Raw genomic sequence first — 41,095 nt, forward strand, 5'->3', positions numbered from 1 at the left:
ATTTAACATATTGGATGTTTTTTTATATTTTAAAATCTATCTAAAATGTTTTTCCAACCAATTATGAGCTAAATCAAACCAAACCTTGCATTCTGGGCTGATATGACTAGGGTCCCCTGCTGTCGTCTCATCGCATAAAGATAATCCATGTACACCGCTTTCAAAAACATGCAGCTCATAAGGAATTTTATGTTTTGCCAACATAGTAGCAAATCTTAAAGAGTTCTCTGCATAAACAAGATCGTCATCGGCAGTGTGCCAGAGGAATGTCGGCGGGGTTTGTGATGATACGTAGTTAACCGGACTTGCCTCTGTAAGTTGTTCTGAACTTGGACTAGAAGTCCCAAATACAGCTTTACCTGAAATCTCCCAAAAACCTTTCATAAACTCGTTAGCCTCTGCATCAATTTTTTCCTTCATTAAATGATAATCCACTAACGGATATCCAAGAATAACTGCATTAGGTTTAAACACTTCATGATCAACATTAAACTTTTCATTTAATAAACTGCTATTCCAGTGAACACCAAGGCTGGCTGACAAATGAGCTCCTGCTGAAAAACCACATACAGCAATTTTATCTGTATCCACTAACCACTTCGATGCATTTTCGCGGATGATTAGCATAGCTTTTGCTAGATCAAACAATGGCTGTGGGTAGGCAGATTTCTCATTGGGAGCAGGGAGATTATTGAAATCTTGAACCTTCTCCTTAAAATAGGTTGTATAGCGAAGAACAAATGTATGATATCCGAGAGAAGCAAAACGCATAGCCACCGGTTCAGCCTCACGGTCCGAGGTACCTAGATATCCACCGCCTGGGCAAATCACGACAGCAGGGCGCAGCTGGTCCTTTTGAAATTCCATCGAGTTATTAAGAATATAAGTATGTAAGGTAACTGTTTCACTATCATCCCAAACTTGGATTTCTTCAATTAGCATTTAATCTTCTCTCCCCTTGATAAATTTCCTATATTTTCTATTATACTTTAACTTATACAACAATAGAGGTGAATTTATGTATAGTTCACCCCTATTGTTCAATATTTGATTAAACTACTTTTTCATTGAGATCATTATTGACTTTCAACTTTGATCCCATTTCTGGAATTGGAAGAACAAACACTGCTGAAAGAATAGAGAAAGCTGCTAGCACTAAGAAGAAGAACGTATATCCATCTCCGCCAAACAGGCTTACGCCTAAAGCAATTAAAGCAGGTGCTGCAAAATTTACTAGTGTTGATGCTAGATTTGTTGTTGTATTCATAATCGAGATGTCTTTTGCTGCATTCTCTTTGTTTGGGAGAATTCGGTTTACAAGAGCATTGTCTACCGCACCGTATAATCCAAACCCAAAGTTAAAGATAAAGTTCCCTACAATAACCCAAGTAATATTCGATGAGAAGGCAAATGTGATTAGACAAACTCCTGTTAAAAGGGCTGCACCGATAACAAAAGGCTTTTGTTTTTTCACTTTATCGGATAAAAAGCCACCAAGTATTCCAGCTGCAACCATTACCCCTATGGCTGGAGCAGTAAGTCCCATTAATTGAAAAATCTTTGTTTCACTCAAATGGAATCTTGCGATGTAGAAAAGTGTTAACATATTCATTCCGGCATTTGTAAAATAAATAAATAGCTTTGTTAATAAAGCCCAAGTATAGGAAGGGTGCTTTTTAAAACTCGGATAGAAGCCACGAATTCCAAACGACTTCTTTTCAGCTTTTGTTGCTGTTCCAGCAAAATAATTATCTTTAATTAGAAGAGCAGCTATAAACCCACCAATTAATTGAACAATAATCATAGTAATCATTTTTTCACTTTGGGTAGACTTAGCAAAGACGCCCATTAACATTTGTCCAGTCATTACGAAAGCAGGTGCTGCTGCACCGATAATCCCTGAAATTCGACCAAACTTTTCTTGTTCTACTTGTTCTGGAACAATTGCATAACATGAGAGTGATACCATACCATAAAAGAATTGTGCCAAACACCAGGAAATGACAAGCATCGGGATCGAGGTAGAATACGCTAGAGCTAACATACAAATGGCTCCGCCGATACTTCCTCCAATAATCCAAAATCGCCTTCTACCCATCCTTACACGAGTTTTATCTGCAATGATTCCACTAAACAGTCCAAAGATTACAACCGCAATTCCGGTGATCCCCGATGCTGTTCCATACACAGCTGTTGAATGTTCCGGCCCAACAATTTTTATAATAATAAATTGAATAAGTCCAAACGCTAATAATACTAGCGGAGCTATTGCCGTTCCAACTCCAAGAATTGATGCACCAATCAATCTTCCAAAAGGCGTCTTATTCATTACCGTATTCTCCATTTTATAGCCTCCTTATTTTTAAACGCTTTAATTTACTATAAATTTATAATTACCTATGACTCCGTTTTGCTGGAAACGCTTCCTTATGTACTTCATTATAGAGATGTGAAAACCTTTACACTATCCGTTATTTGCTCAAAGCAGGTACGTAAATTGTCATTTCTCTTTATTATGGTTCCTTTGTACTAATTTCCTGCAACAAAAAAAGGCAGGTCTTTCCTACCTTCACTTAAATTCCGTCGACAACTAGTGATCATTCTACCTACAGCGTTTTTTGAGGAATAATTTCATATAGTTGGACTTCATGGGGGTCAAGATTAGCGTTTAAGATATAGTCCTCTTCAACTCTGACGTCACTTAATTGAAGTTTCGGTACACTAGAATTTTGCAAATAGCTAATCTCTTCCTTACTCAAAATTTGAGGAGCTCCCATCTCGACCCACTTATCAAAAGAACTTCCATTTTGCCTATTTAATTGGTACTGTTTCACCTTATATGTTCCTTTTTTAAGACCCCTTAAGATCATTTTCATTTCAATTGGATCATGATTAAGGAACACATTGTATCTATTTTCTAAATCAATATTGGCATGCTGGTTCATACAATACAGCCGGTCATAATGGCAATAATGATATAAAAGAAGTTGATAACCCTTGGAATTTTTCGTTAGGAAATAGCCATCCCCCTGACAAACGAGTTGATTACCCAATTTCCCCATAAGTTCATAGGCAAAAAAAGCAGGTTTGGGAATGTTACGATTGGTGATTAACCCAAGGCCGCCATGAAAATCAATCGTCGCCGCTCTTCTTTCCTCAATTAAGTCGGTTATCGTCCAATAGCCAAAGCTTTGAATCGAATCCATATTTTCCAAGAGATTTTTTATGATATAGGCTGCTTTAAAAGTAGTATCATTCGTTAAATCACGATGGTAAGCCGTTGAATTCCATTCAGATAGGTGAATTTCTAGATTCTCCAGATTATTTTCTAACAATATCTGCTTGAGATCAGCTATACGGTTTTTCAGAAAGCTTTCATCCCTTGAAATATACCCAAAATCCATAGCATTTTCATTTGTTAGATTTTTTTTCTTATTTACATCCATCTCATCATGTGAGTAGTTGTGGAACGAGATAAAATCAGGAATACACCCCTCTCTCCTGCAAAAATCTAAAAATTGCTGCAGCCAGTCACTGTTTTTTATTGAAACAATACTTGGCCCGCCAACTTTATAAAGAGGATTGATTCCCTTAATCGTTTCGTACGTATTTTTATATAACGTGCAATAATCTTCGAAGGTCCCGCGCCAAAATACATAAAAATCCGGTTCATTCCATACTTCAAAATACCACTGCAAAACTTCCTCTTCCCCATAAAGGTTCTCATAGTGGCCAATAAACGCCTTTAAGAGGTCATTCCATTTTTCTATATCCTTTGGCTTGCTCACGTTGCTTTCTTTATAAAATACGGTTTCATTACGATCGGCTAAATCCCTTGGCATAAAGCCTAACTCGACAAACGGCTTAACTTGGATACTTCGTAAAAAATCAATCATCTTATCTGTATACAGAAAATTAAATTCAGGTACTCCTTGTTCATCTTCGCCATAAACCATCATTTCATCATCAAAAATGCCATGAAAACGAAGATACTGAAAATTTGTCACGTTTTTTACCATTTTAAGCTGATTTTGAACGTCAGTGATAAGACATTCTTTGGCCTTCCCAACCGTCATAAGATTCTTCCAAGTATGTGTAAGCCTTCGTACCTTTTCATCCACATTAATTTTAATTGTCCTTTTTTGAACGGTTTTATGTTCGACCACTAATGCTTGTTCATTACTAGGCAAAAAAGCAAACAATTGGTGGAATGCCTGTGTTTTGTCAATCTCCACATAGTTCGCAAGTGTTACCTTATTACTCTCCGTTTTCTTTGGTTCCATCTCAACCGCACGACGATATTCACTAGGTGTCTGATGATAAAATTCTTTAAAAGCCCGGTTAAAAGCCTTTACACTTGCAAATCCATTATCCAGCGCAATCTGCGTCAGTGGAATATCGGTAAAGACAATATCTTTCACCGCATGATCAAGCCGAATGCTATCGACGTATTTCGAAAAAGGCATCCCCAAATGTTTTTGGATAAACTTTGATAAATAATGAACAGACAAAAATTCAATTTGTGATAGTTCATTTAAGGTAATCTGCTGCTTAAAATTGTCTTTCACATAGGATGTAATTCTTAGTAATCGTTCAATATGTTTTTGACTTGAGAGCTTGTTCTCCCTCTCAGTTTCTTCTTTAAAATTTTTGATTAATAAATAGCTTAGCTGAAAATAAAAAGACTTTATTTGTAATTCATAACCTTCGCCCTCTTTGTTAATAACCCACATCATCTGCGCTAACAAAGAACGGAGTTCATTAAACTCTGCTTGGTGTTGTTCATCATATAGGAACGATTTACAAGAGAAGACAAAGGAGTCAACATCTTTTATATTCTCTTTTAATTCAGGGATCGGCAGTTGAATTGTTAATAATAAGTTTTCTTCTTGGTGTCCAATGGCATGAATGTCGTTTGCATTAATTAGGAATACGTCTTTTTCAGTTAACTCAAAGCGCTTATCATTCACTGAAACGCTCACTTTCCCTTTTAGGACAAAGATAATTTCGATACTGTCATGCCAATGATTTGTAACATAATCTACGCTATTTAGAAAAATATGCAAGGGCAGTTCTTTATTCATTTCGATGATTTCATAGGTAAAATTCATAACGGTCACCCATCTTGATTAAATCAATTATTTTTTCTAGTATACATCTATGTGTCTAAAAGTTTAAAAAAACAGACCAGTAATGGCCTGTTAGTCTACAATTAATAACTTTATCTTTTTTTCTTCCAGTTCGTTTTTAGTTTCTTCATCTATTTGTGAATCTGTAATGATGCAGTCGATGTTTGTAACTGGAACGATTTGTGAAAAAGCACGTGTTCCAAATTTACTAGAGTCCACCATTAAAATGGTTTCATCCGCGATTTCCCTCATCTGCTTTTTTAATAACGCTTGTGACTCATTAAAATCACTTAGCCCTCTTTCCAGATGAACTCCTTTACAGGAAAGGAACGCTTTATTCACATGGTACATACTTAGAGATCGTTCCGCGAGAGGTCCTACATAGGATAAAGATTGCGAGAGTAACGTTCCGCCAGTGGAGATAAGTTTGATTTGTTCTTTTTTACTAAGCTCGATGGCAACTTTAATCGAATTTGTCAATACAGTTAAAGGCATATCAGGCAGTTCCTTTGCTACATACCATGCAGTGGTACTAGCATCTAACACAATTTGATCACCTTGCTCAATTAAACGAACGGCCGCCGCCGCAATCGCTTTCTTTTGTTCCGCGTTTGTAATTTCTCTTTCTAAATAGGAAATTTCCCCTTGATCCTTCACGATACTAACCGCACCGCCATGGGAGCGCATTAATAAATTCTCTTTTTCCAGCTTTTCCAGATCTCGTCGAATGGTTTCCTCTGTTACTGAGAAAATTTTGCTGAGTTCCGTAACCCGTATGCTTAATCGTTCATTAACCAATTCAACGATCTTTTTTTGTCTTTCTGCTACAAGCACCTGGTCTGCCCCTTTCTGTTCAATACTTTTTATTTATGTTGTTTTGTGTTTGTTTTTTATTTATTCTCACTATTACTATAACATATTTTTTTGGAAAACAAACACATTTAATACAAAAAGAAAGATCCAACAAATGTTTTTTAAGCAAAAAAGGACAGGCGCTCCACACACGCCTATCCCCAATCAAAACCAACCTATTTAAAACCGGCTCTTTAAATTGAGCTAAATTCTTTAAAGAAGACTTTACTTTACTGCTTTAACGCTTTATTAACAAATTTCGGGACGATATGAACAAAAATATGGGGATATTAACAAAATTCCAGGAGATATTAACAAATCCCTCAACAACCACCAAAAAAAGCCAATCATTCAAAAATGATTAACTCAAACTAGTTCGGTTTGATCTATTGTGTAAATTCGATTAATTTACCAAAACTGCTCCCCACTCTAGCCTATTTAACTCGTCAATAATGTCTTTAACCTTATCAGCTGTTAGATTCACTTCTTGTAATTCCGCCAGTTCTTTCAAGCTTCTAGCTTTTGTAGAAAAAATAGCAGGTGGTTTTGTAACACCAGGTGCAAATTTCTCTAGAATAGCTACTGCTTCTGTATAATCAAGGAAATCAATAATTCGTGTATCTTCAGTAAAGCTTGGTCTCAATCCAATCTCGTTTTGATACCTAAAGTGATAAGATCCAGATCCCACCGTGAGTCGCACACCCTCGATTGTTTCCAGGTAGGAATGAATATCCCCTGAAACTAATGGTTTATTTCCTTCCAGGACATCAGCAAGACGTGCTTTAGGTAATAGGATCTCTGCAGTTGTATTCACAGGAATTTCAACCTCTATTTTTACCTCTTCATTTGTAAGATGCCATGAGGATAAAATCCTTCCATACATGGATTCATAAGCAGCTTTTGCTTGGGTAAACGAAATGCCTGCAAATTTTGGTTCGATTTTGATCTTCTTATAAGCTGGTAAAGCTGTATCCATATCAATCCCTGCTACGACTTTATACATCCAATTTCCAATTGAACCGTATGCATAGTGATTGAAGGAATTCATTTGGTCACTCCAGAACGAACCATCTTGCTTAATGCTATCCCAATGCTCCCAAACGGTTGTCGCACCTTTTTTTACTTGATAGAGCCATGACGGGAAATCATCTTTCATTAATAATTTGACAGCTGTTTCATGATAACCGCCTTTTGAAAGAGCTAAACTGATATACGGTGTTCCGACAAAGCCTGTGTTTAAATGATAATCGTTTTGAATGAGTAGTTGATTTAGCTCATAGGCTGTCCGTTCTTTGGCTTTTCCGTCCACCATATCAAACATGAGAGCAATGACATGAGCCGTTTGGGTTGGAGACACCAATCTGCCTGATGGCGAAACAAATTCATGATTAAATTGTTCAATAATTTTATCCAATACGAAACTATATTCCTGAACTTCCTCTTTTTTCCCAAGGACCTCTGCTGCATCTCTTAGAATCCTAGTTGAATGGGCATAAAAAACGGTGGCAATAAAATCTCTTGCCGTGGCGCCAACAAAGCTATTTTCTTTCGCATCCAGGGCTAACCAATCACCGAAGTGGAAGCCAGTGTTCCATAAATATTCGTTCTTGCCCTGCCTGCGGATATATTCTACCCATGCCTTCATACTATCAAATTGCTCAGCAAGTACGCGTTTATCACCGTAAGTCTGATAAACCGTCCATGGGATAATCGTTGCTGCATCCCCCCAAGCCGCAGAACCCATGCCACCTTCTACATTCGGAATGACAAAAGGTACATTACCGTCTGGAAACTGATCAGCCTTTAAATCTCTGAGCCACTTTGTAAAAAATGGTCCACCATGATAGTTAAATAGCGCAGTTGGAATGAAGACTTGTGCATCGGCTGTCCATCCCAACCGTTCACTCCGCTGCGGGCAATCGGTCGGCACATCTACGAAATTGCCTCTTTGGCCCCAGACAATATTCTGCTGCAGGCGATTAACCAATGGATCAGAGCACTCAAATTCGCCTGACTTCGCCATATCAGAATGGATGACTTCACCTACAAAGTTTTCAAGCGGCAGCCCCTGTTCCAGTCCCGGATATCCATCGATTTTTACATATCGGAAACCCTGGAATGTGAAATGTGGGGCAAAGATTTCTATTCCATCGCCTTTTGTAATATATTCTACCTTTTGCTTTGCAAATTTTAGATTACCAAAGTAAATATTCCCATCCTTATCCAGTACCTCGGCATGCCGTAAGACAATTCGAGTTCCTTTCGGAGCATTCACTTTAAATCGAATTCTACCAACCATGTTTTGCCCCATGTCTAAAACAGTATCCCCAGCAGGTGTTACAAAAGAGTCTATTGGATGTAGTACTTCTGTTACACGAGTTGGGTAGTTTTCTTGTGCCACTAACTGAGTAATGGGCATTTCTTGAATGATTGTACCCGTCCAATCCTGATCATTAAAATTGGATTGGCTCCAGCCTCCTTTTTCAAGCCTTGCATCGTATGTTTCTCCATGGTAAATTTCTGAAAATAAAATCGGTCCTGTTGAAGCACTCCAAGTGTTGTCCGTAACTATGACTTCTTCTGTCCCGTCCTTATAAGTTACATGGATCTGAAAGAATGCTGCCCGTCTGTCTCCATAGATATTGCGGTTATTTTCCCTGACAAGGTTTCCTTTATACCAGCCATCTGCCAATATAATGCCCATTGCATTTGAACCTGCTTGAAGCTGTTTGGTCACATCATATGTTTGATATTGTAGACGGTTATGATAGCTCGTCCAACCCGGCGCGAGAAGTTCGTCACCGACGCGTTCTCCGTTTAAAAATAATTCATACAATCCAACGCCGGTACCATAGATTCGAGCCGAAATAATACTAGGCTTTACGGTGAATTCTTTTCTTAATAGAAAAGCAGGGTCACTTAGTTGATCCATTCCTTCTGGATTTGGTGTAATCCATTCTGCCTTCCATTCTTCAGGAGACAACAAACCCGTTTCCCACCAAGCAACATCACTCCAATTGGATTCTCGTTCAAAGTTATCCCATACTTTTACGCGGTAAAAATACCTTGTTCGAGAATGTAATTCAGGACCATCATATTCGATGTGGATTGATTCATCTGATTGAACTAACGCTGTATCCCATAAAATTGTAGTAAAATCTTCTCGATCTGCTACTTGAATCTGATAGGAACGCTGCATCGTTCCTCGTCGGTTTGATTGAATTTTCCAGCTAATACGTGGTCTTTTTATATCAATTCCTAGCGGATTATTTCGATATTCGCAAGTTAATGCATTTACTTTTAACTGTGTCATTTTCTTTTACCTCTCAATCCATACTGTGTTTCTAAACAACGTGGCAAATACTTAAAGACAATAGGGATGAATGTATCCCAGTCCATTCATCCCCCTTCTCATTTTTCAAAAATTGATTATATAACTATTTCATTTGTAGCATCATGGCTGCTTTCCTTTTTAGATTCCATTTCAGGAATAGGAAGGACTACAACAGCAGAAAAGATAGAGAAAGCAGCTAATACCAAGAAGAAGAGAGTATAACCATCTCCGCCAAATAACTTTACTCCTAAACCGATTAAGGCAGGTGCTGCAAAATTCACTAATGTTGCTGACAAATTTGTGGTTGTGTTCATAATCGAAATATCTTTTGCTGCATTCTCTTTGGAAGGGAGAATTCGGTTTACAAGAGCATTATCTACAGCACCATACATTCCAAAACCAAAGTTAAAGATAAAGTTTCCAACAATAACCCATGTAATGTTAGAGGAGAAGGCAAAGGCAATTAAACAGATGCCTGTTACAAGGGCTGCCCCCATAACAAACGGTTTTTGTTTTTTCACTTTATCTGAGAGGAAACCTCCCAGGATACCAGCCGCAACCATTAACATGATAGCTGGTGCGGTAAGTGCCATTAATTGAAAAATCTTTGTTTGATCCAAATGAAATCTTGCAATATAGAAAAGAGTTAACATACCCATTCCAGCATTTGAAAAGTTAATAAATAACTTTGTTAATAATGCCCAAGTATAAGCGGGATACTTTTTAATACTTGGATAAAATCCTTGAATCCCAATGGACTTTTTCTCACTATTTGATGCCCCTGCAAAATAATTATCTTTAATCAATAGGGCTGCTAAAATTCCACCAATCAGTTGGACAATAATCATCGTAATCATTTTCTCTTCAAGAGTTGACTTAGCAAAGGCTCCCATAATCATCTGTCCAGTCATAACGAAAGCAGGTGCGGCTGCCCCGATTAGTCCAGAAACGCGGCCAAACTTTTCTGGCTCTACTTGTTCAGGAACAATGGCGTAACATGAGAGTGAAACCATACCATAAAAGAAATTTGTAAGGCACAAACTAATGACAAACACAGGGATGGATGAAGCATACGTAAGGGCTAACATGGAAAGGGCTCCGCCAATACTGCCCGCAATCATCCAAAACCTTCTTCTCCCCATCCTCACTCGGGTTTTATCTGCAATAACTCCGCTAAAAAGTCCAAAAATAACGACAGCTATACCGGAGATCCCAGATGCTGTTGCAAAGGCAGCAGTTGCATGCTCTTGTCCAACTATTTTAATAACAATAAATGTAGAAAGTCCAAATCCAAGCAGTACTAATGGCGCGATCGAGGTGCCCACACCAAGCATAGCTGCTACTAATAATCTTCCAAAAGGCGTCTTCTTCATCATACTATTTTCCATAGATTTTACCCCCTCTAATTTTAAACGGTTAATTAAGGTAAACGTTTGGGAATTGAACATTTAGTCTTTAATCCTTGTTTAAATCCCCTCCCTATTTGATATTTCCATTTTAGCAAGCGTTTTCAAGTATTTTAATATTAAAAGTAAAGCAGTGTATTACGCGATTCAAAGATATTGCCAGCCCCCGGGATGGACCCGGGAGCCCAAGTCATTTATTTTGATACGAATGTGTCCATTTGTGCAATACGGCCTAGCAAACGTGCGCTTTCTTTTACTTTTCGTTCCTGTGTGGTTCGGTCCACTTCAATTAAGCCAAATTTCATCGAATAGCCGGATTGCCATTCAAAGTTATCAAAAGTTGTCCAGTGAAGATAGCCTCTAACGTCAAACCCTTCATCCAGACAAGCCTGCACACCTTCTAAACTTCTTTGGATAAATTCTACCCGTCTATCATCATCATCCGTTGCTATACCGTGCTCTGTGATCATAATTGGTATGGACAAGTCTTTAGAGACTTTTCGAATCACGTTAGCAAGAGCTTCCGGATAAAATTCATATCCCATTTGTGTAAGTTCAGCTCCTTCGGCAGGCTTCACTTGTCCTTCCGGTCCGTATACTTCTCTGGTGTAATTTTGAAGCCCGAAAAAGTCATCCCCTTCTAACATCGGTAAATATTGTCTAAAATAACTGTGCCATTTTTTAGTGGCCAATTCCTCGCCTCCAGGGATAGACTGGATATCTGATAGAGCCATCGATAAGCCTACTTTGGCAGCTGGCTGAATCCGTTTGATTGCCTCACGTGCCTTTCGATGTGTTTCTTTTAAAATATTAATAGAGGACTCATCCGAAATCATGTGGAACGTGAAGTAATTTTCTATCGATGTTCCACACAATTTAGCTGCTGACTCTCTCCATTTAGGAGCCACCCAGGCATCCCTCGCAATCCCAACTGGAGGAATAAAGCCAATTTTCGAGAAAATCTCACGCAGCATAACCGGTAGATTTATTTCATTCATCGTTAATGCGTACGGGATTAAATGCCCGATTTCACGAAATACCACTTCACAATAGTTAGCAAAACGTTCAGGAACCTCTGGGCTTGCCCATCCTCCCAGTCTCATTAGCCATTTCGGTGAAGAAAAGTGGTGCATAGCCACTATTGGTGTTATACCGTATTGGTAACATGTTTCAAGGACATCCCGATAATGTTCTATCGCCGAACGAGAATATTGGCCCGGTTCTGGTTCAATTCTCGACCATTCAATCGAGAATCTGTAGGTGTTCAATCCCAGGCTAGCCATCAGGGCAATATCGTCTCGATAAAGCCGATAATGATCAATGGTATCCCCTGATTTATCTTTATAGGGTGAGCCCTCTGCATGCTCTTCCGCCCAGAAATCGCTGTTATAATTATTCCCCTCTACTTGGTATGCGGCTGTCGTCGAGCCCCAAAGAAAATTAGATGGAAAATTACATTCCATTTTAAACACTCCTTGTTTTCTTATATCCTGCTGATTACCCATATTGTAGCAAGCGTTTTCAAAGTTTTTAATATTAAAAACAAAGAGGTTTATTGCTCGAATCAAAGATTTTGATGATACCTCACTTTTTCTCAAAAAAATAAAACCGCTGTTTAGGCGGTTTCATTACTGTTATCTCGATATTCTTTTGGTGTCTGGAGGTACACTTCATTAAATTTTTTATAGAAAAAAGATAAGCTTGAATAGCCAACCTCTTCTGCAATATCAGGAATGGGAAGGTCTGAGTTACTTAGATATAACGCAGCCTTATTTAATCTTTGAATCTGAAGAAGATCCTTAAAGGATTTACCTGTTGCTTTTTTGAGGACAGCGGAAATATAGTTTGGGTGATATTTGTAGTGATCCGCCATTTCCGTTAAGCTGCAGTCCTTAAAATGATCATCAATGTACTTTAGAAACTCTAGAACAATCGTATCTTTTTGCTTAAGTTCGTCCTTCTGTTTTGTATTGGAACTGTTACTGTGACGGATTAATTCAGTAAACAATATGAAAAGGTACGCATCAATCATTTCCGCCGTAAAAACGTCCTTTTCAAAGTACTCGCACATAATCTGCTCCATAATCCCAACCACTTTTGAATGGACTTCAAAAGGGAAGAATAGATAGTTATTTGCTCTTCGACTATCGATCAGGGAGTCAATTAGGAATTGTGAGATAATACTCTTATTGGTAAATCTGCTAAGGAACCCGGTTGATAAATAGTCATGCTTAAGCTTCATTTCAATAACGATATCAGATTTTGATGTCTCGTTTATCGTATGAGGGGTGTTTTTATCAATCATAATGGTTCCGCCCTCAGTCATGTTTATTTCGTGGTCCTCCATGGTAACCGTGCATTTCCCTTTGTAGACGTAGATTAATTCAATATACTGATGAATATGCATTGGGACGAGCGCGGCGACGGGACACTGGGATATGAAAATGTTATCCTCAATCGGATTAATTGTGGGGTCAAAGATCATATTGAAATTGTATACTGGCGCACCATTTACGACATTTACCGGTTCAGGATTATAGGTGTTTTTTATAACATTCCAATCAGGTGCCTCCCTGGTGTTGTTGGTTTCGAGTAAAGACCGCAAATCAGTACTATTCATATGAACCCTCCCATCAAATTGAATCAAACTGGAATCAATTTACAATTAATGTAGAATTCCTTCATTAATTTGTAGATTTCTATCTTTAATTTGTAGAATAACTTAAAACTTCGCAGAATTCTTCATTTTTTCGTTGAATTCTTCAATTTTTTGTAGAATTCCTTCTTTTTCCTAAAAAAGAAGACCCAAATGGAGTCTATAATCTCCTAATTTGAGTCTTCCCCAAAAATCCACTTATCTCTTTAATAAAACCTCTTGCTCATATGCTTTAACTTCTAATAACCAAGATTCTTTTACTGGTACACCCATTTTTTCGCAGTAGTAATCCCAAACCGCACCAAATGGATAGGTTTTGAATTCTTCCATTAACGCTAATCTTTCAGTAAAGTTGCCTTCTTCTTGAAGCTGTTTTAGATACTCGTTTGGTACTAACATAGCAGATAATAATGCCTTGATCATATTGCGAGTTCCAATTGTCCATGCAGCCACACGGTTAATGCTGGCATCAAAGAAATCAAGTCCAATAATCACACGTTCTAACGCGTCATTACGCACGATTTCCAAGGCGATTTCTTTTAATTCATCATCAAGGATTACAACATGGTCGCTGTCCCAACGTACAGGTCTTGAAACGTGAAGGGCAAGCTTTTCACTAAATAGCAGCATCGATGAAATCTTGTTGGATACTGTTTCTGTTGGATGATAGTGACCTGTATCCAATAAGCATAATTTATCATTTTTCATGGCATAGTTTAGATAAAATTCATGAGAACCCACTACGTAAGATTCTGAGCCAATTCCAAATACCTTACTTTCTACTGCATCCAGATTATATTTCTCATCAACATCAACAGCGAAAATCTTATCTAATGATTCTTTAAGTCTTTTTCTTGGTGTGAGGCGATCACTTGGAATATCCTTGTAGCCATCTGGAATCCAAATATTTGTTAAGGCTGGTGTGCCAAGTTCTTTACCGAAATATTCACCAATTTTTCGGCTGCCAATGCAGTGATTAATCCAGAACTCACGAATTTCTTCGTTTGGATGAGAAAGCGTCAAACCATCGTTTGCTTTCGGATGTGAAAACAGCGTTGGGTTATAGTCTAGTCCTAAACCATTTTCCTTTGCCCATTTCACCCAGTTTTCGAAGTGCTTTGGCTCTAATTGATCTCTTTCCACCACTTCTCCATTTGTTTCTGCATAAATGGCATGCAAATTGACACGGTGTTTACCTGGGATTAAAGAAAGTGCTTTTTCTAAGTCTGCTCTTAATTCTTCAGGTGTTGATGCCTTACCTGGGTAATTTCCCGTAACGGAAATTCCACCAGATAATTCGTTAGGATTTACTTCGAATCCGCCGATATCATCACCTTGCCAGCAATGAATGGAAATTGGAACATTTTTTAGGGTTTCGATTACTTCATCAACATTAATTCCCCATTTTTCATAAGCCTTTTTAGCAAGTTCATAGTTTTCTTGAATAGACATGTAATTCTTCCTCTCTATCAGTTAGTTTGTAATAGGTGCAGTAGGCAAATATTTTTTAACTTCAAATGAATTTTTAACAATCGTACGAGCTTCTTTAATATCTTGAATTTCATAAAGGGCCATTAACTGAGCGACGATATTACCGATCGCAGTTGCTTCAACTGGTCCTGCGTATACCTCTTTTTTCGTTACATCCGCCACAAGTTGATTTAACATTTCATTTTGACAGCCGCCGCCGATGACATTGATTTTTTCAAATCTCTTTTCAAAAATTTCTTCAATTTCGTGAACGGCATCCTGATAGCTGACTGCTAAACTATCATAAACGCATTTTGCGACTTCTCCAGGTGTGCCGGGAATTGGCTGACCTGTTTCCACACAGTAGTTCATGATTTCTTGAATCATGTTCTCTGGTTTTAGGAAACGGTCATCGTTTACATTAACTACAGCCTTAAAGTCCTTAGCCTCTCTAGCTAAATCAACCAGCTCGGCAAAAGAATATTCATTATTGTAGTTGCGTCTGACCTCTTGAATCATCCAAAGACCCATAATATTTTTTAAGAAACGGTATTGATAATCGATACCGCCTTCATTGGTAAAATTGTAATCAAGCGCTTTCGTTACACAGATTGGGAAGTAGTTTTCTACCCCAATCAACGACCAGGTTCCCGAACTGATATAAATCGTTTCATTTTCTTCTGGTACGGCAATCACCGCTGATCCTGTATCATGTGTTGCCGGCAGAATCACCTGAAGGTCAAAGCCTAACTCTGAAACTAGTTCTTCTGTTAGCGTTCCAAGAACGGTCTTCGGTGTCTTAATTTCTTGGAACATTTCTTTATTGATACCCAATAGATCCAATAAGTCATGATCCCATTTTTTCGTAAAGGCATTGACTAATTGTGTGGATGTCGCATTGGTATATTCATTTGCTTTTTTTCCTGTTAGTAAATAATTGAAGTAATCCGGAATCATTAAGAATGATTTTGCTTGATCTAAGATTTCCGGTGATTGCTGTTTAATGGAATATAATTGATAGATTGTATTAAACTTTTGGAACTGGATGCCTGTTTCTAGATACAGACGCTCCTTCATGATTTTTTCAAAAACCTGTTCCATCATTCCGTCTGTTCTTGGGTCACGATAAGTGACTGCCTCTGTTAATGGTTGATCCTTTTCATCCAATAACACAAAGTCAACTGCCCAAGTATCAATTCCGATACTATCAGGTTTGATGCCAAGTTCATTACACTTTTTTAAACCATTTTTGATTTCTTGAAAAAGTTGATCGGCCTCCCAGCAATAGGTGTCACCTTTTTTGACAATTTTGTTTTCAAAACGATGTATTTCATCTAGTTTTAATAACCCATTTTCTAAATAGCCTAAAATAAGCCGGCCGCTTGATGCACCAATATCAACAGCAATACTGTATTTTGTCATTAACATCACCTCTCGGTTGGAAACGCTTACTGATATATTTATATAATACTAGAAAATGACGTTTTTCCTATATCTTGATTCGGCCAATTTATTGTCCTTATTTGCCAACCTTAATTCTTAAATACCAAAAACACCACAGAATCTTTCTGTGGTGTTTCATCTCATCATTCCGTTCCATTTCTCAGGATGTATTGATAGTTTTTGTTAAAGATCGACCTTTAAGACCAATCAGTGGGAGGACTCTTTACATTACGGCTTTCTTTGACCCAGTAGAAACCATAGTTTTAGCCGATGGCATATTTGCAATAAATACGCCAAGTAATACCAAAATACCGCCAATGATTTGATTCAGCAAGATATGATTCCCTAAAATAAAATGGGAGGCTAGGATGGCGACAAACGGCTGGATATTCATGAACATTGAAGCTGTTCCAGCTCCAACTTTAGCTACGCCTTTATTCCACCAAAACCCGGCAATACCTTGAGCCATGATTCCAGCAAAAATTAACAAAATCCACATAAAAAGAGAATGGCTAATGACAGAGCCGCTCACCAAATTTTCGACTCCAGCAGCAGGAACCATCAGTACACTTCCTAGTACGGTTGAGTATATCGTAATAATAAATGTGTTCATAGTTTTTGATAAACCTCGGATAAATAATATACTAATCGAGAGGCAAAGCATGGCAATTAGTATATTAAAATCTCCCCATGAGATTCCCAAACCACCATTTGCAACACCAATAATTGAAAAAACACCAATTAAACTAATAATGGCTCCTGCTGATTTTTTAATGGTAAACTTGACTTTAAAGATGATTCGTTCCAATAAAATGGTCGCTATTGGTGCCAAGGAAATTATTAATGATGCGTTAGCTGGTGTTGTATGATGAAGACCCGTAAAGTAGAAGGTTTGATTTAACAGTGTTCCAAAGATTCCAACACCAATGAGGTATTTCCACTCTGAAATGGTGGGACGCTTCATTCCTTTATGAATAATGGCAACGATTATCAAAAAAAGTGAGGTAAAGCAAATTCGAACGGTTGATAAAAAAACAGGTGAAAATCCTTGCAGTAAATAGGCACTGATCGGATAATTACACCCCCATAAAACTGAAACGAAAAAAAGACTAATAAAAGCTTTTATCATACTACTCGACATTTACCTTAAACAACCCTTCTTAATATGTTTTTGTTGGTGACCTTTTTTAGTATAGCACGGTATTTCGATTATCGAAAGAAAAATCGAAGGGAATCTTCCTTCATCTTTCCTAATGATTTATGAATTTGATTTTCATTATTTTCCAGCAGCCTGTCCCTTTTTCTACTATATAAAGGTATAAGAAATTGATAAACTATAATTATAATAATTTCATGCATGCAAAGGAGGGTGAATAACATAGATACAATTAATATTGAAAAACAATTAATGGAAATGAGTGACTATGAAAAAAAGTATTCAGGCACAGATGAACACCCAAAACATTACTCCCACTTAGAAGACTCAGAACTTACTTTTTCTCAGGGGATTCAATCACCCAACATTGTACCGGTAGATTATTTTTTTAAACCTGACCAAAATGTTGTATTCCTGAAACACCCTCGTTTTATCAAATTCACCGAACATCGACATTCCTTTATTGAAATGAACTATGTTTTTTCAGGTACTTGTAAACAGTACATTAATGGAAAAGAAATTATCTTAAATGAAGGGGATCTCTGTTTACTGGATACAAATGTTACGCATGGAATTGAAAGCGCCTCCGAAAATGACATTATTATCAACATCATGATTCGTACAGGTTATTTTGATTCAGCCCTGCTTCAAAGGCTGTCAGGAAATGATTTATTAACCGATTTTTTCGTAAATGCGATTTACCAACAAAAGAAAGATAGCCGGTATATTATTTTTCCCAAGGGTCCAAACAATCGTCTGAAAGAAATCATTCTCCAAGCATTGGGAGAATATTTTCAACCGCAGCTTTGCTCAAATGAGGCCATCAATTCATATATGATCTTAATTTTTACGGAACTACTAAGAAATTATAATAGCCTTTCCAAAAACAAAGAAGAACCAACCTTTAAGAAAGCGATTATCTCGGAGATTCTTAGTTATATGGAACAAAATTATCAATCGATGACACTAGAACTAACGGCTGAGAAGTTTCACTTTCATCCGAATCATCTAACAAGATTACTAAAAACCAATTTAGGCAAGACATTTATTGAATTATCACATCAGTTAAAAATAAAAAACGCCTGTACGCTGCTCGAGAACACCGATTTAACCATTGACCAAATAGCTAATAAAGTCGGATATACTAATATTACGTTTTTCTATAAATCATTTAAAAAAGTTCATGGTGTTACTCCTGCTGAATATCGCAAAAAGAACCACGAAGGCCCTACTCCTGAGTAGACTTTCGTGGTTTTTTGTTACGAATTTATTTGTGAACAAATTGTGACCAAAATCACCAAAAAGAACGATATAACCAAAACATTGTCAGACTATTCACTAAAATCTATACTTTCAATTAGAGTTTACATCTTGCTTGATCCACTTTTGTAAGTGTTTACAATTTTATAAGTATAGGAGGATTAGGAAATGAAAATTAATTTTAAAAGTCTCACAACACAGGTTTTAATCGCAATTGTTCTTGGTATTATCTTTGGTGCCCTATTTCCTAAAGCAGGTGCGGATTTAAAAGTTTTATCGGATATCTTTGTCAAAATGATTAAAATGGTGATTGCACCGATTATCTTCTTAACAATCGTCGTCGGGATTGCTGGCATGGGAGATATGAAAAAAGTCGGCCGGATTGGCGGTAAAGCATTATTATACTTTGAAATCGTTTCCACTATCTCTTTGGCAATCGGGATTTTATTTGCCACTATTTTCAAACCAGGGGCAGGTGTAAATGCCCATAGTGCAAAAGGGGACATTACCCAATTTACCCAACAAGCAGCCGAGGGAAGCCATAGTTTCATGGATTTTATCATGGGAATCATTCCTGATAACTTTTTAGGTGCGATGGTAAACGGTCAGCTTCTTCCAATTCTTTTCTTAGCCGTATTATTTGGAATTGCCTTATCTGGCCTTGGCGAAAAAGGAAAATCAGTTATTGATTTGTTTGAAAAACTGTCTGAAACATTCTTTCGAATTGTAAATCTCATAATGTACTACTCACCTATTGCAGCGTTTGGTGCTATTTCCTATACGATTGGTGAATTCGGTATCGGTTCCCTTGTCTCTCTTGGAAAATTATTCGGGTTAACTGTCTTAGCTATGGTCGTGTTTATTGTTGTCATTCTGGGCGGCATTGCGAAGTTCTATCGATTTAATATCTTTCAATTTATCAGTTATATCAAAGATGAAATCTTCTTAGTCCTCGGGACATCATCATCTGAATCAGCTCTTCCTAAAATGGTTGAAAAACTGGAGAAATACGGTTGTTCTAAGTCAGTTGTAGGTCTTGTCGTTCCTACTGGCTACTCTTTTAATCTAGATGGAACATCTATCTATCTTTCTATGGCTGCCCTCTTTATTGCGCAGGCTTTCGGGGTTCATTTAAGCTTTGGTCAAGAGGTCACATTACTTGGTGTATTAATGCTTACCTCTAAAGGAGCCGCTGGTGTAACAGGCTCCGGGTTTGTTACTTTGGCAGCTACACTAGCTGCTTTCCCAAGTGTTCCCGTTGAAGGAATTGCTCTTCTTCTAGGGGTTGACCGGTTTATGTCTACCGCTCGTGCCCTTACAAATCTAATTGGTAATGGTGTCGCCACAGTTGTTGTTTCGAAAATGGAAAATGAATTCGATGAGAATATTTCGGACAAGCAATCTATTAGTAAAACGGCCTAACCTCCTGCAAAGCTAGTAAAACCTTCAGCCACGGAAACCGTGGCTGTTTTTTTGAGGATAGGAAAAAAAGTAGGGTATAATGGTAGAAAAGATATCAAAGGAGAAAAATCATGGAGCCAATCAAAGTCTTGATTGTTGAGGATGATCCGATGGTCATGGAGATAAATGCTCAATTCGTTTCCAAGCTACCTGGCTTTAAGTTAGCTGGAAAAGCTTTCAATGGTAAAGAGGCGATCTCATTAATCAACGAAGAAAAGCCAAATCTCGTTTTGCTAGATTTCTTTTTACCAGACACAAATGGCCTTACTTTGTTACAAACCATTAGAAATAACCATTATCCTGTAGATGTTATTCTCTTAACAGCGAATCGTGACCCACACCATGTTCAGGAGATATTTCGCGCAGGGGTGGTAGATTATATTGTCAAACCATTCCGGTTTGACCGTTTTCAAGCAGCACTTGAGCAATATCGTCAAACCTTAAAAAAATTCAAGGAGAATAGACCCTTTGAGCAAGCAGATTTGGATGCGTTAATGGGAGTCCAACTCAAAGGAGGTACTGAGGAATATTTGCCAAAAGGGTTGAATGACAGAACCCTTCAGCAAATTGTGCAATTTTTAAAAGGACAAGCTGAACCTCTTTCATCTGAAGATGTTGCCGCGGGTATTGGCCTAGCACGTGTCACTGTTCGCCGGTATTTAGACTATCTAGAGAAAAAAGGCGATATTGTGATGGAGATTCAATATGGTTCTGTCGGCCGCCCAATGAATAAGTACAGGTTATAGCCTTTTTTTAAAATATGGAAAGGGGTGATCCTGTGCGAAACAAAAAACCACGGTTTCGTCTTCAAACCACGATAACCTTTTTAGTATGCGGGGTTGTAGCACTTGCTTTATTTGTCACCGATTTGCTTATAAGTAACGAAATAGGAGAAACAACGCTTAATAATCAAACAGATAAAGCGATGAATATTGCCAAAATGGTTGCGCATTCTCCCCTTACTATTAACAATTTGGAACATAAGCAAAATGGATCGGAGATACAGAAATATACCAGAGAAATGACAAAAATAACGAACGTCGAATTTATTGTTGTGATGGATATGAATGGGATACGGAGAACACATCCTAGACCAGATAAAATTGGGCAACATTTTGTCGGAGGGGATGAAGGCCCCGTTCTCCATGGGCAAGAAACGACCTCAATCGCAAAGGGAACTTTAGGGTACTCTTTACGAGCTTTTACTCCAGTATTTTCAGAGTCTGGAAACCAAATTGGCGCTGTTGCGGTAGGAATTTCTCTTAATAAGGTCAAACAGAACGTTAAAAACAGCAAAAATGTCATTTATTTAGCTGTTATTTTCGGTGTATTAATTGGAATAATTGGGGCCATTTTTTTAGCTAGAAAAATAAAGAAAAGTATGTTTGGACTGGAACCATTTGAAATTGGGAAATTGCTTGAAGAAAGAAGTGCCATGCTTCAATCCACTAAGGAAGGAATTCTAGCTGTTGACCAGGATGCCCGGATTACACTTATTAATAATGAAGCACAGCGTTTATTTAAAGAAGCGGGAATCAAAGACAATCCAATTGGCGAATTGGTAGACCAGTACCTGCCTCAAATCCCATTGAAAACTGTCTTGGAAACAGGTAATCCAAGACTGAATGAAGAAATTGATTTATTGGGTATAACCTTACTTGCGAATCAACTGCCAATCGTAGTTGGTAATCAAATGGTTGGGGCCATTACTACGTTTCGGGACAAAACAGAAATCAATAAATTAGCAGAAGAACTTACTGGAGTCACACTTTACGCACAGGCTTTAAGAGCCCAATCTCATGAATTCATGAACAAGCTTCATGTTGTCTTGGGACTAGTTCACCTTGAGCACTATCAAAAGCTCGCTGATTATATTGACCAGATTTCTGACCATCTTCAAAATGAAGTTGGTTATATAGGAAGTAAAATTAAAGACCCCGCTTTAGCAGGTTTCATCCTTGCAAAAATGAGCAACGCAAGAGAAATGGGTGCTGAGTTGTCTTTTTCCTGTGATGTTTTAGTGCCTGAACCAGTCAGGCCTGAAATCACTCATGAACTCATTACCATAATTGGAAATCTAATTGATAATGCACTACAGGCTCTTGCGGAACAGGATAACAAAAAAGTATCGGTTTATGTAGATTATTACGACCATGAACTTTTAATTGAAGTGCTGGACAATGGGCCTGGAATACATGAAGATAAAGTTGATGAGATTTTTTCAAAAGGCTTTTCTACAAAAGGGAATGACCGCGGGCTCGGCTTATTTCTTGTTAAACGCAGCTTGGATAAGCTTAACGGGCATCTAGAACTGTCAACAGAAATTGGAAAAGGGACCAGATTTTCTGTTACAATCCCATATTAAATTATTTGTAAAAAATTTTTAAGGTCATCCTCTTATTTTGAATTAATAAAGGATGACCCTAATTTTTTTGCAGAATTAAACGTTTAGTTCCTTAATGTTATCTTTTTGATTTAATTTATATTTAATTTCTATTTGTCCCGAAGGCACAGTGAATACAAATTTATTAATTTTCTTATTGTATTGACAATTAGAATAACCTAATTCAGTTATATAATCATTAAGTTCTGGAATACAGTTGGGACTGACATTGGGTAATGAAATAACAGCTAATGTATTGGCTGGTACGCTAACTTGCAGGTTCATATTTTTCTCGTCATCAATCTCCCACTTTACCTTAATTTCTCCATACACTGACTTATATTTGGTTTCAGCGTATTTTAATCGGTCACCATAATGTGGTTCGACCTTAAACTTGCTGTATCCAGGTTCCATTGGGGTTAAACCGCCAATATGGCGAACGAGCCAATCCCCTACACAGCCGAATGCATAATGATTAAAAGAAAATGCCCCCACTGTTCCATCCGGTTTAATCGCTTCCCATGATTCCCAAATCGTTGTAGCACCATTTTTGACTTCATAAAGCCATGAAGGACAGGCTGTTTGGAAGAGCAGCTTATAGGCGATATCCTCATAACCATTTTCACATAGGACGTCCATAATAAAAGGAACAGACAGAAATCCTGTATCGATTTTAAAATCATTTTTCTTAATTAGCTCTACTAATCTTTCTACTGCTTTTTTCTTATGATCATCTGATAACAGGTTAAATGCAAGAGCAATTGTATACACACCCTGGTAATCAGCTGTCATCAGCCCTGAATCTTTTACATAAGCCATTCCAAAAGCTTTTTTCACCTTTTCATGAAGGGTATTGTAATAATCAGCCTTGCCTGGTTTTCCAAGAGTCTTGGCAATTTCAGTTAATAAACCAGCAGAATACGCATAGTAGGCAGTAGCTATCGAATCCTTCGTTGCAAATGCAGAAGCAATCGGTCCTTGAGGCTTTTCACCAAGCATAAAACTTGGAATCATCCAATCTCCAAAATGAAACTTTGTATCCCATAAATACCGCTCATAGTCATGTTCAACTTTCTCTTTATTCTCTGCAGCACTCTTTTGAACATAATCAAGCCATCTTTCCATGTCTGGGAAGCATTGTTCCAGGATTCTTATATCTCCGTATCTCTGATAAAGCACCCATGGAACAATGAGAATGGCATCCCCCCATCCCGCTGATGAAATCGTTCCAGTAAATTTCATATCATTCCATATATCCTTTGGTGCAGGACAGTAATTAAGAATTTCGCCTTCTTCAGTTTGTTCCTGTTGCAGGTTCCAAAGCCATCTTGTTAAAAATGATTGAACATCCATATTGAAGGCCGCGGTCGGAGCAAAAACCTGGATATCACCTGCCCAGCCAGCTCTTTCTCGTTGCGGGCAATCTGTCGGAATTGACAGCATATTTCCTTTTTGGCTCCATTGGATATTGTTCCATAGTTGATTGATTTCTGGATCAGAGGTTGTGAACTGACCTGTCATATTCATATCTGTATATAAAACAATTGCTGCTATGTCCTCAAATTGAAGATCAGAATCATAGCCTGATAAACGTACATAACGGAAACCGTGGAAAGTGAAGGTTGGTTCGAAAACCTCTCCATTCTTACCACTGGTCACGTAAAAATCGGTTTGCTCTTTATTTCTTCCTACTATATTATTAAAAAACTCACCATTTTCATTTAATACTTCACAATGTTCAAATTTAAGTTCCTGTCCGCTTGGACCATGTACATGAAGTCGGATACGTCCGGCGATGACTTGACCAAAATCGATAATATAAGCTTGGGTCTGATCCTTCCAAATAGCAACAGGAGACAGTTTTTCAATTGGTTTTACAAACTCCCCATATTGGGCTCTTAAGTTAGCTAATTTATAATCAACAACTGAAACCGATGTCCATTCGTGGGTTAAACCATTATATCCAGGCTGATCCCATCCAGACTTTTCAAGATTTTTATCCTGTTTTTCTCCAATAAAAATATCACTGTAAACATAATGGCTGTTAGATGACAAAAACGAATCGTCTGTTGCAATGATTTGTTTTGTTTGATCTGTATAAGTTATTTCCAGTTGAGCAAGAAGTCCTAGTCTGCTGCCAAATTGGGCGCTTCCTCCTGGGACGCTGATTCTGCCTGCATACCAGCCATCTGCAAGAATGATTCCTAATACATTTTCACCTTCGAGTAAAAAGGGCAAAATATCGTAGGTTTGATACTGCAGGTAGGTGGAATAGGATGTGTAATCGGGTGTAAATTCTGCATCTGTAATTTTTTGGCCATTTATTTTGGCATGATAAAGTCCATGAGCCGTAATGTAAAGGCGAGCCTTCTCTATTTTCCTTTGATCAATGTGGAAGGATTTACGCACCAATTTTGGCGGATGCAATCTACTTTCTGGGGATGGTAAATTCCCTTTCTTTTTATTAATAAACATATCCTCTAATGTCAGTTCTGGTTCTTCTACTACAGCTTCTTGCTGTGGTTCAATCCATTTTGCTACCCATTCATCCTCGTGTAAAAGGCCCATTTCCAAGTATCCTTCACTGCTCCATGCTGATTCCTCACCATCAGAACTCCAAACACGGGCTTGCCAGGTGTAGATGGTTTTACTCTGCAATAAAGGACCTTTATACGCTATGTTCACTGAAACTTGTGAAAGTACTTTATTAGAATCCCAGATCAACTTTTTAAGACCAGAAGATTCTTTTTCAAAAACATTTATTTGATAGGCAGACTGATTTATGCCTGTCCCTTCACTTTCTATTATCCAGCTGAAACGCGGCTGCAGGATATCTGTTCCCATCAGACTATCTTGATTTTCTACTTTTAACTTGATGACCTGGATCAAGATTTCCCCTCCTCATTTGCCCTCTATTTCTCATGTTGTTTACAATAAGAGGTGCTACTAATATTTCAAAAAGAACTGCTGCTATTGCAATGAGTATTAAGCTTATATTCACGTTTAATCACCTACATATGGATAAAATCCACGCAAGGAAAGCGCGGATTTTATCATTTTTTTACTGAGCAATTTCAATATTATTAGGTTCCTTTTTTTCCAATTCTGGAATTGGTTTAACGATAATTCCTGCTAGAATTCCGAAGATAGCCAATACCCCAAAGAATAATGGATAGCCTCCTGCCGCAACAATTGGACTTGCAGCCGAGTTGGCAAGCGATCCTCCAATATCATTGGCAATGTTGACGATTCCCATATCTTTTGCTGCATCTTCCGGATGTGGAAGGACTCTTGACATCAGGGCAATATCGACTGCTAAGAACATTCCAAAACCAAGGGAAATGACTGATCCACAAACATAGGAAAAGCCAATACTAGGAGCAAAGCCATAGCCTAAAATTCCAACTGCAGTAACAACTGCGGCAAGAAAGACAAATGGTTTTTGACGGCCAAATTTGTCAGAGAGACCACCGCCGATGATACTGGCCACTGCTAAGATTGGGATGGTTATATTCATGCTTGTAGAGACAATACCGGCTAGATCTTGTTGAGAAACATGAAAACGTTCTAGATAATAGACACTGGTAAAAGAGGCAGCCGTATAGGCAATACCCATGAAAAATCTAGTTAATACTCCAAATGTGAAGAAAGGATATTTTCTTGGACTTGGATAAATCCGAGACATTTTTTCACCGAATGTTAAGGAATCATTTTTACTGCGTTCTTGTTGATACTCCACTTTTCCTTCTTTTATTAATAAGCTTGTAATAATGGCAAATACGACACAAATAAGTCCAAGTAATAAAAATTTCTTTTCAATTGCCCAGCTATTTAAGATAAACATTAAGTTAATCCCAATCATAATCGCAAGCGGGCTGACAAGACCATAGATCCCTGAAGCAGTACCACGTTTATTTTCCGGCACCTGATCTGGAATTAAAGCGGTAATGGCCGTACTCATAAAACTTAACAAGAGTTTGGCTAAAGCCCAAAACAACAAGACCATTGTAAAAGATTTAGCAGCCCCTACCCCGTAAAGTGCCGCTGCTCCGCCAATTGAACCAATCAAAATCCAAGGGCGTCTGCGTCCTAATTTCCATGTTGTTCTGTCACTAGTCACGCCAGCCATGTATTGGCTTAAAATACCAATAATGCCCGTAGTTAGACCAATGATACTAAAGTTCTTGGTAACGTTTACAGGATCAAGCATAGCTAGTTTTACTGTAAGCAAAAATGCTAATGGTGTAATGAGTGCGAGATTATAACCAAAGCTTCCAATCGAAATACCGGCAATTAAACGAGGAAAAGGTGTTTTGATTACATTAGAATTCATTATTTAACCTTCTTTCCTTTTTTATTTTTTAAAAGTTTGAAAGCGCTTCTATATTTAGTTTAAAGGAGACACTGATGGTTAACTATAGCCATATGTGACATAATTCCTATCCATTTCAAACATAAGTTATTAAAATAGTCTGAATATCGCTTTTAATAAAAACCTGCTTGATGCTTGCCCATGGGAATAGTTACAATTTGGAATAATATACAAAAAAACCACGCAATAAAAAAAGCGTGGTTTGCATTCGTATTAATGCAACATCTTCATCTAACCTTTACTTGATTCCTTTCGATAACCTCTTTATACCAGTAGGCACTGTCCTTCCATATTCTTTTTTGAGTTTCAATGTCAACATGAATTAACCCATAACGTCTATTGTATCCAGCTGCCCATTCATAATTATCCATTAGAGACCATACATAATAACCACGGACATCTGCACCCAAAGCTATAGCTTTTTGTGTCCAATGTAAAAAACCTTCTATATACTTAATACGCTCGATATCATGTACGTTTCCATCGATTAGATCTTCGTTACAATTATATATCCCATTTTCTGTAATATAAATTGGAATGTTTATTTTAATATCCTCATTTAATAACTTAATTGCGTCATAAACAGACTTAGGATAAAACTCTTGTCCATTATCTAGAAAATTACCTCCAACTATCCCGTTTTCGTTATTATTTCTTAGATGAGCAGTTGCAGGATCAGTTGATAAATTAGGATCTTCAGAAACTAGAATTCGGTTATATACATTTAGACCATAATAGTCTATTGGTTGAGAAATAAGCTCAAGGTCACCAAGCTGAATATCCGGCATGGTCCCTTCATTACTCATCTGATTCAAAATGTAATCTGAATAATGGCCTTTGAAAATAGGATTTAGGAAAAATAAGAAACTATTTTCGTCTCCACGTTTTACAAGTTCCATATCTTCATGACAGTCTCGTGCAGCATGGCGTTTCCAAATATCTATTACAATTCCAACTTCACTATCTTTCATCCCTTCAGCCCGGAATGCCTTAACAGCCTCCCCATGTGCAAGCAATGCATGGTGCTTCGCTGCTTTCCCTAACTTTTCGTCACGGATGCCGGGAGCAAAAAAACCAAGTCCATACCCGGCATAAATAGCGATAGGTTCATTAAGAGTCGACCACATTGGAACTAAACCATTAAACTCACGGAACATTAATGATGCGTATTCTCCAAACCAGTCTTTTACATCTCGGTTTGTCCAGCCGCCTTTGTTTTCTAATACTTGAGGCAAATCCCAATGATAAAGAGTTGCGTTTGGTGTAATACCGTTTTCTAATAGTTCATTTACTAACCCTTTATAAAAATCCAAGCCTTTTGGTTGATCTGCCCTGTCCCATTAGGCAATACTCTGGGCCACGAAAAAGAAAACCGGTAAGAATTTACCCCTATTTCCTTCATATGTTGAATATCTTCACGATAGCGATGATAATGGTCCACTGCGACATCACCAGGAATATCTCTCCATACTTTGCCTGGTGTTTGGCTAAAGGTATCCCATATGGACGGTCCTTTTCCGTCTTTATTCCAGGCTCCTTCAATTTGGAATGCACTTGTCGCTACTCCCCATTTAAAACTATTCGGAAATGTTAATGACATTTAAATCACTCCTATTTTGATTTTCATTTGAACAATTTCAAAACTACGCAATCTCACATAAGTATTTACAGTCCACTAATAACGCTTTCTAAATCTACTATAGCAGTGAATTAATTTTATTTTTATATCATCCCCAAACTAAAGTACTGTCCATTTCAAACTAATTTAAAGATATGAATAATAAAATTAAAAAAATCTACTCCAAAAAGTGGTCAACTATTTTAGTAGTTAGTTTAATAAACTCATGTTACGTATAATTTTTCATTATTAAAATATAGAGTAAAGCGTTTCTTCATATAAAAACCATCGAGATAAATCTCGACGGTTATAACACATGTATTAAAGAACAAAATTAATAAGCAGTCCAACCTGCATCCCCAGTAATGACTGTTCCATTCACGAAACTGGATTCATCAGAAGCAAGGAAAAGAGCAATCTTTGCAATGTCTTCTGGTTTACCTACCCGTGGATTAATCGCTAACCCTGCTTGAATGCGTCCCATTCCAAATTCGTTAAAACCAGTCATCGATGAACTAATGTTTGTTTCAACGCCACCTGGTGCAATGGCATTGCAACGTATACCTTTTGTTGCGTACATAAATCCAGTATTTTTGGTAAAACCAACAACTGCATGCTTAGAAGCTGTATAAGCAGCTCCTGCTCTTGCTCCTTGAAGTCCACCGGCTGATGCTATATTAATAATAACTCCATTTTGTTTTTCCAAAAAGATTGATAGCGCTTTCCTTGTTGTGCGCATCACGCTTGTAGTATTTATAGCAAAAACTCTTTCCCATTTCTCATCTTCAATGTCTCCCGCAGGTTCAAAGTTATCCATGATTCCCGCATTATTGACTAAGATATCTAATGTTCCAAACGTATCAACCGCAGTATTAATAAGGTTTTGGATATCATCTTCTCTCGCAACATTGGCCAAAACGGCGATAGCCTGTCCACCATTAGACTTTATATCTTCCACCGTTGTATTGGCTGCTTCTATGTTTATATCAGAAACTACTACTTTTGCTCCTTCCTTTGCAAAAGAAATCGCAATTGCTCTTCCCATTCCTGAACCTGCTCCAGTTATTACCGCTACCTTATTTTGAAGTCTCATATAAGTTCCTCCATCTGTTTATAATATTCAGTTCTATTCAACATTTGTTTACCATCATATTTATAGTATAATTATTGTTAAATAATCATTTCAATCAGCAAATAAGCTTGTAAATGTTTATTAATCAACATAAATATGTTCCTATGATTATTAAAAATCATTAATGAACATTGGAGGAATTCTATGTCTATTAATTATTTTGACAGAAGAATTATTAAATCAAAAAAGGCCATGAGAGACGCCTTGATCTCACTAATGCAAGAAAAAGATTTCAAGGATATAACAATTATGGAGATTGTGGAAACAGCTGAATTGAATCGGGGAACCTTCTATAAGCATTATCAATATAAAGAGGATCTATTAAATGAAATGATTGATGAAGTGATCACTGATTTAATCGAGTCTTACCGCGAACCATATAAAAACATTGATTTGTTTGAGGTGAATAACCTGACAACCTCGGCGATTAAAATTTTTGATCATGTCAGTAAATATGCCAATTTCTATTCACTAATTTTTCAATCAGAAACATTAAATGGCTTTGAACGTAAGCTCTGCACTGTTTTAAAAGATCTTGCCTTGAATGACTTAATCGATTGTTTCCCTAAACCGTCTATTAACCCAGAATTGCATGCAAGTTATCAAGCATATGCAATATTAGGATTAATTATAGAATGGATTTCAGGAGGATTTAAGTATAGTCCAAGTTATATGGCAGAACAATTACTAGAAATATTAAAACATAATCAAATAAATTCTTTAGTTAAAATTAAACAATAAAATAGAAGAGCGGACATACCATTAACATCCACAGCTGAATTTCAGAATGTAAACAAGGGCAACCAAATGTGTCCATTAGGTTGCCCTTGTCGTATTTTTCATGTATGAACAGGATATAGACAGAACCACTGGAATCTCTCTAAGTAACTCGAATTTTACCAATTCTTTTATTTCGATTATGATCATTACTATTTAGTGCTCTTTGGGGTTTTTGAATATCAGGAAATGATATGAGACCAGCCTTAAACAGGGCATACCCAATAAAGGTAGCAAAGATCGTACTTCCGATCAGAAACCAGATGAATCTTCTGCCAGCATAGCGTAACATATTTTCACCTCTTTAACCTCTCATTGATGATAAATATGATGAAATCATCTTTTTTATGTCGCCTCAACTTCAAATTAGTTTTATTAAGAACGTCACTAGTTTTCTCTAATTTAATACACTAGTTTTACGATTTTTTCATGGGAAAGGTCGTTTATCATTGTCACAGAAGCAAAAATCCACGCAGTTATGCACGTGGATTTAGCCAAACGTTTTTACTGATCAAAAAATCTTTATCTAAAGTACAATGCATGAATCTGTAATTCTTTTATCTTATTAAATTGCAATTTAATTTGATGTTTTCCAGGGGTACCTTGGAAGGAAGAAGCAACAATTTGCCCTTCTTCTAAGATGATACTCCCAGATGCCTGCTTCTCGTAATCTAGATAAATATGAATTTCACCACTGCCACTGGCCTCTATTGAAATTTCCTTGGACTGTGTATCCCATTCAACATATCGAAAAACAGCCTCATCTCCATCCTGAATACCTGTTAAAACCTCATCCCTATTTTTGGATGGTGCGATGTAAACACTGCCAGATAACTGACAAGCTCGAAAGGCCTCAACTCTTTCATTGATACCAAATGGCCGTCCTGCCCCTTGAGATGTCATTTGCACTTCCTGAATGGTCCCGTCCTCATTAAAGAAAATGGGCTCAATGCAAAGTCGGCGTTTTTGCTGTCTATTTTGAGAACTGCGATGATAGAATACATACCACTGGCCATTTACTTCTTCAATTGAACCATGGTTATTCCAACTCTGTGGATCACATCCATCGTTATCAACGATGACCCCTTGATACATGAATGGCCCTAGTGGTGATTTACTTGTTGCATAAGCTAAAGAAGTTGGTTTGCCGCGGACCATACTGGAATACACAATATAGTAAGTATCTTCGCGTTTTCGAAGGGAACTTCCCTCATGAAAATAATGTTCTTCTTCCGTGACAATATTATTTACAATCGAGCCTTCCTCAAACTCTACCATGTTGTCTTTCAATTTCGCACCATGTGCATAGAACTGTCCCCAATAAAAATAGGCCTGGCCATCCTCATCAACAAAAACAGCAGGATCGATTCCCCCACAAGGTAATTGGATCGCATCTCTAAAAGGCCCCTCCGGCTTATCGGCAACGGCAACCCCCTCACTTGAATCTGCCATACAAAAATACAAATAATATTTTCCATCCTTATGAATGGCATCTGGTGCAAACAACATATCTTTTGGGAACTTAGGAATTTCTAACTTTCCGCCTTCGGTATCTTTTTCAATCATTTTTTTCAAAAACGGGGTTGGTTTTGACCAATAAATACTGGATGGATATTTGGGAGCATTCTCATCAAATACCCAGGGAACTTGGCTGGCATCAAAGGATTTCCCATGGTCTACCCAATCAATCATATTATCTGAAGAAAAGACTCGATATTCCTTACTGCAATAAATATTCTCCTCTTGATCCCAGGAACCATATACATACACTCTTCCATCTGGCATCACATGTGCTTCCGGGTCAGGAATGTGCAGATCTAGCGGTAGAACTGCATTGCGGCAATCTTTATATTCTTTCATTTTTCCACTCCTCAAAGATCTTCATAATGCCTACTAGACTCCAATAAATTAGTAATTCATGATAGCGCTGTCTTAAGTTTATAGAATAAGATGTTAGGTGACTATATCGATATCCTACTAGATTCTATCCATTTCACACAAAAAATTGTCGACTGTTTTCTCACTTCAATAAAAAATCCTCAACCGATAAAAAGGTTAAGGATTTTTGTTTTTTACATTGGAAAATATATTGCTAGATACTTTTATTGTACTATTTTATTTTTTGATAACAATCGATAATTTATAGTTTGCATACTTGTTTAAGTTTACCAAAAATTCATCTAATCTTTCATTGGATGGGAATCTGCATTCGAGGATGTAACAACTATCTCCACTGATTTTATAGTTGTTTATGACGTATTGTGGATGTGTTTTTATGAACGACAAATAAGGTTCATGATGCGTACTTTTTGTATAGATATTAATTAAAGCATGTATAAAACAACCTAATTTAGCTTGATTAACTTTAATGCTATACCCTTCAATCACACCATTATCTTCTAATTTAGCCACTCTAGATGCGGCTGCTTGTCCAGTCAAATGGACTCTCTCTCCCAGTTCTTTCATCGTGATCCGACTGTTCTTGGATAGTTCATCTAGGATTCGCATATCCGTGCTATCTAACATATATTCAAATCCTTTCATTTATCAAGTGAAACGGCCAAAAGACTTGATTTTATCTATGTAAATGGTATTCGGTCATAGTATAAACTATACGCATATCAATGAAAAGGAGTTAGAAATATGAAGATACAACAAATTCGAAATGCAACACTAGTTGTCGAATATGCAGGCAAAAAGTTTTTAATAGATCCGATGTTAGCTGAGAAAGGTACTTACCCACCTTTTCCCAACTCATTAAGACAAGATCAATTTAATCCTTTAGTTGACTTACCGGCGCCACTTGAAAATATTATTACCGTAGATGCTGTAATTGTAACTCATCTACATTTAGATCACTTTGATGAAGTTGCAAAGGATGTATTACCAAAAGATATAAAAATGTTTGTTCAAAATGAAGAAGATGCTAAAGAAGTAAGAATCGCTGGTTTTCAAAATGTAGAAGTTTTACAGGAAGATACAGTTTTTGAGGATATCCAATTAATTAAAACTAAAGGCGAGCACGGAAGAGGAGAAATATTAAAACGTACTGGTTTAGTGTGTGGCGTTGTCTTTAAACATCAAAATGAGAAAACATTATTTGTAGCTGGAGATACAGTATGGTATGAAGCTGTTCAAGAAGTGATTGAAACACATAAACCAGAATTTATTGTGGTAAATGGTGGAGACAATCAATTCTTTGAAGGCGGTTCTCTAGTAATGGGGAAAGATGACATCTATGAGGTGTATAAGGCTGCTCCTACCGCCAAAGTCATTTCTGTCCATATGGAAGCTGTCAACCATTGGACATTATCCAGAGAAGAACTAAAAAACTTTATTGAGGAAAAGGGAATCTCTTCTCACATTCTAGTGCCAGATGATGGCGAATCATATACATTTTAAAACTAGGCAATTAGATTCTAATGAAAAAGGCAGCTTCGGGTAGGAAAAAATGAAAGCTGCCTTTTTCATATTTTTTTCGTCTTTTGAATCCTAAGAATAATTTCTACATTTAAAAATTGGCCCTACTTGTACTAGTTTTCCCTTATGAAAGTTCTCTTCGAAAAAAATCCTCAATCGTGTCAAAAATCAACAAATCCATTCCTTCATTAATCTTTTCTTCTCCATTATTTGAGACATAACACCTTGCTACCCTTGGACCACCTTCATCTAAATTTGTTCGATTTAGAAATCCATGTCCCAGCCCATAAATAAGATAAAGAGATACATTATTCTTTTTATCTGCTAGTTTCTGATATAATAACTTACTTTGATGTGCCGGAACAGCCACGTCACTTAACCCATGCATAATTAGAAATGGCGGCAGCCCTGATTTTACGTACGTCAATGGATTTGCTTCCTTCACACGTTCCGGACATGTTAAGATTGGTCCCCCTAAAAACAACGATTCAAACGAATCAGGGTCAGATGTTTTTTTATCCTTTGGAATTTGAACGGACTCAGGATCTTCTTCGGTAATTCCATCTAATTTTCGTTGTTCATCGATTTGGAGGAAATCCATTGGTCCATAACCGATTGCAACAGCTTGAACCTCACTTGTCATCTCAGGATAGAGAGGGTTTTCTCCGATGAATTGGTTAGATTCAGTTGTTGCAGCAAGTGCGGCAAGATGCCCGCCTGCCGATGAGCCCCAAAGGCCTATTTTATTACGGTCTAAACCATACTCTCCTGCGATTGTTTTAACCCACCTAACGGCTGTTTTTACATCATGAATTTGCGCAGGAAAGATATCTTCATCACTTAACCGGTAATCAATGCTTACCATCGCATAGCCTTTGCTGGCAAAATATCGGGTGAAATCTGGACCTAATTTTCGATTCCCAAAGCGCCATCCTCCACCATGCAGCCAAATAACCACTGGCAGTGGCTCTTTTCTTACCTTGGGTAAATATAAATCAGCTAATAACTGTCTGCCCTTTATCTCTGCGTAAACAAGATCTGTTATGATTTCTACAGAATGATCTACTAACTTTTCCAATAAAATTCCTCCTTATATAGATGCAATTTTTAGCCTAGGATAGTCTTCTTGTTACTATTAATCTTTTACTGGACGACCGCCAAGTACTTTCAGGTCAAGACTATCTAAATGTTGCAGTACTCTATCAAAACGGAGTGGAGCCGGCTCGCTCGGGAAAATATAATCATCATACACATCTCCAAGCGTACGGAAAAATGGCTCGAATAAACCAGTCGCGAGGATACCAATCATTTTTGTGTAATGTGAATCCATTCGATAGGAATGAACCGTGATAGCAGGCACGTGCAGAATATCACCAGGGTGTAGAACGACTTCTTCTCCATTTGCCCACAATGTAACCTGACCTTCAATACAGAAGAAAATTTCCGTATGCTCTTCATGATAATGTTCAGGGATCGCTTCACCTTTCGGACCTTCTGAAACAACAAAAATAAATTCTCCATTAGAATTGGCTTGAGTGGTCATCAAGGTATGAAGTTGATCTCCCGTAACTAAGCGAATGCCCTCTCCCGTTTCAAGGACATATGGCGCAATCTCTTCCGGTACTTCCCCATTTTCTACTAGTTGTGAGGTACCAAGCGCTTGATGATCAAAGAAAAACTCTACATCTGCAGCGAGTGAGGCTTTCTCAAATTTCTCTATGGATGGTTCATTCACGGCTTTTGGAGGGTGAACAAACTTGTCGTAAGGCTCACCAATAACAGAATAAAGGTATGACACCGCTCCTTTTGAAGTAAAAGATAAAACCTGAGTTCGATGGCTGAGCATTTGATAGCTGTGTTCCGTACCCGCAGGAATATAAGCATAGTTTCCTTCCGTCAGTAAATATTTTTTATTAGCAATCACAAGCTCAAGCCGCCCATGAAGGATGTAGATTCCTTCATGACTATGTAAATGTTTATGCGTTGGGAAAGAGTCGCCCCTTCCTCCTGAAAGAATGACCATTTCTACTAAATTTTCCGTACTATTTCCATTTGCAATAATAGTAGCTAACTGTCTGCCAAATAGATATCGTTCCCCTTCTCCATTTCTTAATAAATAAGGAATCTTGTGATTTGGCAGGTTATTTGTAAACAAATTACTCATTGTGATCCTCCTCTATTTTTAACCCTTATAAACTTGTTAATTGCTAAGTTACCTTTTGGTACCGTTAACTCCAAGACATAGTATATGGTAGAATGACAGAGGAGTGAAATACATCTAATCGTTCACAGTTATACCTTTTTTTCATATAGGTAATTAGTCCACTGTAGATATTCAACAAGAAAGGAGCTATTGCCTAGCGTATGGATCTTAAACAATTACGTTATTTTGTCACCGTCGCGGAACGATTGAATTTTACCGAGGCAGCAATGGAACATTTTGTCGCTCAATCAGCGATTAGCAAGCAAATTTCTAATCTCGAGGAACAAATAGGAGTTCAATTGTTTATTAGAAATAGAAGAACTGTCCAATTAACGAATGCTGGATCCCAATTATTAAAAGATGCCAAAATTGTTATAGCCCACTATGAAGAAGCCATAAGTAATGCCAGACTTGCAGGTAATGGACTGTCCGGAGATCTTAAAATTGGGTATTTAGGACTTGAAAAAATCTTTTTACCAAAACTTATTAATCAATTTACGAAGAAATATCCAGACGTAAATATTGAATTAATTCAATATACTAGAGATACATTAAATTCCTCTTTAAAATTAGGAGAAATCGATATTGGTTTTACACTATCATTATCCATTGAAAAATTTCCCGAAATTATATCTAAAAAAATAGCAAATATACCTTTTAATGTAGTAATGCATAGTGACCATCCTCTTGCCGATTACAAAAAAATCAGTATTTCTTCGATTGCATCTGAACCCATTATTGTGATGAATCATGAAGTATCTCCTGATGGTTTTCAACATATTTCAGAACTCTTTAAAAAACACGGTCTATCTCCAAACATTGTCAGCGAAGGTTCTCATTTTGAAACGGTATTACTTATGATTGAAGCTGGCATTGGGATTTCTATACTTCCAAAAGCCATTGCCAACCCTCCTTCCACTCTTCGTTTTATCGAATTGGAAGAAAAAATCGATGAAATCGACTTTATTATTGCTTGGAATCGAAATAACCATAATCCTTTCATTTCTATATTTACTAAGGAATTTGAATCGTTTATGAACAATCAAGAGGATGGACTAATCTTTACCTAAAAAAATCCACGCTATTAAAAGGCGTGGATTTAATTATTATTTATCCTTTAAGGAAGTACATGAATCTGCAAACCCTTACTTAATTATTGATGCCACTTTTTCTAAGTTGATTAATTTTTTTTGTTTACAGAGTTTTCCTTTAGCTAAGAAGCTCGTAAACTTCTGTATCTAACTTCTTGGCAAGTTCAGGATTGTAGGTTTTTTCATATTCCGGTTCAACCGTCACCTTGCCGCCGTAAAACATAACATTCTCTACTTCTTCAATTTCAATTGTGACCACACATAGCTTCATCGTCTTTTCGAAAACTTCAGATACGGCAGCTCTTCCACGTACGGAATAGCAGCTTCCATCTCCTATCATTCCAACAATGACATTAGGATTGCTTTGAATATTGTTAATACTTGATGCTTTATGACCAAGAGCGACCTTTATTTGTGTGCCATCCGGGTTAGCATTTACCCATGAAACAACACTTAATTGTGGTAGTTTTGTTTCTGCATCCACAGTGATCAACGAAACCATTTTTTCTCCCTGCAAGGAAGCAGCGAGCTCAGGGCTCAGACGATCTAAAGTTTTAGACATTATGATTCTCTCCTACTCTCTTAGTATTCCACTTTGACCGGAAGACCTAGCTCAAGCTTTCCGAACAGTTCTCCTACCCAATCAAAATTGAAGGCCGTATGCTGTGCTCCGGCGTGAATATCCCGCCAAAACTGTTGTAGAGGGTGACTTTCCGCAGAAGCGGCAGCACCGCTGCTAGTGTAGATGGTTTCCATTGCTTCTGTACACATTTCTGCGCAATATGCATAATTACAGCGTAAGCGTACTCGTTCCGGATAATCTAGTATCCGGCCGGACTCTACTAGTTCTAAGGATTTATGGAGAAGAGCGTCAATAGCTTCAATTTTCGAGGCTACTTTTGCGAGTCGAATTTGTTGATGGGTTAAGTTTGCGACTGCCCCTCCACCCCTAGCTTTATTTTTCCCAATAACCTGGTCACGCCAAAACTCATAAGCTCCTTTAGTTGCTCCGAGAATAACAGATAGTAGTGTAACTGGCATAACAGCTGACAATTGAATACGATAAAGTGGTGCTGTATTCAGGTCCATCCCTGGGGAGATCCCATGAAGATTCCAAGGTTCTAACTCCATTGTTCGGTACTTGGGAACAAAAACGTCGGTTAACTGCAATAAATTACTGCCTGTTCCTCTCATCCCAATGACTCGCCAAACATCAATTACTTTTAGGTCGCTTTTAGGCACGAGGAAATACAAGACTTTGGTTTCGTCTCCCTCCTCCGAAACGGGTGCAGGCGCACTAATCATGACCCAATCACAGTGATTGATTCCTGAGGAGAATCCCCATTTACCACTTAATTTATATCCGCCATTAACACGGCTAATTTTTGAATCCGGACTTGGATTAATCGACGTAGCCAGGCATGCATCAGGGTTATTTTTCCAAACATCCGATTGTGCCCGGTTTGGAAAAAATGCCAGCATCCAGCTGTGTAAAAGCAGGAGTGAATAGCACCATCCTGTAGAAGCATCTCCTTTAGATACCTCTATTGCAGTATCAGCTAATGTCTTCCAATTGAGTTCGTGACCGCCCCAGCGGCTCGGAACCAACGACCGAACCAAGCCTGATGAAATGCATTCTTGGATTGTTTCCGGGGGTTGGTGTCTTAGTTCTTCGCCAAGATTTGGCCGCATTCTTAGTGAAGCAGACAATTCTTTCGCACGCTCGATCGCTTCCTCATATGAGAACTTATTCAATACTTCATTCATTTTCTCATCCTCCTCAGGTTTATTTGTCAATGTTCGGTGTCCCATACGTGTGGAAAGTGGATGGAAGCGGTGTTCCCCATGCTAACCCTTTTTTCCGTTCTTCCGGGGTCCAAGTTACCGTTTCCCAATCTGGTGTAAAGATGAGAAAACCGCCCGAGCAAACCTCAATTCGATTACCTCCTGGCTCATACACGTATACAAACATCGTTTGACCTGCAACATGTTTATTAGGAGGTGCTTCAATGAAAATTCCGTTATCTAAAAATACATCGGCTGCCCGGAGTACCATTTCGGTACTTTCCACTTTGAATGCAGCATGATGGAAACGTCCTTGAGCACCTGATTTATCGAGAGAAATGGCCAAATCATAGGATTTATTCGTAACATGGAGCCAAGCGGTTGTTTGTTTGCCTTCATCGGTTATCGCTTGTTCGCTTAGTCTGAAACCGAGTTGATTTTGATAAAAAGTGCTATCGGCATCGACATTGGAGCTGAACAAATTAATATGATCCAGCTGCGTCACGCTTGCCCCTCTTGCCGAAAACTTTTGAGGCTGATTTTTCAGACCCGGCTTTAAATGTACCGGTGTTACAAATTTATCCGCCTCATAAAATACTTCTAATATATGCCCATCCGCATCGTGAAATTGGTAGGATCGTCCATGACCATAATCTCCATCGGTCCATCCAATTCCGTACCCGCTTTTCTCCAAATCAATAACTCGCCGCTCAAGTGCTTGTTCCGAATAAGTCCTTAACGCGACATGCCCTATACCAGCCTGACTTGCTTCCGTCAGCTTCAAGCTGTAAAGCTGCTGATCCCCCCAGCCGCGGAGAAAAACCGATTGTCCATCTCGATGAACGATTTCCATTCCGAGTAAATCGCGAAAAAATTCAAGACTCTCGGTTGGCTTTGGAGTTAATAATTCGATATGTGCTAAGTGAGCAATATCTCGTATTGGTTCAAGATTCATTGTCATTCTTTATTCACCTCCACGATGGTTGTCTCAATTGCACCAATCCCGGCAATTTCAACTTTTACTCTGTCACCATCCTGTAAGAACTTGTTCTGTGCTTCCCCTACACCACCAGGTGTACCTGTAAGTACGATGTCCCCTGGCTCTAAAGTAACGATGCCTGATAAAAACTCAACAAGGTGATTGACATTGAACACCAGCTGTTCCGTATTGGACTTTTGCCTTAACTCATCGTTAACGGTTAAAGAAATGTCTAAGCTGTGAGGATTTGGAATTTCATCCTTTGTTACTAAAACGGGCCCGAGTGGAAGACTTTTATCTAACGTCTTGCCTTGCAGCCATTGAATGGTTCGTTTTTGCATGTCACGGGCAGTAATATCGTTTGCAACGGTGTAGCCGAACACATAGTCCAAGGCATCCTCATATGGAACATCCTTTCCTTCTTTCCCTATGACAAATGCGAATTCTGCCTCATAATCTAGCTTTTTAGTCAAATTAGAATTTAGCGGAAAGATATCGTTCGGACCGGAAATCGCTGTTGCAAACTTGGCAAAAATAACAGGGTGAACTGGGAAATCACGCTTCATTTCAAGAATATGATTCTTGTAATTTAGTCCAACGCAAATGATTTTATTTGGTTTAAGTACCGGTGCTCCAATTCGAACATTTTCCTTTTTATAAATGGCGGAAGACTGTGCAGCATTTTCAAGTGCATAGGAGACTGCCTCTTTCGCTGTCTTTAGAGCCATGTCGCCATTTGCAATTAATTCTGTTGGATTAGCTGGTAATAAAGCGGTTGCAATTTCTTTCGCCCTTTGCTGTCCAGTTTGATTTAATAGCTCGATATATGCTTCCTGTGGGTCTACAATCGTATTTTCGTCAACTAAAATGCCAAGTCGTAAAGGTTTATTGTTTGTGGAATAGGTTAGTAATTTCAAGGGATCTCCTCCTCAGATTTTTACAACATAACGATGTGTTTTTCTCTTTAAATTAATGATAAGTCACAATGAATTTTTTTTGAAATACACATATTGTATTTGAGAAATCATGATTTTAGATAATTGTTACAGATATATGTTTAAAGTCTTATTGTGAAAGACACAACTCTTTTACATTCTGGTAAAAGTGTCCTTCATCTACCGGATGAAGGACAAAACTCTTTGGCTTTCTGATTAAAGTGTCCTTCATC

General features: G+C 37.8%; 30 protein-coding genes and 2 pseudogenes. 7 read left to right on the plus strand and 25 right to left on the minus strand.

All coding sequences use genetic code 11. From position 1 onward, the window contains the following. Positions 1-36: 36 nt before the first annotated feature. The 12 genes and pseudogenes from V7266_RS04645 to V7266_RS04695 all read right to left on the minus strand — a co-directional run bounded on the left by V7266_RS04645 (position 37) and on the right by V7266_RS04695 (position 17,431). The gene (locus tag V7266_RS04645) at positions 37-942 is read right to left on the minus strand and encodes an alpha/beta hydrolase (RefSeq protein WP_335466213.1); all 906 of its coding nucleotides are present in this window, start codon (positions 940-942) and stop codon (positions 37-39) included. Positions 943-1,051: 109 nt separating this feature from the next. Then, positions 1,052-2,344 (minus strand): MFS transporter, encoded by a 1,293-nt coding sequence (locus tag V7266_RS04650; RefSeq protein WP_335466215.1) that lies wholly within the window; start codon positions 2,342-2,344, stop codon positions 1,052-1,054. A gap of 262 nt (positions 2,345-2,606) precedes the next feature. After that, the gene (locus V7266_RS04655) at positions 2,607-5,111 is read right to left on the minus strand and encodes a GH39 family glycosyl hydrolase (protein WP_335466217.1); all 2,505 of its coding nucleotides are present in this window, start codon (positions 5,109-5,111) and stop codon (positions 2,607-2,609) included. Between the two features lie 90 nt (positions 5,112-5,201). Then, the gene (locus V7266_RS04660; RefSeq protein ID WP_335466219.1) at positions 5,202-5,963 is read right to left on the minus strand and encodes a DeoR/GlpR family DNA-binding transcription regulator; all 762 of its coding nucleotides are present in this window, start codon (positions 5,961-5,963) and stop codon (positions 5,202-5,204) included. A 421-nt stretch (positions 5,964-6,384) separates the two neighbouring features. Further along, positions 6,385-9,294: a family 78 glycoside hydrolase catalytic domain gene (locus V7266_RS04665; protein WP_335466220.1), complete on the minus strand. Its 2,910-nt coding sequence runs from the start codon at positions 9,292-9,294 to the stop codon at positions 6,385-6,387. Between the two features lie 116 nt (positions 9,295-9,410). Then, positions 9,411-10,703: an MFS transporter gene (locus tag V7266_RS04670; RefSeq protein WP_335466222.1), complete on the minus strand. Its 1,293-nt coding sequence runs from the start codon at positions 10,701-10,703 to the stop codon at positions 9,411-9,413. Between the two features lie 212 nt (positions 10,704-10,915). Beyond that, positions 10,916-11,719, minus strand: a complete 804-nt coding sequence (locus V7266_RS30705; protein ID WP_420491321.1) for a family 1 glycosylhydrolase — start codon at positions 11,717-11,719, stop codon at positions 10,916-10,918. A 27-nt stretch (positions 11,720-11,746) separates the two neighbouring features. After that, positions 11,747-12,226, minus strand: a pseudogene (locus tag V7266_RS30710) (family 1 glycosylhydrolase); the annotation flags it as partial. 110 nt (positions 12,227-12,336) lie between these two features. After that, positions 12,337-13,341: an AraC family transcriptional regulator gene (locus V7266_RS04680; protein ID WP_335466226.1), complete on the minus strand. Its 1,005-nt coding sequence runs from the start codon at positions 13,339-13,341 to the stop codon at positions 12,337-12,339. Between the two features lie 234 nt (positions 13,342-13,575). Continuing rightward, positions 13,576-14,829, minus strand: coding sequence for an L-rhamnose isomerase (gene rhaA / locus V7266_RS04685; protein ID WP_335466228.1), 1,254 nt, complete (start codon positions 14,827-14,829; stop codon positions 13,576-13,578). 21 nt (positions 14,830-14,850) lie between these two features. Next, complete coding sequence (rhaB, locus tag V7266_RS04690; RefSeq protein WP_335466230.1) at positions 14,851-16,269, minus strand: rhamnulokinase; 1,419 nt, start codon at positions 16,267-16,269, stop codon at positions 14,851-14,853. Between the two features lie 244 nt (positions 16,270-16,513). After that, positions 16,514-17,431 carry a DMT family transporter gene (locus V7266_RS04695; RefSeq protein ID WP_335466232.1) on the minus strand — a complete coding sequence of 306 codons (918 nt, stop codon included), beginning with the start codon at positions 17,429-17,431 and terminating at the stop codon, positions 16,514-16,516. Between the two features lie 228 nt (positions 17,432-17,659). On the opposite strand from V7266_RS04695, the gene V7266_RS04700 reads away from it, so the two are divergent. The 4 genes from V7266_RS04700 to dcuS all read left to right on the plus strand — a co-directional run bounded on the left by V7266_RS04700 (position 17,660) and on the right by dcuS (position 22,532). Continuing rightward, positions 17,660-18,688, plus strand: coding sequence for an AraC family transcriptional regulator (locus V7266_RS04700; protein ID WP_335466233.1), 1,029 nt, complete (start codon positions 17,660-17,662; stop codon positions 18,686-18,688). 186 nt (positions 18,689-18,874) lie between these two features. Next, entirely contained in the window at positions 18,875-20,128 is a 1,254-nt protein-coding gene (locus tag V7266_RS04705; protein WP_335466234.1) for a dicarboxylate/amino acid:cation symporter, read from the plus strand. Positions 20,129-20,238: 110 nt separating this feature from the next. Continuing rightward, entirely contained in the window at positions 20,239-20,913 is a 675-nt protein-coding gene (locus V7266_RS04710; protein ID WP_335466236.1) for a response regulator, read from the plus strand. Between the two features lie 32 nt (positions 20,914-20,945). Continuing rightward, positions 20,946-22,532 carry a DcuS/MalK family sensor histidine kinase gene (dcuS, locus tag V7266_RS04715; protein WP_335466238.1) on the plus strand — a complete coding sequence of 529 codons (1,587 nt, stop codon included), beginning with the start codon at positions 20,946-20,948 and terminating at the stop codon, positions 22,530-22,532. A 75-nt stretch (positions 22,533-22,607) separates the two neighbouring features. Here dcuS and V7266_RS04720 read toward each other — a convergent pair whose 3' ends face one another. From V7266_RS04720 to V7266_RS04740, 4 genes and pseudogenes are all read right to left on the minus strand, one after another. Then, a complete protein-coding gene (locus V7266_RS04720) occupies positions 22,608-25,439 on the minus strand; it encodes an alpha-L-rhamnosidase (protein WP_335466240.1) in 2,832 nt (943 codons plus the stop codon). A 172-nt stretch (positions 25,440-25,611) separates the two neighbouring features. Beyond that, positions 25,612-26,883: an MFS transporter gene (locus V7266_RS04725; RefSeq protein ID WP_335466242.1), complete on the minus strand. Its 1,272-nt coding sequence runs from the start codon at positions 26,881-26,883 to the stop codon at positions 25,612-25,614. A gap of 266 nt (positions 26,884-27,149) precedes the next feature. Beyond that, positions 27,150-28,522: pseudogene (locus V7266_RS04730) on the minus strand (GH1 family beta-glucosidase). 352 nt (positions 28,523-28,874) lie between these two features. Next, complete coding sequence (locus tag V7266_RS04740; protein WP_335466248.1) at positions 28,875-29,633, minus strand: SDR family oxidoreductase; 759 nt, start codon at positions 29,631-29,633, stop codon at positions 28,875-28,877. A 183-nt stretch (positions 29,634-29,816) separates the two neighbouring features. On the opposite strand from V7266_RS04740, the gene V7266_RS04745 reads away from it, so the two are divergent. Continuing rightward, positions 29,817-30,413, plus strand: a complete 597-nt coding sequence (locus tag V7266_RS04745; RefSeq protein ID WP_335466249.1) for a TetR/AcrR family transcriptional regulator — start codon at positions 29,817-29,819, stop codon at positions 30,411-30,413. A 139-nt stretch (positions 30,414-30,552) separates the two neighbouring features. Here the strand turns inward: V7266_RS04745 and V7266_RS04750 are convergent, their stop codons facing one another. From V7266_RS04750 to V7266_RS04760, 3 genes are all read right to left on the minus strand, one after another. Next, complete coding sequence (locus tag V7266_RS04750) at positions 30,553-30,741, minus strand: hypothetical protein (RefSeq protein ID WP_335466251.1); 189 nt, start codon at positions 30,739-30,741, stop codon at positions 30,553-30,555. 230 nt (positions 30,742-30,971) lie between these two features. Continuing rightward, positions 30,972-32,309: a family 43 glycosylhydrolase gene (locus V7266_RS04755; RefSeq protein ID WP_335466252.1), complete on the minus strand. Its 1,338-nt coding sequence runs from the start codon at positions 32,307-32,309 to the stop codon at positions 30,972-30,974. 255 nt (positions 32,310-32,564) lie between these two features. Then, the gene (locus tag V7266_RS04760; RefSeq protein ID WP_335466254.1) at positions 32,565-32,975 is read right to left on the minus strand and encodes an Lrp/AsnC family transcriptional regulator; all 411 of its coding nucleotides are present in this window, start codon (positions 32,973-32,975) and stop codon (positions 32,565-32,567) included. Positions 32,976-33,092: 117 nt separating this feature from the next. On the opposite strand from V7266_RS04760, the gene V7266_RS04765 reads away from it, so the two are divergent. Continuing rightward, positions 33,093-33,851, plus strand: coding sequence for an MBL fold metallo-hydrolase (locus V7266_RS04765; protein WP_335466256.1), 759 nt, complete (start codon positions 33,093-33,095; stop codon positions 33,849-33,851). Between the two features lie 142 nt (positions 33,852-33,993). Here V7266_RS04765 and V7266_RS04770 read toward each other — a convergent pair whose 3' ends face one another. Further along, positions 33,994-34,947 (minus strand): alpha/beta hydrolase, encoded by a 954-nt coding sequence (locus tag V7266_RS04770; protein WP_335466258.1) that lies wholly within the window; start codon positions 34,945-34,947, stop codon positions 33,994-33,996. A gap of 57 nt (positions 34,948-35,004) precedes the next feature. Then, the gene (locus tag V7266_RS04775) at positions 35,005-36,033 is read right to left on the minus strand and encodes a quercetin 2,3-dioxygenase (protein WP_335466260.1); all 1,029 of its coding nucleotides are present in this window, start codon (positions 36,031-36,033) and stop codon (positions 35,005-35,007) included. Positions 36,034-36,233: 200 nt separating this feature from the next. Here V7266_RS04775 and V7266_RS04780 point away from each other — a divergent pair, with 200 nt between their 5' ends. Continuing rightward, the gene (locus V7266_RS04780; protein ID WP_335466262.1) at positions 36,234-37,142 is read left to right on the plus strand and encodes a LysR family transcriptional regulator; all 909 of its coding nucleotides are present in this window, start codon (positions 36,234-36,236) and stop codon (positions 37,140-37,142) included. A 139-nt stretch (positions 37,143-37,281) separates the two neighbouring features. On the opposite strand, the gene V7266_RS04785 is transcribed toward V7266_RS04780, so the two are convergent. From V7266_RS04785 to V7266_RS04800, 4 genes are read right to left on the minus strand one after another with little or no spacing between them, the layout of a single operon-like run. Then, positions 37,282-37,725 (minus strand): pyridoxamine 5'-phosphate oxidase family protein, encoded by a 444-nt coding sequence (locus V7266_RS04785; RefSeq protein WP_335466263.1) that lies wholly within the window; start codon positions 37,723-37,725, stop codon positions 37,282-37,284. 20 nt (positions 37,726-37,745) lie between these two features. Then, the gene (locus tag V7266_RS04790) at positions 37,746-38,930 is read right to left on the minus strand and encodes a hypothetical protein (protein ID WP_335466265.1); all 1,185 of its coding nucleotides are present in this window, start codon (positions 38,928-38,930) and stop codon (positions 37,746-37,748) included. A 19-nt stretch (positions 38,931-38,949) separates the two neighbouring features. Next, positions 38,950-39,909, minus strand: a complete 960-nt coding sequence (locus V7266_RS04795) for a VOC family protein (RefSeq protein WP_335466267.1) — start codon at positions 39,907-39,909, stop codon at positions 38,950-38,952. Beyond that, entirely contained in the window at positions 39,906-40,844 is a 939-nt protein-coding gene (locus V7266_RS04800) for a fumarylacetoacetate hydrolase family protein (protein ID WP_335466269.1), read from the minus strand. Before V7266_RS04800 ends, V7266_RS04795 begins: the two co-directional genes overlap by 4 nt. Between the last annotated feature and the right edge of the window lie 251 nt (positions 40,845-41,095).

The organism is Neobacillus drentensis (assembly GCF_036965645.1).
Taxonomy (GTDB): domain Bacteria; phylum Bacillota; class Bacilli; order Bacillales; family Cytobacillaceae; genus Neobacillus; species Neobacillus drentensis_D.

Bases quoted from the DNA above. Each gene is read 5' to 3' on its own strand.
- V7266_RS04645 (WP_335466213.1), bottom strand. From the start codon at position 942: ATGCTAATTGAAGAAATCCAAGTTTGGGATGATAGTGAAACAGTTACC.
- V7266_RS04650 (WP_335466215.1), bottom strand. From the start codon at position 2,344: ATGGAGAATACGGTAATGAATAAGACGCCTTTTGGAAGATTGATTGGT.
- V7266_RS04655 (WP_335466217.1), bottom strand. From the start codon at position 5,111: ATGAATTTTACCTATGAAATCATCGAAATGAATAAAGAACTGCCCTTG.
- V7266_RS04665 (WP_335466220.1), bottom strand. From the start codon at position 9,294: ATGACACAGTTAAAAGTAAATGCATTAACTTGCGAATATCGAAATAAT.
- V7266_RS04670 (WP_335466222.1), bottom strand. From the start codon at position 10,703: ATGGAAAATAGTATGATGAAGAAGACGCCTTTTGGAAGATTATTAGTA.
- V7266_RS30705 (WP_420491321.1), bottom strand. From the start codon at position 11,719: ATGAATGAAATAAATCTACCGGTTATGCTGCGTGAGATTTTCTCGAAA.
- V7266_RS04680 (WP_335466226.1), bottom strand. From the start codon at position 13,341: ATGAATAGTACTGATTTGCGGTCTTTACTCGAAACCAACAACACCAGG.
- rhaA (WP_335466228.1), bottom strand. From the start codon at position 14,829: ATGTCTATTCAAGAAAACTATGAACTTGCTAAAAAGGCTTATGAAAAA.
- rhaB (WP_335466230.1), bottom strand. From the start codon at position 16,269: ATGACAAAATACAGTATTGCTGTTGATATTGGTGCATCAAGCGGCCGG.
- V7266_RS04695 (WP_335466232.1), bottom strand. From the start codon at position 17,431: ATGTCGAGTAGTATGATAAAAGCTTTTATTAGTCTTTTTTTCGTTTCA.
- V7266_RS04705 (WP_335466234.1), top strand. From the start codon at position 18,875: ATGAAAATTAATTTTAAAAGTCTCACAACACAGGTTTTAATCGCAATT.
- V7266_RS04710 (WP_335466236.1), top strand. From the start codon at position 20,239: ATGGAGCCAATCAAAGTCTTGATTGTTGAGGATGATCCGATGGTCATG.
- V7266_RS04725 (WP_335466242.1), bottom strand. From the start codon at position 26,883: ATGAATTCTAATGTAATCAAAACACCTTTTCCTCGTTTAATTGCCGGT.
- V7266_RS04740 (WP_335466248.1), bottom strand. From the start codon at position 29,633: ATGAGACTTCAAAATAAGGTAGCGGTAATAACTGGAGCAGGTTCAGGA.
- V7266_RS04745 (WP_335466249.1), top strand. From the start codon at position 29,817: ATGTCTATTAATTATTTTGACAGAAGAATTATTAAATCAAAAAAGGCC.
- V7266_RS04750 (WP_335466251.1), bottom strand. From the start codon at position 30,741: ATGTTACGCTATGCTGGCAGAAGATTCATCTGGTTTCTGATCGGAAGT.
- V7266_RS04755 (WP_335466252.1), bottom strand. From the start codon at position 32,309: ATGAAAGAATATAAAGATTGCCGCAATGCAGTTCTACCGCTAGATCTG.
- V7266_RS04760 (WP_335466254.1), bottom strand. From the start codon at position 32,975: ATGTTAGATAGCACGGATATGCGAATCCTAGATGAACTATCCAAGAAC.
- V7266_RS04765 (WP_335466256.1), top strand. From the start codon at position 33,093: ATGAAGATACAACAAATTCGAAATGCAACACTAGTTGTCGAATATGCA.
- V7266_RS04775 (WP_335466260.1), bottom strand. From the start codon at position 36,033: ATGAGTAATTTGTTTACAAATAACCTGCCAAATCACAAGATTCCTTAT.
- V7266_RS04780 (WP_335466262.1), top strand. From the start codon at position 36,234: ATGGATCTTAAACAATTACGTTATTTTGTCACCGTCGCGGAACGATTG.
- V7266_RS04785 (WP_335466263.1), bottom strand. From the start codon at position 37,725: ATGTCTAAAACTTTAGATCGTCTGAGCCCTGAGCTCGCTGCTTCCTTG.
- V7266_RS04790 (WP_335466265.1), bottom strand. From the start codon at position 38,930: ATGAATGAAGTATTGAATAAGTTCTCATATGAGGAAGCGATCGAGCGT.
- V7266_RS04795 (WP_335466267.1), bottom strand. From the start codon at position 39,909: ATGACAATGAATCTTGAACCAATACGAGATATTGCTCACTTAGCACAT.